General features: G+C 66.5%; 53 protein-coding genes (2 of these 53 running past the window's edge). 19 read left to right on the plus strand and 34 right to left on the minus strand.

Features of this window, described 5'->3' with window-relative positions:
• From AB0L82_RS26255 to AB0L82_RS26285, 7 genes are all read right to left on the minus strand, one after another.
• Positions 1-75, minus strand: the start of a protein-coding gene (locus tag AB0L82_RS26255) for an MFS transporter (protein WP_364641592.1). The gene continues 1,563 nt to the left of window position 1, outside the view; the window shows 75 of its 1,638 coding nt (coding positions 1-75); the start codon lies at positions 73-75; its stop codon lies beyond the left edge, outside the window.
• A gap of 398 nt (positions 76-473) precedes the next feature.
• Positions 474-1,250, minus strand: a complete 777-nt coding sequence (pstB, locus tag AB0L82_RS26260; protein WP_067568414.1) for a phosphate ABC transporter ATP-binding protein PstB — start codon at positions 1,248-1,250, stop codon at positions 474-476.
• A gap of 17 nt (positions 1,251-1,267) precedes the next feature.
• Positions 1,268-2,167 (minus strand): phosphate ABC transporter permease PstA, encoded by a 900-nt coding sequence (gene pstA, locus AB0L82_RS26265; RefSeq protein WP_364641596.1) that lies wholly within the window; start codon positions 2,165-2,167, stop codon positions 1,268-1,270.
• Positions 2,164-3,132 carry a phosphate ABC transporter permease subunit PstC gene (pstC, locus tag AB0L82_RS26270; RefSeq protein WP_364641806.1) on the minus strand — a complete coding sequence of 323 codons (969 nt, stop codon included), beginning with the start codon at positions 3,130-3,132 and terminating at the stop codon, positions 2,164-2,166. The genes pstA and pstC overlap by 4 nt, the downstream gene beginning before the upstream one ends.
• 128 nt (positions 3,133-3,260) lie before the next feature.
• On the minus strand, positions 3,261-4,388 hold the full coding sequence (gene pstS, locus AB0L82_RS26275) for a phosphate ABC transporter substrate-binding protein PstS (protein ID WP_364641599.1): 1,128 nt from the start codon (positions 4,386-4,388) through the stop codon (positions 3,261-3,263).
• Between the two features lie 252 nt (positions 4,389-4,640).
• The gene (gene mshD / locus AB0L82_RS26280) at positions 4,641-5,537 is read right to left on the minus strand and encodes a mycothiol synthase (RefSeq protein WP_364641601.1); all 897 of its coding nucleotides are present in this window, start codon (positions 5,535-5,537) and stop codon (positions 4,641-4,643) included.
• A complete protein-coding gene (locus AB0L82_RS26285; protein WP_364641604.1) occupies positions 5,537-6,298 on the minus strand; it encodes a response regulator transcription factor in 762 nt (253 codons plus the stop codon). Before AB0L82_RS26285 ends, mshD begins: the two co-directional genes overlap by 1 nt.
• Positions 6,299-6,559: 261 nt before the next feature.
• Between AB0L82_RS26285 and AB0L82_RS26290 the strand changes: the two genes are divergently transcribed.
• The 6 genes from AB0L82_RS26290 to AB0L82_RS26315 all read left to right on the plus strand — a co-directional run bounded on the left by AB0L82_RS26290 (position 6,560) and on the right by AB0L82_RS26315 (position 10,662).
• Positions 6,560-7,402, plus strand: a complete 843-nt coding sequence (locus tag AB0L82_RS26290) for an LmeA family phospholipid-binding protein (protein ID WP_364641607.1) — start codon at positions 6,560-6,562, stop codon at positions 7,400-7,402.
• The gene (locus tag AB0L82_RS26295; RefSeq protein WP_364641610.1) at positions 7,399-7,845 is read left to right on the plus strand and encodes a thioredoxin family protein; all 447 of its coding nucleotides are present in this window, start codon (positions 7,399-7,401) and stop codon (positions 7,843-7,845) included. Before AB0L82_RS26290 ends, AB0L82_RS26295 begins: the two co-directional genes overlap by 4 nt.
• 258 nt (positions 7,846-8,103) lie before the next feature.
• Positions 8,104-8,589, plus strand: a complete 486-nt coding sequence (locus AB0L82_RS26300) for a DUF4395 domain-containing protein (RefSeq protein ID WP_364641613.1) — start codon at positions 8,104-8,106, stop codon at positions 8,587-8,589.
• Between the two features lie 27 nt (positions 8,590-8,616).
• Positions 8,617-9,450, plus strand: coding sequence for a sulfurtransferase (locus AB0L82_RS26305; RefSeq protein WP_364641616.1), 834 nt, complete (start codon positions 8,617-8,619; stop codon positions 9,448-9,450).
• Between the two features lie 6 nt (positions 9,451-9,456).
• Positions 9,457-9,762, plus strand: a complete 306-nt coding sequence (locus AB0L82_RS26310; RefSeq protein WP_067568422.1) for a DUF1416 domain-containing protein — start codon at positions 9,457-9,459, stop codon at positions 9,760-9,762.
• A 216-nt stretch (positions 9,763-9,978) separates the two neighbouring features.
• On the plus strand, positions 9,979-10,662 hold the full coding sequence (locus AB0L82_RS26315; RefSeq protein WP_364641620.1) for an FABP family protein: 684 nt from the start codon (positions 9,979-9,981) through the stop codon (positions 10,660-10,662).
• A 403-nt stretch (positions 10,663-11,065) separates the two neighbouring features.
• On the opposite strand, the gene AB0L82_RS26320 is transcribed toward AB0L82_RS26315, so the two are convergent.
• The 5 genes from AB0L82_RS26320 to AB0L82_RS26340 form a co-directional block, all read right to left on the minus strand.
• Positions 11,066-12,796, minus strand: coding sequence for an ATP-binding cassette domain-containing protein (locus AB0L82_RS26320; protein WP_364641622.1), 1,731 nt, complete (start codon positions 12,794-12,796; stop codon positions 11,066-11,068).
• The gene (gene cydD, locus AB0L82_RS26325) at positions 12,793-14,670 is read right to left on the minus strand and encodes a thiol reductant ABC exporter subunit CydD (protein WP_364641624.1); all 1,878 of its coding nucleotides are present in this window, start codon (positions 14,668-14,670) and stop codon (positions 12,793-12,795) included. The genes AB0L82_RS26320 and cydD overlap by 4 nt, the downstream gene beginning before the upstream one ends.
• Positions 14,671-14,701: 31 nt before the next feature.
• Positions 14,702-15,754: a cytochrome d ubiquinol oxidase subunit II gene (gene cydB / locus AB0L82_RS26330; RefSeq protein ID WP_364641627.1), complete on the minus strand. Its 1,053-nt coding sequence runs from the start codon at positions 15,752-15,754 to the stop codon at positions 14,702-14,704.
• A 9-nt stretch (positions 15,755-15,763) separates the two neighbouring features.
• Positions 15,764-17,239, minus strand: coding sequence for a cytochrome ubiquinol oxidase subunit I (locus AB0L82_RS26335; RefSeq protein WP_364641630.1), 1,476 nt, complete (start codon positions 17,237-17,239; stop codon positions 15,764-15,766).
• A 188-nt stretch (positions 17,240-17,427) separates the two neighbouring features.
• Positions 17,428-18,357 carry an aminodeoxychorismate lyase gene (locus tag AB0L82_RS26340; protein ID WP_364641633.1) on the minus strand — a complete coding sequence of 310 codons (930 nt, stop codon included), beginning with the start codon at positions 18,355-18,357 and terminating at the stop codon, positions 17,428-17,430.
• A gap of 133 nt (positions 18,358-18,490) precedes the next feature.
• On the opposite strand from AB0L82_RS26340, the gene AB0L82_RS26345 reads away from it, so the two are divergent.
• The 4 genes from AB0L82_RS26345 (at position 18,491) to AB0L82_RS26360 (ending at position 21,770) form a co-directional block, all read left to right on the plus strand.
• Entirely contained in the window at positions 18,491-19,606 is a 1,116-nt protein-coding gene (locus AB0L82_RS26345) for a folate-binding protein (protein WP_364641636.1), read from the plus strand.
• Positions 19,603-20,370 carry an MOSC domain-containing protein gene (locus tag AB0L82_RS26350; protein WP_364641639.1) on the plus strand — a complete coding sequence of 256 codons (768 nt, stop codon included), beginning with the start codon at positions 19,603-19,605 and terminating at the stop codon, positions 20,368-20,370. Before AB0L82_RS26345 ends, AB0L82_RS26350 begins: the two co-directional genes overlap by 4 nt.
• A gap of 20 nt (positions 20,371-20,390) precedes the next feature.
• Positions 20,391-21,353 carry an asparaginase gene (locus AB0L82_RS26355; protein ID WP_364641809.1) on the plus strand — a complete coding sequence of 321 codons (963 nt, stop codon included), beginning with the start codon at positions 20,391-20,393 and terminating at the stop codon, positions 21,351-21,353.
• A 207-nt stretch (positions 21,354-21,560) separates the two neighbouring features.
• Positions 21,561-21,770 (plus strand): DUF3073 domain-containing protein, encoded by a 210-nt coding sequence (locus tag AB0L82_RS26360; RefSeq protein WP_364641642.1) that lies wholly within the window; start codon positions 21,561-21,563, stop codon positions 21,768-21,770.
• A gap of 309 nt (positions 21,771-22,079) precedes the next feature.
• On the opposite strand, the gene purM is transcribed toward AB0L82_RS26360, so the two are convergent.
• The 6 genes from purM to purF all read right to left on the minus strand — a co-directional run bounded on the left by purM (position 22,080) and on the right by purF (position 30,509).
• Complete coding sequence (purM, locus tag AB0L82_RS26365) at positions 22,080-23,159, minus strand: phosphoribosylformylglycinamidine cyclo-ligase (protein ID WP_364641645.1); 1,080 nt, start codon at positions 23,157-23,159, stop codon at positions 22,080-22,082.
• Between the two features lie 126 nt (positions 23,160-23,285).
• Positions 23,286-25,019, minus strand: a complete 1,734-nt coding sequence (locus AB0L82_RS26370; protein ID WP_364641648.1) for an ABC transporter ATP-binding protein — start codon at positions 25,017-25,019, stop codon at positions 23,286-23,288.
• The gene (locus tag AB0L82_RS26375) at positions 25,003-26,010 is read right to left on the minus strand and encodes an ABC transporter permease (protein WP_364641651.1); all 1,008 of its coding nucleotides are present in this window, start codon (positions 26,008-26,010) and stop codon (positions 25,003-25,005) included. Before AB0L82_RS26375 ends, AB0L82_RS26370 begins: the two co-directional genes overlap by 17 nt.
• A complete protein-coding gene (locus AB0L82_RS26380; RefSeq protein ID WP_364641812.1) occupies positions 26,010-27,032 on the minus strand; it encodes an ABC transporter permease in 1,023 nt (340 codons plus the stop codon). The genes AB0L82_RS26375 and AB0L82_RS26380 overlap by 1 nt, the downstream gene beginning before the upstream one ends.
• Positions 27,032-28,573 (minus strand): ABC transporter substrate-binding protein, encoded by a 1,542-nt coding sequence (locus tag AB0L82_RS26385; protein WP_364641815.1) that lies wholly within the window; start codon positions 28,571-28,573, stop codon positions 27,032-27,034. The genes AB0L82_RS26380 and AB0L82_RS26385 overlap by 1 nt, the downstream gene beginning before the upstream one ends.
• A gap of 370 nt (positions 28,574-28,943) precedes the next feature.
• The gene (gene purF / locus AB0L82_RS26390; RefSeq protein ID WP_364641654.1) at positions 28,944-30,509 is read right to left on the minus strand and encodes an amidophosphoribosyltransferase; all 1,566 of its coding nucleotides are present in this window, start codon (positions 30,507-30,509) and stop codon (positions 28,944-28,946) included.
• Positions 30,510-30,696: 187 nt separating this feature from the next.
• On the opposite strand from purF, the gene AB0L82_RS26395 reads away from it, so the two are divergent.
• Positions 30,697-31,953, plus strand: coding sequence for a DUF3533 domain-containing protein (locus AB0L82_RS26395; protein ID WP_364641657.1), 1,257 nt, complete (start codon positions 30,697-30,699; stop codon positions 31,951-31,953).
• A gap of 47 nt (positions 31,954-32,000) precedes the next feature.
• Here the strand turns inward: AB0L82_RS26395 and AB0L82_RS26400 are convergent, their stop codons facing one another.
• The 3 genes from AB0L82_RS26400 to AB0L82_RS26410 are packed head-to-tail and all read right to left on the minus strand — an operon-like array spanning position 32,001 to position 34,918.
• Positions 32,001-32,387: a sterol carrier family protein gene (locus AB0L82_RS26400; protein WP_364641660.1), complete on the minus strand. Its 387-nt coding sequence runs from the start codon at positions 32,385-32,387 to the stop codon at positions 32,001-32,003.
• Positions 32,388-32,429: 42 nt separating this feature from the next.
• Complete coding sequence (locus AB0L82_RS26405) at positions 32,430-33,152, minus strand: CPBP family intramembrane glutamic endopeptidase (RefSeq protein ID WP_364641662.1); 723 nt, start codon at positions 33,150-33,152, stop codon at positions 32,430-32,432.
• Positions 33,149-34,918: an alpha/beta hydrolase gene (locus AB0L82_RS26410; protein WP_364641665.1), complete on the minus strand. Its 1,770-nt coding sequence runs from the start codon at positions 34,916-34,918 to the stop codon at positions 33,149-33,151. The genes AB0L82_RS26405 and AB0L82_RS26410 overlap by 4 nt, the downstream gene beginning before the upstream one ends.
• Positions 34,919-35,062: 144 nt before the next feature.
• On the opposite strand from AB0L82_RS26410, the gene AB0L82_RS26415 reads away from it, so the two are divergent.
• Positions 35,063-35,353 carry a YiaA/YiaB family inner membrane protein gene (locus AB0L82_RS26415; RefSeq protein ID WP_364641668.1) on the plus strand — a complete coding sequence of 97 codons (291 nt, stop codon included), beginning with the start codon at positions 35,063-35,065 and terminating at the stop codon, positions 35,351-35,353.
• Positions 35,354-35,453: 100 nt separating this feature from the next.
• Here AB0L82_RS26415 and purL read toward each other — a convergent pair whose 3' ends face one another.
• Positions 35,454-37,748, minus strand: coding sequence for a phosphoribosylformylglycinamidine synthase subunit PurL (gene purL, locus AB0L82_RS26420; RefSeq protein WP_364641671.1), 2,295 nt, complete (start codon positions 37,746-37,748; stop codon positions 35,454-35,456).
• Between the two features lie 205 nt (positions 37,749-37,953).
• Between purL and AB0L82_RS26425 the strand changes: the two genes are divergently transcribed.
• Positions 37,954-39,213 carry a glycosyltransferase 87 family protein gene (locus AB0L82_RS26425; RefSeq protein WP_364641674.1) on the plus strand — a complete coding sequence of 420 codons (1,260 nt, stop codon included), beginning with the start codon at positions 37,954-37,956 and terminating at the stop codon, positions 39,211-39,213.
• A gap of 9 nt (positions 39,214-39,222) precedes the next feature.
• Here the strand turns inward: AB0L82_RS26425 and AB0L82_RS26430 are convergent, their stop codons facing one another.
• The gene (locus AB0L82_RS26430; RefSeq protein ID WP_364641677.1) at positions 39,223-40,530 is read right to left on the minus strand and encodes a M18 family aminopeptidase; all 1,308 of its coding nucleotides are present in this window, start codon (positions 40,528-40,530) and stop codon (positions 39,223-39,225) included.
• Positions 40,531-40,667: 137 nt separating this feature from the next.
• Positions 40,668-41,252 (minus strand): MarR family transcriptional regulator, encoded by a 585-nt coding sequence (locus tag AB0L82_RS26435; RefSeq protein ID WP_364641680.1) that lies wholly within the window; start codon positions 41,250-41,252, stop codon positions 40,668-40,670.
• Here AB0L82_RS26435 and AB0L82_RS26440 point away from each other — a divergent pair.
• Entirely contained in the window at positions 41,149-42,237 is a 1,089-nt protein-coding gene (locus AB0L82_RS26440; RefSeq protein ID WP_364641683.1) for a substrate-binding domain-containing protein, read from the plus strand. The genes AB0L82_RS26435 and AB0L82_RS26440 overlap by 104 nt on opposite strands.
• Before the next feature lie 87 nt (positions 42,238-42,324).
• Here AB0L82_RS26440 and purQ read toward each other — a convergent pair whose 3' ends face one another.
• Complete coding sequence (purQ, locus tag AB0L82_RS26445) at positions 42,325-43,002, minus strand: phosphoribosylformylglycinamidine synthase subunit PurQ (RefSeq protein WP_364641686.1); 678 nt, start codon at positions 43,000-43,002, stop codon at positions 42,325-42,327.
• Entirely contained in the window at positions 42,999-43,232 is a 234-nt protein-coding gene (gene purS / locus AB0L82_RS26450; protein WP_364641689.1) for a phosphoribosylformylglycinamidine synthase subunit PurS, read from the minus strand. Before purS ends, purQ begins: the two co-directional genes overlap by 4 nt.
• Positions 43,233-43,510: 278 nt before the next feature.
• Between purS and AB0L82_RS26455 the strand changes: the two genes are divergently transcribed.
• Positions 43,511-44,155, plus strand: coding sequence for an MBL fold metallo-hydrolase (locus AB0L82_RS26455; RefSeq protein ID WP_364641692.1), 645 nt, complete (start codon positions 43,511-43,513; stop codon positions 44,153-44,155).
• Positions 44,156-44,207: 52 nt separating this feature from the next.
• On the opposite strand, the gene AB0L82_RS26460 is transcribed toward AB0L82_RS26455, so the two are convergent.
• Positions 44,208-45,563: a dipeptidase gene (locus AB0L82_RS26460; protein ID WP_364641695.1), complete on the minus strand. Its 1,356-nt coding sequence runs from the start codon at positions 45,561-45,563 to the stop codon at positions 44,208-44,210.
• Positions 45,564-45,710: 147 nt separating this feature from the next.
• Entirely contained in the window at positions 45,711-46,622 is a 912-nt protein-coding gene (locus AB0L82_RS26465) for a glutaminase (RefSeq protein ID WP_364641698.1), read from the minus strand.
• 67 nt (positions 46,623-46,689) lie between these two features.
• Between AB0L82_RS26465 and AB0L82_RS26470 the strand changes: the two genes are divergently transcribed.
• Both AB0L82_RS26470 and AB0L82_RS26475 read left to right on the plus strand, forming a co-directional pair.
• Entirely contained in the window at positions 46,690-48,144 is a 1,455-nt protein-coding gene (locus tag AB0L82_RS26470) for a glutamate decarboxylase (RefSeq protein ID WP_364641701.1), read from the plus strand.
• The gene (locus tag AB0L82_RS26475) at positions 48,141-49,664 is read left to right on the plus strand and encodes an amino acid permease (protein WP_364641704.1); all 1,524 of its coding nucleotides are present in this window, start codon (positions 48,141-48,143) and stop codon (positions 49,662-49,664) included. Before AB0L82_RS26470 ends, AB0L82_RS26475 begins: the two co-directional genes overlap by 4 nt.
• A gap of 53 nt (positions 49,665-49,717) precedes the next feature.
• Here AB0L82_RS26475 and AB0L82_RS26480 read toward each other — a convergent pair whose 3' ends face one another.
• Positions 49,718-51,877, minus strand: a complete 2,160-nt coding sequence (locus AB0L82_RS26480) for a S9 family peptidase (RefSeq protein WP_364641706.1) — start codon at positions 51,875-51,877, stop codon at positions 49,718-49,720.
• Positions 51,878-52,022: 145 nt separating this feature from the next.
• Between AB0L82_RS26480 and AB0L82_RS26485 the strand changes: the two genes are divergently transcribed.
• Both AB0L82_RS26485 and AB0L82_RS26490 read left to right on the plus strand, forming a co-directional pair.
• A complete protein-coding gene (locus AB0L82_RS26485; protein ID WP_364641708.1) occupies positions 52,023-53,069 on the plus strand; it encodes a DUF2330 domain-containing protein in 1,047 nt (348 codons plus the stop codon).
• A gap of 277 nt (positions 53,070-53,346) precedes the next feature.
• Positions 53,347-53,649, plus strand: coding sequence for a DUF397 domain-containing protein (locus AB0L82_RS26490; RefSeq protein ID WP_364641711.1), 303 nt, complete (start codon positions 53,347-53,349; stop codon positions 53,647-53,649).
• Position 53,650: 1 nt separating this feature from the next.
• On the opposite strand, the gene AB0L82_RS26495 is transcribed toward AB0L82_RS26490, so the two are convergent.
• From AB0L82_RS26495 to AB0L82_RS26515, 5 genes are all read right to left on the minus strand, one after another.
• Positions 53,651-54,610, minus strand: coding sequence for an alpha/beta hydrolase family protein (locus AB0L82_RS26495; protein WP_364641714.1), 960 nt, complete (start codon positions 54,608-54,610; stop codon positions 53,651-53,653).
• Positions 54,611-54,739: 129 nt separating this feature from the next.
• Positions 54,740-55,177 (minus strand): HIT family protein, encoded by a 438-nt coding sequence (locus tag AB0L82_RS26500; protein ID WP_364641717.1) that lies wholly within the window; start codon positions 55,175-55,177, stop codon positions 54,740-54,742.
• 103 nt (positions 55,178-55,280) lie between these two features.
• Entirely contained in the window at positions 55,281-56,702 is a 1,422-nt protein-coding gene (gene purB / locus AB0L82_RS26505; protein WP_364641720.1) for an adenylosuccinate lyase, read from the minus strand.
• A gap of 160 nt (positions 56,703-56,862) precedes the next feature.
• The gene (locus tag AB0L82_RS26510) at positions 56,863-57,468 is read right to left on the minus strand and encodes a TetR family transcriptional regulator (protein WP_364641723.1); all 606 of its coding nucleotides are present in this window, start codon (positions 57,466-57,468) and stop codon (positions 56,863-56,865) included.
• A gap of 92 nt (positions 57,469-57,560) precedes the next feature.
• A protein-coding gene (locus AB0L82_RS26515; protein ID WP_364641726.1) for a pyridoxal phosphate-dependent aminotransferase crosses the window boundary here: on the minus strand, positions 57,561-57,671 show its 3' portion. Its footprint extends 1,062 nt past the window's final position; 111 of the gene's 1,173 nt are visible here — the last part of the coding sequence; its start codon lies beyond the right edge, outside the window — the gene reads right to left on this strand; the stop codon is at positions 57,561-57,563.

Here is a 57,671-nt window from a genome sequence, read left to right on the forward strand (position 1 = left end):
AACGAGCGCCGCTATGCGCGCCCACCTGCTCAACTCCCCGGCCGCGGTTCCCCGGCTCGCCATTGAAACAGTCACCCCACACCTCCAACTAGACCGATCGGTTTACCACCTCAGACTAGATGTAACTCACAGTTGCACACAATCCTCCACGCCCCATATGACGCAGCCCACAAGCGCGCTACCGCGCGCACAAACAAAAGCCGCCCCCGTTCCTTGCGGAACGGGGGCGGCAACACAAACGATCAACGCGCACAGCAGCCCCAAGACACAACGAAAACCGCCTCGTTCGCGCCTGCGGCCCGGTTCGGATAGGTGCGGGCCCTCGTTCGCGCCTGCGGCCCCCTTCAGATTGGCGCGGGCCCTCATTCGCGCCCGTGGCTCCGTCGAATTGGGGCTGGACCTCCACCCACCCCCATTCATGCCTGTGGCCCCGTTCCGACAGGAACGGGGCCACGAGACCTACAGAGAGGGGTTTAGCCGAAGCGGCCCGAGATGTAGTCCTCGGTGGACTTCTGGGACGGGTTGGAGAAGATCTTCTCCGTCTCGTCGATCTCGATGAGCTTGCCGGGCTTGCCCTGGGCTTCGAGGTTGAAGAAGGCGGTCTGGTCGCTCACGCGGGCGGCCTGCTGCATGTTGTGCGTGACGATGACGATCGTGAACTCCTTCTTCAGCTCGGAGATCAGATCCTCGATCGCGAGCGTGGAGATGGGGTCCAGGGCCGAGCAGGGCTCATCCATGAGCAGCACATCGGGCGAGATGGCGATCGCGCGGGCGATGCACAGCCGCTGCTGCTGACCACCCGAGAGGCCGCCGCCGGGCTTGTCGAGCCGGTCCTTGACCTCGTTCCAGAGGTTGGCGCCGCGCAGTGAGCGCTCGGCCACCTCTTCGAGTTCCTTCTTGCCGCGCACGCCCTGCAGCTTGAGCCCGGCCACCACATTGTCGCGAATGGACATGGTGGGGAACGGATTCGGCCGCTGGAACACCATGCCGATGGTGCGCCGCACACCCACCGGATCGATGGTGGCGCCGTAGATGTCCTCACCGTCGAGCAGCACCGCGCCTTCGACGCGAGCGCTCGGGGTCACCTCGTGCATGCGGTTCAGCGCACGCAGCACGGTGGACTTACCGCAGCCGGACGGGCCGATGAAGGCGGTCACGCTGCGCGGCAGCACGGTCAGCGAAACATCGGAGACCGCATGGAATTTGCCATAGTAGATATTGAGATCTTTGACGTCGATCCGCTTGGCCATCAGTCTTTTCCGTTCCTCTATCGGTTCCGCGTCAGCAGCTTGTTGACCGCCGCAGCGGCGAGGTACAGCAGCGCGATGATCAGGATCAGGGTCAGGGCGGCGCCCCACACCCGTGCGCGTCCGGCGGGTTCCGGGTTGGCCAGCTCCTGGTAGATCATCAGCGGCAGCGAGGCCATATTGCCGTCGAACAGGTTCTGGTTGATCGACTTCGAGTAGCCGACCAGCACCAGCACCGGCGCGGTCTCACCCATGACGCGGGCGATCGAGAGCAGGATGCCGGAGATCATGCCGGGCGCCGCGGTCGGAACCACAATGCGCAGAATGGTTTTCCACTTCGGAATGCCGAGAGCGTATGAGGCTTCCCGCAATTCGTCGGGAACCAGCTTGAGCATCTCCTCGGTACTGCGCACCACCACCGGCAGCATGAGCAGCACCAGGGCCAGCGCGACCGCGAAAGCACTCTGCGGCGCACCGAAAGTGGCGATCCACAGCGCGAAGATGAACAGCGCGGCCACGATCGAGGGCACACCCGCGAGGATGTCGACCATGAAGGTGGTGGTCTTGGCCAGCCAGCCGCGACCGTATTCCACCAGGTAGATGGCGGCCATGATGCCCAGCGGCACAGCGATTATCGCCGCCATCGCCGACTGCACGATGGTGCCGTAGATGGCGTGGTAGACACCGCCCGCGTACTGCTCGGGCAGCACGCCCTTCTGGGACTTGGTCCACCAGTCGATGGAAGCGACCGCGTCCCAGCCTCTTTCGATGACGGTGTACAGCACCCACAGCAGCGGCACCAGCGCGATGGCGAAGCAACCCCAGACGATGCCGGTGGCCAGCCCGTTCTTGATGCGGCGGCCGGTGCTGACATGCCGGAAGGTCGGGGCCTTGATCGGCTTGTCGAGTGTGGTGGTCATCCGTTCACCTTCCCGCCTGCGACGAGCCGAGCGAGCGCGTTGACCACGAAGGTCAGTGCGAACAACACGAAACCGGCGGCGATATAGGCGCCGGTCGGCAGCTTGGAGCTGAATTCCGAAGCGGCGGAAGCGATCTTGGAGGCGAAGGTGTAGCCGCCGTCGAACAGCGACCAGCTGCCCGCCTTGGCCGAGGTGCGCAGCACCACGAGCACGGCGATGGTCTCACCGAGCGCACGGCCCAGGCCGAGCATGGAACCCGCGATCACACCGGAGCGGCCGTACGGCAGCACCGTCATGCGCACGACCTCCCACTTGGTGGCCCCGAGCGCCTGTGCCGCCTCGATGTGCGAGAGCGGCGTCAGGCCGAATACCTCACGACTCACCGAGGTGATGATCGGCAGGATCATCACCGCCAGCACCACACCGGCGGTGAAGATGGTGCCGGCGTAGGTGCTGAGATTCCCGTCCGAGAACAGGAAGAACCAGCCGAGATGTTCGTTCAGGAAGCGCTGGAGCGGCTCGATTTTCGGAGCCAGCACCAGCACGCCCCAGAGACCGAAGACGATCGAAGGCACCGCGGCGAGCAGGTCGACGACCGTGGAGAACGGCCGGGCCAGCGCCTTGGGCGCGTACTGCGTCAGGAACAACGCGATCCCGACGCCGATCGGCACGGCGATCACCAGCGCCATCACCGCGCTCAGCACCGTGACCATGAACAGGTCCTTGATGCCGAAGCGCAGATTGTCCGCGTTCGAGGTGTTGAACTCGGAGCTGGTGAAGAAGTTCGCCTTGTTCGCCAGCACCGAGGGCACCGCGCGAATCAGCAGGAACAGCGCGATCAACGCGATGGCCGCGACGATCACCCCACCGGCGGTGGTGGCCGCCGAACGGAAAATGAACTCCGCCCCGTACTTGCTGGGCGCTTTACGCCCCGCGGCCGGCTTGGTGCTGGGTTCGGTCGGCATGAGCGCAGTATCCCCCGGCAGCTGGGCACGGTCCTCGCGCGGGTCGGTCGTCACCGACAGGCCCGCCGAGGCTGTTTCGTCGTGCACGGTCATGGTGCTTCTTCGATCAGTCGGTGGCGATCAGTCGATCAGGAAATGGCGTTGATCGCGGTGGTCAGCTTGGTCTTGAACGCGTCCGGGATCGGCACGTAACCGGCATCCGCGAGGCCGTTCTGACCGTTGCCGACGGCCGAGGTCAGGAACGCCTTGACAGCCTTGGCGGTGTCGGCGTCGCTGTACTTCGAGCAGACGATCTCGTAGGTGGCCAGCATGATCGGGTACGCACCACCGGTGGTGGGCTTGTAGATCGAGCTGTTGTCCAGCACCAGGTCGTTGCCCTGGCCGGAGATCTTGACGCTGTCGATCGCCTTACCGGCGGTCGCGGAGGTCAGCTCGACCGGCTTCGGGTCGTTCGAGGTGGCGGTGGTCAGGATGCGCGCCACCGACAGGTTCTGCGACTTCGCGAACGCCCACTCGTTGTAGGTGATCGAGAACGGGGTGGACTTGATGGCGGCCGAGGTGCCCTCGTTGCCCTTCGCACCCTCGCCGACGCCGCCGGCGAACGCCTTGCCCGCACCCTTGCCCCAGGCGCCTTCCGACGCGGAGTCCAGGTACTTCTGGAAGTTGTCGGTGGTGCCGGACTCGTCCGAGCGGAACAGGACCGCGATCTTGTCCGAGGTCAGCTTGTCGGCCTTACCGGTGTTGAGCGCCTTGATGTGGGCGTCATCCCAGGTGGTGATCTGGCCGTTGAAGATCTTGGCCAGGGTCGGGGCGTCCAGCACCAGGTCGGTCACGCCGGGCACGTTGTAGGTGACGGCGATGGGACCGAAGACGGTCGGCAGGTTCCAGGCCGGGCTGCCGCAGCGGGCGGCGGCCTTGTCGATCTCGCCCTTCTTGGCATCCAGCGGCGAGTCGGAGCCCGCGAAATCGGTCTGGCCGCCGAGGAATTCGTTCACGCCCGCGCCGGAGCCCGAGGAGGTGTAGTCCAGCTTGGCGCCGGAGCAGTTGCCCTCGTAGGCGGCGACGAAGCGGTCCATCGCGTTCTTCTGAGCGGACGAGCCGCTGGCCTTGAGAGCGGTCTTGCCGCCGCAGGCGACGTCGATCTTGGCGACGTTGCCCGTCTGGGCGGAGTTGTCGTCGCTGCCACAGGCGGTCAGCGTCATGGCGCCGGCCGCTGCCAGCACACCGATCAAGGCGCTGCTGCGCTTGAGATTCACTTGGTTCCTCCGCGAATCACGGTTTGCACGCCCAACCCCTCAACGGTCGGACGGGCACATGTGGCGGCTGTTCGCTGCGAACTAGCGCACCGGGCAGCTGAGTGCTGCCCACAAGCAACGTAAGTGCCATCGGTGGCCAGTTGGACCTGGGTAGGTGAACGCCAGATGAACAACCCGGCGCGATTCCGCTGCACGATATGTGACATTTGCCGCATCGTTGCCCGAGGTCCCGCTCAGCGGGACGAAGTGCGGTCAGGACGCCGTGGTGTAAGCCACATCTATATGCGCGGGCGTGAAACCGAGCTTCGTATAGGTGTTGACCGCGGCGGTGTTGTCGGCCTCGGTGTAGAGCAGCACCGCGCCGAGACCGCGCTCGCGCAGATGACGCAGGCCGGCCAGGGTGAGCAGGCGGCCGAGACCGCGACCCTGCGCTTTCGGATCGACGCCGACGACGTAGACCTCACCGATCGCGGGGGTCTCGTCGAAATGCACCTTGGTCCAATGAAAACCGAGGATGCGATCCGGTTCGGCCGGATCGAAGGCCAGGAACAGCCCCGCGGGATCGAACCAGGACTCGGCGCGGCGAGCGGCGATATCGCGCTCGGTCCAGCCGCCCTGTTCCGGATGCCAGCTGAAGGCGGCATTGTTGACGCGCAGGATCTCCGCATCATCGGAAGGCCCCGCGTAGGTCCGCAATTCCAGACCCTCGGGCACCGTCAGTTCTGGTAGCTCAGAGTTAGCCAAATCACGGCGCATCTGCCAGAGTTCCCGCGCCACAACCAGTCCGAGACGCTGCGCGACGGCCTGCGCGGCGGGCAGATTCCCATGCGCCCAGACCCGCGCGCCGGGCCCGCCGGACTCCAGCGCACCGGCCACCAGACTCGCGCCCAGCCCCTGCCGCCGGAACCGCGGATCGACCGCGACCTCGGCCATGGCGGGGTGTTCACCGTGGGCCGGAACCACATTGGCGTACCCGCCGACCGCGCCGTCCCACTGCTCCACCAGATGCCGCGCCGGGCCATCGGTGCCCAGCGAGAGCACCGCCTGCTCGGACACCGGAGCCACCCCGTCGGCGGCGGTGGCCCGTTCCAGCACTCCTCGCACCTGCTCGGCGGTCTCGAGGGGCAGCCGATCGGTGAAGGAGATCATCAGAAAGTGCCGTTCGCCGAGGTCAATTCGGAATCGTCGGTCCCGTCGGATTCGGGGAAGTTGACCGGGGTCTCTCCCTTGCCGCCGGAGGAACGCGCGGGGCGCACCGCCTTGTAACCGACATTGCGGACCGTGCCGATCAGCGATTCGTACTCGCTGCCCAGCTTGGCGCGCAGGCGTCGCACATGCACGTCCACGGTGCGGGTGCCGCCGAAGAAGTCGTAGCCCCACACCTCCTGCAGCAGCTGCGCGCGGGTGAAGACCCGACCCGCATGCTGCGCGAGGTATTTCAGCAGCTCGAATTCCTTGTAGGTGAGATCGAGCGGGCGGCCGCGCAGACGCGCGGTGTAGGTGCCCTCGTCGATCACCAGCTCGCCCAGGGTGATCTTGCCCGTGTTCTCCGGGCTCGCCACCCCGCCGTTGCGGGCGACCAACAGTCGAAGCCGGGCATCCAGTTCGGCCGGACCGGTGCCGGGCAGCAGGATGTCGTCCAGCCCCCAGTCCGCGTTCACGGCGACCAGCCCGCCCTCGGTGAGCACGGCCACCACCGGCACCGACGAACCGGTGCTGCCCAGCAAACGACACAGACCGCGCGCGGCGGCCAGATCGGTGCGGGCATCGACCAACGCCACATCGGCGGAACCGGCCTCGAGCAGGGACGCCACCTCGGTCGGCGCGGGCCGCACGTGATGCGGCAGCAGCGCCAAGGACGGCAGTACCGCCTCGGGGTTGGGGTCGGAGGTCAGCAGGAGCAGCTCCATGGGGGCCCTCCATCCCATCTGGCATGTGCGTGGCAACCGCTCTGTACGCCACGACCTCATGCTGGTTATCACAGGTAAGTCGGTTGCTACATTAGCGTGTCCGAACCGATAGCCACGCAATCCGGGCAGCGTATCCCGCCTCGGCTATCTCAATCTCACACCCGATCACCTCACAATGTGGGATAAAACGCGGCACTTCGGGGGCACGGGATAGACCGCGCTGGCGCGATCCCGTTCGCCGGACCCTATTAAGGTGCAGCTATGGCTTTTCGTCGGGTGATCATCGGGCTGCTCTGTCTGGCAGGGCTGGCCGTCGTACTCGACTTCGGGGTGGCCGCGTATTCGGAGTACCAGGTGTCGCGCATGCTGCGGGACGGATCGAATCTCGGCGCCGACCCGGAGGTCACCTTCCACGGATTCCCGTTCGTGGCACAGGCATTGAACGACGACTTCAAGAATGTCGACATTCGCGCCCGTGCCATGCGGCCCGATATTCCGGGCGAGATCATGGTCGAGGCCAATCTGCGCGATGTGCACATGTCGCTGCGCGATCTGATCAACGGCAAGGTGCGCTCGGTCCCGGTGGATCAGGCCGAGGCGCGCATGCGCATCGAACCGGTCGAGCTGGGCCGCCTGTTCAAGATTCCGGATCTGCAGGTGTTCGGCCCGCCCGCCGATAAATCCGATGGCACCGGCGGTTCCGGTGGTTCGGGTATGACCACCGCCGGGGCGATCATCCTGACCGGCACGATTCCGCTGCCCGATGCCGACGCTCCCGTCGTGCCGGGCACCCGTACCAGTGGTGAGACCGTGAGCGTGCTCGCGGATCTGCGCCTGGTCGGCGATCAGGTGCGCATTACCGCCACCGATATCTATCGCGGGGTGGGCGCGGCGAATCAGGGCGATGTCGCCTCGTCGCCCGCGCCGGTGACGCCGGAGAGCGATAAGCCCCGGGTGCTGGCCCTGTTCACCCGCACCATAGACACCCGGGATCTGCCGTTCGGCATTCGCCCGACCAAGGTGGAGGCCAGCGGCGGGCAGATCGTGGTCGAGGGTCGCGGCAGGAATATCACCGTCGATCTGGATCGTTTACAACAGCCATGATCGCGCTGGGCATCTTGGCTGTCGTACTGGTAGCCGGCGCGGGCATCGGAATCCTGGTGCGCCGCAACGAGGGCCGGGTGCGGGAGATCGCGCCCGCGCCGAAGTCCGCGCGCGCCGAGCTGCTGACGGCGGCGGGTGTGCTCGACGGCCGTCCCACGGTGCTGCATTTCTCCGCCGATTGGTGTGGGCCGTGTGCGGCGGTGCGCCGGGTGGTGGCGAGTGTGGTCGCGGAGCTGGCGGACACTCCCGCGCCGCCGGTGGATCTGGAGCTCGATATCGACGCGAATCCCGATCTTGCCCGCGAGCTGAACGTGCTCTCGCTCCCGACGACTTTCATCTTGGACGCCACCGGACAGGAAAAATTCCGGATCGCCGGTGTTCCCAAATCTGCGGATTTGCGCAGCTCACTGGGGTCTTTGCCGGTTTCCGGAACATCCGAGTGACCAGCATTACGGACCCGGGGTCCAATTTCCCCCGAAAATTGGGTAAACTCCCTCTCGTGCAATCCAACCGCGAGCTGATGCTCACCCGACGCCGCACGGTAGACCTGTGCCGGCTCGGTGGTTGTTGCTGCCTGTGCCGCTAGCCGGTCGGCCTTTCGTTTCCCTATCCTCGCGCCGACCGGGTGTGTCCCGCCGTATGAGTGATCTCCGATCCTCCGGCGAAATGACCAATAGACCTCATCGCGCAGGAGTACGCACATGTCGAACCCCAATCCCACCAGCCCGCCCGCCGGGCAGGTAGATGTTCGCGGCCCGCGTTTCGCCGCCTGGATCACCACCGCCGTGCTGGCGCTCGTGCTGATCGTCTCGGCGATCTTGGTGCCCGCCGCCGCGGTGCTGCTGGCGGTGCAGGCCGTGGTCTTCGCGCTCGGCGCGGCCAACGGCCCGCGGCGCAGCCCGTACGGTCTGATCTACGGCAAGGTCGTCGCACCCCGCGTCGGCCCGCCCGCCGAGCTGGAACCCGTTGCGCCGCTTCGGTTCGCGCAACTCGTCGGCCTGATCTTCGCGGTGCTCGGCGTGCTCGGTTTCGTGCTCGGCGCCACCGTGGCGGGCACCATCTTCACCGGTTTCGCGCTGTTCGCGGCCTTCCTGAACGCGGCCTTCGGAATCTGCCTGGGCTGCAAGATCTATCCCCTCGTCTCGCGGTTCAAGACCGCGCCGACCACCCCTACTCCCACCGCCTGACCCGGCACCACCCCCGAAAGGAACAACATGGCTCGCTCCGATGTCCTGGTCTCCGCAGACTGGGTCGAAGAGAACCTGAACACCCCCGGAGTCGTCCTCGTAGAGGTCGACGAGGACACCTCGGCGTACGACCTGGGGCATATCGAGGGCGCTGTCCGTCTCGACTGGAAGAAGGACCTGCAGGATCAGGTCCGTCGCGATTTCGTGAACCGCGAGCAGTTCTCGGATCTGCTCTCGGCGCGCGGCATCGGCAACGATGACACGGTGGTGCTGTACGGCGGCAACAACAACTGGTTCGCGGCGTACGCGTACTGGTACTTCAAGCTCTACGGCCACCAGGACGTGAAGCTGCTCGACGGTGGCCGCAAGAAGTGGGAGCTCGACGGCCGCCCGCTGGTCAAGGATGTCAAGGTGCGCCCGGCGACCGCCTACAAGGCGTCCGAGCAGGATCTGACCATCCGCGCCTTCCGTGACGAGGCCATCCAGGCCATCGGCACCAAGAACCTGGTCGACGTGCGCTCGCCCGACGAGTTCTCCGGCAAGATCCTGGCCCCGGCCCACCTGCCGCAGGAGCAGTCGCAGCGTCCCGGCCACATCCCCGGCGCCATCAACGTGCCGTGGTCCAAGGCCGCGAACGAGGACGGCACCTTCAAGTCCGATGACGAGCTCGCCTCCATCTACAAGGAGGCCGGTCTGGACGGCGAGAAGGAGACCATCGCCTACTGCCGCATCGGCGAGCGTTCCTCGCACACCTGGTTCGTGCTGCAGGAGCTGCTGGGCCACAAGAACGTCAAGAACTACGACGGGAGCTGGACCGAGTACGGCTCCCTCGTCGGTGCACCGATCGAGTTGGGAGCGTAAAGAAATATGTGTGCAGCACCTACCCAGGGACAGGCCATTCCGGCCGGCGTCGACGTCGAGAAGGAGACGGTCATCACCGGCCGCGTCCTGACCGCTGACGGCCAGACCGTCGGTGGCGCGTTCGTGCGCCTGCTGGACGGCAACGGCGATTTCACCGCCGAGGTCGTGGCGTCGGGCACCGGCGATTTCCGCTTCTTCGCCGCGCCGGGCTCGTGGACCATCCGCGCGCTGTCGGCGTCCGGCAACGGCACCACCGAGATCGCGCCCGAGGGCAACGGCATCCACAATGTGGACGTGACCGTCGCGAAGTAACGCGCCTCGAAAAACCTGAAACGGCCCCGGGATTCGGTTCCCGGGGCCGTTTTTCGTCTGCGCGTCCGCGTTTCGGCGAGGGCCGTTTTCGCGTCGCCGATCCGGTGCTATTAGACTCCGGAGCGTGGTGCTTACCTTCGAGATTCTGCTGGTTCTCGTCTCCGTGCTGATCGCCTGGTTCGGTCTGTACGTCCTCTACCGGCTGTTCACCGAGTCGTGACCGATTCGGCGAGCGAGAACGTCGAAAACGGAACAGCCGAAACACCCTCCGATGCGGTACGCCGCAGCGGCGATCAGGCTGTGGCCGAGGCCGCCGAGCGCGCCAAGGTGACCGGTGTGACGAACATCCCGTCGCTGGACGGCCTGCCGCTCCCGATCGACACCGCCAATCTGCGCCTGGGTCCCGACCTGAGTTCCTCCATGCTCGCGCTGCTGCCCCTGGTGGGCGTGTGGCGCGGTGAGGGCGAGGGCAATGATCCCGAGACCGGCGATTACCGCTTCGGTCAGCAGATCATCGTCTCGCATGACGGCGGCGACTACCTCACCTGGGAAGCGCGTTCCTGGGTCATCGATACCGAGGGCGAATACGCCGGGCCGGATCTGCGCGAGAGCGGTTTCTGGCGCGTCGGCATCGACGGTGACGACGAGGTGCTGGAACTGCTGCTGACGCATTCCACCGGCATCGTCGAACTGTTCTACGGCCAGGCGCTGACCCAGTCGTCCTGGGAGCTCGCCACCGATGTGGTGATCCGCAGCCAGTCCGGTGTCGTGGTGGGCGGGGCCAAGCGGCTCTACGGCATTGTCGAGGGCGGCGATCTGGGCTACGTCGAGGAGCGCATCGCTCCGGATGGGGCACTGGAGCCGCGGCTGTCCGCGCGTTTACAGCGCTACGTGGGTTGATTCCCAACGTAATTGGTGATCTCGCGAGGCGAGGGTAACTCCTGGGGTACCCCCGGAACGAGATGGAGACCCAACCGCCGGTCCGGGAGCTGAGTTACTCCGCACCCTGTGACCGGCAAAAGTCGCGGAGAGGCGGACGAGAACGACCCCTGAGTCGTATCGCGGATGCAACTCACGCGATCCAGATCGGACAAGATCTGGGACTCAGGGGCCGGGTGACTGCCTGGGATTCGCTCAGCGCTCGCGCTACGAGAATCCGTTGCAGCGGAGGCGCCTAGCTGGCAGCCACCTCACGCGTCCTCGAATTACTCATTATTCGAACCACCTCCTTCCTGTGTACAGACGAAAGTAGTCGGCCGAACTGGAAGCGGCAACGTATTTTCTCTGACTGCGAAATCGCAGGTCAGTGCTGGTTTGCCGGAATAGAACGGCGGATCGATACGGTTGCGTTCGCACCGACTTCCACGATCGTGTCGGCGCGCTGGTCCGCCGGAAGCTGATGTGTGACAACCACTACCGTGCGATCCGGGTCCACCAGGCCGCTGTCCCGGTCGAGCAGGCGGCGCAGCAGCTCCGCGCCCGGCTCGGCCTCCAGGTGTTCGGTCGGCTCATCGAGCAGCAGTACCCGGGCCGGGGAGAGCAGCGCGCGAGCCAGCAGGATGCGGCGGCGCTGACCACCCGATACGGCGGCCGCCCCGCCGACGAGGTCGGTGTCCACACCATCCGGCAGCGAGTCCAGCCACTCCCCCGCGCCGACCGCCCGCAGGGCCTGCTCGGCTTCGGCGGCGGTGATATCGCCGCGCGCGACCCGCAGGTTCTCCAGCACGGTCGTCCCGAAGATGTGCGCGTCCTCGGCGAAGAAGGTCACCCCGGCGCGCGGGGTGTCGAACAGTCCGGCCCACGACATGAGCAGCGTGGTCTTACCCGCCCCGCTCGGCCCGACGACGGCGATCCTGCGCCCCTCCGGCAGCGGCGGCAAATCCATTGCCGCGGGCGCGGATTCGGCCCGCTCCAGGCGAGCCAGCCGATGCAGCGCGGCCCGGCCATTGGTCAGCGCCTGCGCCGCCCCGGGCAGCACCGAGACCGCCTCGAACGCCGACAGCGGTACCAGCACCAGTACCGCGAACGCCATGGGCGTGATCCCGCCCCCGGGAATGGCTTGAAAACCCTTGGTGGCCACCGCCGGTCCGGTCCCGTACAGCGCGATCCCGATCAGCAGGGCGCCGAGCACGCTGGTACCGATCGACAGCGGCAGCACCGCCGCCGACCACGCACTGCGCGCCGCGGCCCGATCCTCGGCGGCAACCGCCCGCTGTCCGGCCCGCGCGGCACTCTCGACGGCCCCGGAAAGCCTTCCCGCGACCCGCAATTCGGGTGCGTGATCCAGCACGGTGAGCGCCTCGGCCGTGAACTCGGTCCGATCCGCCCGCACCGCCACCTCGGCCTCCCGGGCGGCCCGCGCCGACATCCACAGCGCGACAACCCCGGAAATCCCCAGCGCCACAGCCAGAATCACCGCCGCCGGAATCGAAACGAACCCGATCAGCACCACCGCGAGCGCGGACAGAATCACCGCGACCGCGATCGGCACGAACGCCCGCACCACCACCGCCCCGAGATCATCGATATCGCTCCCCACCCGCCCCAGCAGCTCTCCCCGCCGCAACTGCGTCGGATCATCCAGGCGCACATCCACTTCGGCTGACCGGCCGACAGCACTCGACCTCGCCCGCACGGCGGGATCGACCACCGCACTGTCCCGTGCGGTGTCGAACTCGCCCGCAGTCGCTCCCGTGCGACGTGGCCGCCAGATATCCGCGGCGGCGAGTGTCCGATAGGTGGTGGTGCGCGCGAGACTCATGGACCGCAGCGCCACATCATGCGTGGCCAGCCGCTCCAGATACCGTGCGACCCCACGCGAAATCCCGAGCGCCCGAACGGTCACCACCGCGATACTCAGGTCGAGCACCGGTGGCATCTGCCAAGCACGGGCAATCAACCAAGCGGCCAGCGCGGCGAGCCCCAGCCCGCTCCCCAGTGCGGCCACGCCCCAGGCGATGGACAGTGCCAGCCGCCCTTTGGACAGCTCCAGCAATCCCCGTATCCGCCGAAAGTCGGCAAACGCGTCCCTCATCGCACACCCACTTCCGAATCGGCGAGATCCGCGTCCACGACCAACGCCGCCTCCGACGGGAAGACGAAGCTCGGAGCTCTAGCCGCCGAATCCACCACGGATGCTTCCGAATCCGCCGGAACAGTGGCGTGGACGGGGACCACGTGGTCGGCGAGGGCGACGATGGCGGGGCGGTGGCCGACGATCACCACGGTGGCTCCGGCCTCGGCGCGGGCCGTCAGGGCGGCGAGTACGCGCTCTTCGGCTTCCGGGTCGAGGTGGGCGGTGGGTTCGTCGAGGAGTAGGACCTGGCGGTCGGCGGCGAGGGTGCGGGTCAGGGCGAGGCGTTGGCGCTGGCCGAGGGACAGGCCGGTGCCGCCGGTGCCGACCAGGGTGTTCCAGCCGTCGGGGAGGTCGGCGAGGACCGTATCGAATCCGGTTGCCCGGCAGGCGGCTTCGAGGCGGGCCGAGTCGGCGGGCGGGCCGAGGAGTTCGAGGTTGGCGCGCAGGGTGCCGGGGACCAGGACGGGGCGCTGGGGCAGCCAGGCCAGGTGGGACCACCAGTGGTCGAGGTCCATGGCTGCGATGGGGGTGCCGTCTATGAGTACATCACCGGTGTCGGGCGCGATGAGACCCAGAATCGCTTGCAGGGCTGTCGATTTGCCACTGCCGTTCGGCCCGGTGAGTACCGTCACCTCGCCGGGAAGCAGGATCGCGGACAGCGCGTCCGGGGCCGAGCCCTGCCGGGCGGCAATGGAGACCTCTCGAATCTCGATGCGGCCGTGCAACTCTCGCGGAGTCACGGTGCCGGCGGCCGGGCTCGCGTCCCCGCTTCCCGGCACGGGGGCGGGGCTCGCCTCGCGGTCATCGGGTTCGAGGATGGCGAAAGCCTTTTCGGCGGCCGCCATTCCGTCCTGGGCGGCGTGGAAGCGTTCACCCACCGCACGGATGGGGAGATAGACCTCGGGGGCCAGGATCAGGGCGAGGAGTCCGGCGTAGAGGCCCATATCGCCGAAGACCAGGCGCAGGCCGATGGAAACGGCCACCAGCGCCACGCACAGGGTGGCGAGGGACTCCAGCACCATGGACGACAGGAAGGCCATGCGCAGGGCGGACATGGTGCGCTTGTGCAGGGCATCGCCGAGTTCGCGAACCCGGTGCTGCATGGTGGTGCGATCAGGTTGCGCGGCAATGGCGTCCGGCGCTGCGGCCGCGTCGGAAGTGGTCGCGGTACGGCCGGTTTCGCGGCCCAGGGCGCGCAGGGTGGGCATGCCCGCGAAGAGGTCGAGGAGTTGATCCGACAGGCGGGTGGTGGCGACCAGGGTGTCCCGGGCGCGGCCCTGGGTGAGCAGGCCGATCAGGATCATGAAGATCGGGATAAGCGGCAGGGTGACCAGGATGATCGCGCCGGAGATCCAGTCGTGCAGGACGATGACGGTCAGCACGATCGGCGGGACGAGCAGTGAAAGCAGCAGTGCGGGCAGGTATCCCGCGAGGTAGGCGCGCAGGCCGCTCAGCCCGTTGCCGATCACGACCGCCAATTCGGTTCGGCGGCGCTCCAATTCGCGGGGCGGCAGGTGCGCCCCGGCGGTGAGGACCGCCGTTTCGAGTTCGGCGACGACCTGCGCCCCGGCGCGGTGTGCGAGCCGGGACTGCCACCAGGTGGCGATGACCCGGCACAGCACGGCGGCGGCGAAGATCACCAGTTCCGCTGTCCAGGAACCGATATCGCGCCGTCCCGGATCGGTGATGACTCCGGCGAGGACCCGCGCCAGGGCGAGTGCCGCGATCACGATGCAGATCGTGGTCGTCAGCGAGAGCCCGACGCTCAGCGTGAGATATGTGCGTGCCGAGCGGGCGTATCGCCACAGGCGCGGGTCTACCGGTCGTGCCATCGGTTCATTCCGTCTTTCGAGAGCGGTTCGGCTAGACCTTCGGCGCGGATTCCAGGGGCAGGCCGATGGGGGCCGGAATCTGTTCCACGGTGAGCCGCTGGCGGAACACCCAGTAGGTCCAGCCCTGGTAGATCAGCACCACCGGCACCATGGCGACCGCGACCCAGCTCATCACCACGAGCGTGTAGTGCGTGGAGGAGGCCGAGACGGTCCCGTCGCGCCCGTCCACGGTGAGGCTGAACGCGGCATCGATGGTGGAGGGCAGCACATTCGGGAACAGCGATCCGAACAGCAGTGCGGTGGCTCCCACGATGGTCAGGGCGGTGCCGGTGAAGGCCCACCCGTCCCGGCCCTGGGTGGCGGCGAAGCCCGCGATCAGCAGTCCGATCACGGCCAGCACCAAGGGAATCCAGGTCCACCCCTTGCCGTAGGCGAGCTGGGTCCAGATGCCGAAGGCGGCGACCACGACCGCGGTGGGCACGAACAGCTTCCGGATCAGTGCCTGGGCGTCGTCGCGTACCTCATTGCCGGTCTTGAGCGCGATGAACAGCGCACCGTGCAGCATGAACAGCAGCAGGGTGGTGAGCCCGCCGAGCAGCGCGTACGGATTCAGCAGGTCGAGCAGGTTTCCGCCGATATGCCGGTGCTCGTTCAGTTTCACGCCGCGCACGATATTGGCGAATGCCAATCCCCAGGCGAGGGCGGGAATCCAGGAGCCCAGTCCGATGCCGATATCGCACCAGACCCGCCATTTGTCGTCATTGATCTTGCTGCGCCATTCGATGGCGCAGGCCCGCGCGATCAGTCCGACCAGGATGAGCAGCAGCGCCAGGTAGAACCCGGAGAACAGGCTGGCGTACCACTCCGGGAAGGCCGCGAACATGGCGCCGCCGGCGGTGAGCAGCCACACCTCGTTGCCGTCCCATACGGGTCCGATGGTGTTGAGCACCACGCGCTTTCGCACTTCGGAGCCCTTGCCGAGGATCGGCATGAGCATGCCGACCCCGTAGTCGAAGCCCTCCAGCACGAAGTAGCCGGTGAAGAGCACCGCGATCAGTAGAAACCAGAATTCAGGGAGACTCATCCTCGGCTCCTAGTAGGCGAAGGAAAGCTTGTCGACGGTGTCCCCGGTCATGCGCGGCCCGGTGTCCGTGGGGGCCGGTTCCTCCGGTCCCGCGACCACGTAGCGGCGCATGAGGTAGAACCAGGCGACCGCGAGCAGACCGTAGAGCAGGGTGAAGACGACGAGCGAGGTGACGATGGTGCCCGCGGTGACGCCGGAGACGCCCTGCTGCACCGTCATTCGAATGTGTTGATCGCCGGTCGGATTGGGTGCGACCACCCAGGGCTGGCGGCCCATCTCGGTGAAGATCCAGCCGGAGATATTGCCGAGGAACGGGGTGGTGATTGCGATCAGCGACAGCCAGGAGAACCACTTCTGATCCGGCACCCGGCCGCGCCTGGTGACCCAGAATCCGGCCAGCGCCAGCAGCAGTGAGCCCGCGAGGAAGCCGATCATGGCGCGGAAGGTCCAGTAGGTGACGAACAGGTTGGGCCGGTAGTCGCCGATCCCGTACTTCTCGTTGTACGAGACCTGGAGATCCTTGACGCCTTCCAGGGTGACGCCGCTGAACTTGCCCTCGGCCAGATACGGCAGCACGCCCGGGACTTCGATGAGGTGGTCCACGCTGTCGCAGTTGTTGTGCGTGCCGACCGTCAGGACGGAGAAGTCCGGATCGGTTTCGGTGTGGCACAACGATTCCGCGGAGGCCATCTTCATGGGCTGCTGTTTGAACATGAGCTTGCCCTGGATGTCACCGGTGAACACGAGCGCGACCGCGGCGACCAGCACCACGTACAGCCCCATGCGCGCGGCGGGCCGCCACATGGTGCGGGCCTCCTCGACAGGTGCTGTGTCGCTTGCGATCTGGCCCTGCCGCACGCGCCTGACCATCCACCAGCCCGCGATGCCGGCGACGAAGGTGCCGGAGGTGAGGAACGCGCCCGCCACCACGTGCGGGAATGCGGCAAGGGTGGTGTTGTTGCTGATGAGCGCCCAAATGCTGGTCAGCTCAGCGCGTTTGGTCTCCGGGTTGTATTCCGCGCCGACCGGATGCTGCATGAACGAGTTGGCGGCGACGATGAAGTACGCCGAGGCGTTCACGCCGATGGCGACCAGCCAGATGGTGGCCAGGTGCACTTTCTTCGGCAGCCGGGTCCAGCCGAAGATCCACAGTCCGAGGAAGGTGGATTCCAGGAAGAAGGCGACCAGCGCCTCCATGGCCAGGGGTGCGCCGAAGACGTCGCCGACGAAGCGGGAGTATTCGCTCCAGGCCATGCCGAATTGGAATTCCTGCACGATGCCGGTGGCGACGCCGAGGGCGAAGTTGATCAGGAAGAGCTTCCCGAAGAATTTGGTGAGGCGGTACCAGTGCTCTTTGCCCGTAATCACCCATGCGGTCTGCATGCCCGCCACCAGCGGCGCGAGTCCGATGGTCAGGGGCACGAAGATGAAGTGATAGACGGTGGTGATTCCGAACTGCCAGCGCGCTAAATCAACGACGCTCATCCGACCTCCAGCCGATCTACGACATGACGTAGTATTGGACACTACGCCTCTCGCCATTCAGATCAACATGTGACGCGCCACAGCGTGCTACGAATTTGCCGACTTGTGACGAATCAACGGCCAAAGCCCCCGCGGACGAGGACCTTGGTCGACTGAGCCCCCGGAAAAAGGGCCCTGGAGCCCGCGGCTCACCAGTCGGCGATACTGCCCGGCAGGGCAATGCCCCGATCCACCAGCGCCGCGATCTCACCGGCATTGTCCGGGGCCGACATGCGCAGACCGTCCAGGGATTTCACCCGTGCGGCCAGGGTCACGCTGGACAGCATCCACACGCTGTCGGCGGTGATCAGATCCGCGGTGAACAGCGGTTCGTAGCGGCAGTCCCAGCCCGCCTTCTCCGCCTGGGCGAACAGCGCACGCTGCGTCGTGCCGGGCAGCACACCATTGCGCGCGGGCGGCGTGATCAGCTGATTCTCGCGCGCCACAACCACTGTCGAGCGCGGCCCCTCCAGCACCCGATGCTCGGTACTGGTGAAGATCACGTCATCGGCGTCCATCCGCCGGGCGAAGCGCAACGCGGCCATATTCGTTGCGTAGGAGAGGGTTTTGGCCCCCAGCAGTTGCCAGGGCGCGGCCTGAGCGAGGTCGATCGAAATTCCCCGGGACAGTGTTATGACCGAAACACCTTCGGCGCGAGCGGTTTTCACGCGCTCATGCACCGGAACCACCAAAACGTAACCGGTGGTTGCCGGTTCGGCCGCGGACAGTCCCGCCGGTGCGTTTGCTGAAGATTTGCCAGAAGAACTTCCGTGATCGCTGTCACGCCCCCGGGTGAGCACCATGCGGAGCATCCCCTCGTGCTCCTTCCCCCACTCCTCGGCCGCCAGCTCCACCGCGAAGCGCCACGCGTCCAGATCCGGGACGGGCAATTCGAGGGCCTCGGCCGAACGCCGCAGTCGCGCCAGATGCAGTTCCAGGGCACAGGCGACACCACCCCGCACCAGCACCGTCTCGAATATCCCGTCACCGCGCAGCGCGCCGATATCGTCCGCATACAGAAGCGGCGCGTCCGGATCCCGGATCGCGCCGTCAAGAGTCACCAGAACCCGTTCCACCATGCGCCCGAGCCTAGGGCAGCGGCCCCCGTCACGGAGTGATAACGACGCCGCAGAACTCGCCAACCCGGCAATACAGATCACAGTCCCGTAAGCGCGAGCGACGCCGAAAATTCGACACCGCTAGTGTGGGGGTGTGTCCTTCGAGGTAGCACCCAGTCCGATTCTTCAGGTTCCAGGGGCTGTCGCGGGGCCGCCCGAATCACCGGATGCGGCGGTCGCGTGGCATTACGGGGATCCACTGGGCGAGCAACGCGCCGCCGTGCAGCGCGCCGCGATAGTGGATAGATCGCATCGGTTCGTGCTGAGTATCACCGGTAAAGAGCGGTTGAGCTGGCTGAACACCATCTCCAGCCAGGCGGTGGCGGATCTGCGCGACGGCCAGTCCGCCGAGGATCTGGATCTGGATCTGAACGGTCGCGTCCTGCACCACTTCGTGCTCACCGAACTCGATGGCACGGTGTGGATCGACACCGAAGCCGCGCGCGGCCCCGACCTGCTGGCGTTCCTGCAGAAGATGGTCTTCTGGGCGGATGCCAAGCCCGAGGCCGCCCCCGAGCACGCGGTGCTGAGCCTGCTCGGCCCGCGGGTGGCGGACCTCACCGAAACCCTCGGCATCGCAAGCCTTCCCGAGATCTATCAGGCCGTGGCCCTGCCCGGCGGTGGTTTCCTGCGCCGGATGCCCTGGCCCACCGATGACTCGTTCGATCTGATCGTCCCCCGCGCCGACCTCGTCTCCTGGTGGACGCGGCTGCGCGCGGCGGGCGCGGAAGCCGCCGGTTCCTGGACCTTCGAGGCCCTGCGCGTCGCGGCCCTGCGCCCGCGCATCGGCATCGACACCGATGACCGCACCATCCCGCACGAGGCGAATTGGGTCGGCGGTATCGCCGAGCACGGCGCGGTGCACCTGAACAAGGGCTGCTATCGCGGCCAGGAGACCGTGGCCCGCGTCCACAACCTCGGCAAGCCGCCGCGCAATCTGCTGCTGCTGCACCTGGACGGCTCCGCCGACGACCGCCCCGTCCCCGGTGACGCGGTGACCGCTGCCGGTCGCGCGGTGGGCGTGCTGGGCACCGTGGTCGACCACTACGAACTCGGCCCGATCGCGCTGGCGCTGGTGAAACGCAATGTCCCCGCGGACACCCCGCTCGCGGCGGGCCCGACCGCCGCCGCCATCGACCCGGATTCCGTTCCGGCCCATGACGAACCGCAGGCCGGTCGCCTCGCCGTCGAAAAGCTCCGCGGCCGATGAGCGTCGATTCGCACGCCGTGGTGGACACCGCCGCGGCCGGGCGTGTGCTCGCGGTCTGCGTACTGCACGAGGAGCACGAGGTGCCGGGCCGGGTCGGGCGCACGGCCATCGACAAACGTCCGGTGCCGCACCGGGTTCCGGTGCGCACCCTGGGCTTGGACGGCGACCATGTCTGCGATGTCGACCATCACGGCGGCGTGCACCAGGCCGTGTACGCCTATGCCGAGGAGGACGCGCGGGGCTGGTCCACCGAACTGGAACGCGACCTCGCGGCGGGCTGGTTCGGCGAGAACCTGCGCATTTCCGGTCTGCCGGTGAGCGATGCGGTGATCGGCGCGCGCTGGGCGATCGGCGACACCGTGCTGGAGGTGTCCGCGCCGCGTGTGCCGTGTGCCACCTTCCAGCACTGGTCCGGTGAGCAGCAGTGGGTGAAAAGGTTCACCGCGCAATCGAATACGGGCGCGTACTTCCGCGTCCTGACCGAGGGCGCGATCGGTGCGGGCGATGAGGTGCGGGTGCTGCACACCCCCGCGCACGGCGTCACCGTCCGCGATCTGTTCACCGGCGCGGATATGACCCGCCTGGAGTTGCTGCTGGAATCCGAGCCGACCATCTCCGACGATGTGCGCATGCAGATCGAACGGCATCGCCGCCGCCACGAGAACGCCGAGCGCGCCGCACAATTGCGCGCGGAGCGGGAGAGTGCCGCGGCCGAATCGGCGCGGCGGGAATCGGCTTTCGCGGAGAAGAGGTCTGGGGAATGAGCGCACCAGGGGTGCCGGGCGTGAACGCGGATCTGGTCGAGGTGGTGCGCTCCGGATTCCGCGAGTGCGTGCATCGCGGTTCCGCCGTGGTGCTGCGCCCCGATGGTGAGCCGCTGGTGCAGGTGGGCGCGGTGCACGGCCCGATCTTCCCGCGGTCGACCAATAAGCCGATGCAGGCACTCACCTTGCTGCGCAATGGTTTCGAGCCGGCCGACACCGCCGAGCTGGCCATCTCGACGGCCTCGCATTTCGGTGAGCCCGATCATGTGGAGCTGGTGCGGCGGCTGCTGGATCGTTTCGGTTTCACCGAGGACGATCTGGAGTGCCCGCCCGATCTGCCCTTCGAGGAGCAGGCTCGCGCACAAGCCCTGGCCGGGAGCGAGCGCGGCAAAGCGGCCCGCCGAATCTTCATGAACTGCTCCGGCAAGCATGCCGCCATGCTCGCGACCTGCCGCATCAATGACTGGCCGACCACCGGTTATCTCGATATCGCGCATCCGCTGCAGCAGGCGGTGCTGGCCACGATCATCGATGTCACCGGTGAGCCGGAGACGGATCTGGGCATCGACGGTTGCGGCCTGCCGATCGTGCCGGTATCGCTGGTGAATCTGGCCCGCGCCTACGCGAAACTGGCGACCGCGCCGGAAGATAGCCCGGAGCGCCGGGTGGCGGATGCGATCCGTTCGCATCCGCGAGTGATTTCCGGCACGGACGGACCAGATTTTCGCGTCATGACCGCGACCCCCGGACTGGTCTGCAAGATCGGCGCGGACGGTGTGCACGCGGGCGCGCTGCCGGACGGTTCGGCCTTCGCGTACAAGATCGATGACGGCGCGGATCGGGCCAGATTGCCGCTCACGCTCGCGCTGTTGCAGCGTATGGGTATCGAATGGACCGACGAGCATTCGGAATTGGCGGCCCCGGCGGTGTTCGGCGGCGGTGCCCGGGTGGGTGTCATCCGAGCTGTTCCGGGGGTGCTCTAACCCCCGCGGCCGCTCGCGCGCGCTCGATTCCGACGGTCCCCGACGACCTGCCGCGGTGGTCCCCGGGGGCACTTCGACGGTTTCTCACCCACTCCTGGAAGCGAGACCGCCGGACACACGCTAAAGTGTCTGTCAGGAAGATTATTAATTCGAACGGGGCCGCCAAACCACCCCAGGCCGCCCCGCAGTGACGCGAGGGGGTCAGCCATGGGCCGTGGCCGGGCTAAGGCAAAGCAGACCAAGGTGGCGCGCGAGCTCAAGTACAGCTCGACGCCGACCGACTTCCAGAGCCTGCAAAGGGAACTGGGAGGGAGTCCCTCCGACTTGCCGCGGAGTGGTGTGCTTTCCGACGAGCACGACGCGAAGGATTCGCAGTCGAGCTGGGACGAAGACGACTACGACGACTGGCGCCGCTGACTCGGATTGTCGACGCAGCCAAGGGGAGTCCGTGAGGGCTCCCCATTGACTCGTTGATATGCACCGAGGCACCGACGACATTGAATATGTGATGACACGGCAGCGTCCCGTCCGTTCGGGCGGGACGCCGATGTGTGTTCTGTACCAGCACACCGGATTTCGAGTGTGCGGTATTCCGGGCTACTCGGTGCTCCGAAGGTGGCGGGCCGCAACGATATCCGGCTTCTCAGACATACTGCACGACATTCCAGACATACAGCACGGCCCCGGTTACTCCTGCGAGTAACCGGGGCCGTGTGTCGTTGGCGGCTAGAAGCGCGGGTGGTCGCCCAGCAGCACCGCGCGCGGGGCGTCGGCGTCCTTGGCCTTCTTGACCGTGCCGAGGGTCCAGCAGTCGATGTGGCGGGCGGTGAGCACCGCGAGGGCGCGGTCGGCGTCCTCGGGGGCCACGACGGCGACCATGCCGACGCCCATATTGAAGGTCTTCTCCATCTCGGCGCGCTCGACGCGGCCGCGCTGCGCGATCAGCTTGAAGACCGGCGCCGGACTCCAGGTGCCGCGGTCCAGTTCGGCGACCAGACCGGCCGGGAGTACGCGAGCCAGGTTGTTGGCCAGGCCGCCGCCGGTGACGTGCGAGAAGGTGCGCACATCGGTTTCGGCGATCAGGGCCAGGCAGTCCTTGGCGTAGATGCGGGTGGGCTCGAGCAGTTCCTCGCCGAGGGTGCGGCCGAATTCCTCGACGTGCCCGGACAGCTGCATGCGGTCGATGTCCAGCAGCACCTTGCGGGCCAGCGAGTAGCCGTTGGAGTGCAGGCCGGAAGCGCCCATGCCGATGATGACGTCGCCGGGGCGGACGCGGTCGGGGCCGAGCACGGCGTCGGCCTCGACGACACCGACGCCGGTGCCGGAGATGTCGTAATCGTCCGCGCCCATCAGGCCCGGGTGTTCGGCGGTCTCGCCACCGAGCAGGGCGCAGCCCGCCAGGATGCAGCCCTCGGCGATGCCGCCGACGATCTGGGCGACGCGCTCGGGCACGACCTTGCCGACGGCGATGTAGTCCTGCAGGAACAGCGGTTCGGCACCGCAGACGACCAGATCGTCGACGACCATGGCGACCAGGTCGAGGCCGACGGTGTCGTGCTTGTCCATGGCCTGTGCGATGGCGATCTTGGTACCGACGCCGTCGGTGGAGGAAGCCAGCAGCGGCTCCTTGTACCCGGACTTGAGTGCGAACAGACCAGCGAATCCGCCGATTCCACCCTGTACCTCGGGCCGGGAAGCCTTCTTGGCCAGCGGAGCGAAGAGTTCTACCGCGCGGTCGCCGGCTTCGATATCCACTCCGGCTGCCGCGTAGGAAGCACCGGCGCCACTGGGTGTCTGTTCAGTCATTGTCGGGGAAAGCTCCAAGCCGAATCGGACGGATAGATGCCTGCTCACGGTACCGGAGTCGATCGCAGGACGTCCGACCTCCCCTCATAGCAGACAATCCGCCGAGCTTCCAGACTTAACCGCACCTCACGAAATCAGTCGCTGTCTTTCGGCTCTGCGACGGCGCTGCTCTTCGGGATCGGGGACGGGCACCGCCGCTACCAGGCGGCGGGTGTAGTCCTGAGCCGGATTGCGCAGGATGTCGTCGCGCGGACCCTGTTCGACCACTTCGCCGTTGCAGAGCACCGCGACATTGTCGGCGAGCTGGTCGACAACGGCGAGGTCGTGGCTGATGAACAGGCAGGCCCAGCCGCATTCGCGTTGCAGGTCGGCGAAGAGTTCGAGGACCTTGGCCTGGACGGAAACGTCCAGGGCACTTGTCGGTTCGTCCGCGATGAGGAGATCCGGATTGAGGACGAGGGCGCGGGCCAGGCTCACGCGCTGGCGCTGGCCACCGGAAAGTTCGTGCGGATAGCGCTTTTCGGTGCCCTCGGGGAGTTGGACGTCATCGAGCAGTTGGCGGACCCGGTCGCGCATGGCCGCACCCTTGGCGGTGCGGTGCACGACCAATGGTTCGGCCACGCAGTCGCCGACGGTCAGCCGCGGATTGAGCGAAGTGGCCGGATCCTGGAAAACGAAGCCGAGGCGGCGGCGCATGGGTCGCAGCCGCCGTTCGGAGAGTCCGGTCAGTTCGGAGCCGAGCACGCGCACGGATCCGGCTGTGGCGCGCTGCAATCCGGCGGCGCAGCGGCCGATGGTCGATTTGCCGGATCCGGATTCGCCCACCAGGCCGAGGGTTTCGCCGCGCGCGATGCTGAAGCTCACGCCCTGCACGGCTTTGAACGTGGCCCGGCGCAGACCGCTGGAGAACTCGACGGTCAGGTCGGCGACCTCGAGCACCGGCACGGTGGCGGATGCGCCACTCGTCGATGCCCCGGTGTCCGAATCGCTTTCGTTCACCTCCGGCACGACCGGAGCCACCCGCGTGGACGCCCCCAGGTGTGGCACCGCCGCCAGCAGCGCGCGGGTGTACTCCTGGGTGGGGTTGGCGAAAAGGTCGTCGACGGAAGCCTGTTCGACGACTCGCCCGGCGCGCATGACGACTACGCGGTCCGCCATATCGGCGACGACGCCCATATTGTGCGTGATCAATACGATGGCGCTGCCGATGCGATCGCGGAGATCGCGCAGCAGTTCCAGGATTTCGGCCTGCACCGTCACGTCGAGGGCGGTGGTGGGTTCGTCGGCGATGATCACCTTGGGTTCGCAGGCGATGGCGATGGCGATCATGACGCGTTGTTTCTGCCCGCCGGAGAGCTGGTGCGGGTAGTAGTTGACGCGACGTTCCGGTTCGGGCAGCCCGACCAGTCGCAGCAGATCGACGGCCCGGGTGCGCGCGGCCACGCGGCTCATTTCGCTGTGTGCGCGCAGCGCTTCCATGATCTGGTACCCGGCGGTGAACAGCGGATCCAGCGCGGAGCCGGGTTCCTGGAACACCATGGCGATATCGCCGCCGCGCACCGCGGTGAGCTGTCGTTCGCTCATCTTGGTGATCTCGGCGGTGCCGAGGGTGACGGTGCCGCTCACCCGCGCGGTGGACGGCAGCAGCCCGATGGCGGTCCGCGAGCTGACCGATTTACCGGAGCCGGATTCGCCGACGACTGCCAGGACTTCGCCCGGATACACCTGGTAGGAGACATTGGAGACCGCGCGCACGGCCCCGGCGTCGGTGGCGAAGGTGACCGACAGTCCGTCGACGGACAGTGCGGGACTGCGCTTTTCGGTGTCGGCGGCTGCGCCGAGGTCAGGTTGATCGGGCATCGTCGACCTCCGGTTCCGGTGCGGCGGCGTCCACGCCGCGGCGGGTGCGCAGCAGTGGGTTCAGGACTTCATTGAGGCTCTCGCCGACCAACGTCATCCCCAGCACCACGAGAACGATTGCGGCGCCGGGGAATACGCCGGTCCACCAGATGCCGTTGGGCACGTCCTGCAGCGCCTTGTTGAGGTCGAAACCCCATTCGGCGGCCTGGGTGGGTTCGATGCCGAAGCCGAGGAAGCCGAGTCCGGCCAGGGTGAGAATGGCTTCCGCGCCGTTGAGCGTGATGATCACCGGCAGCGACTGGGTGACGTTGGCGAAGATGTGCCGGTAGAGAATGCGCCCGGTGGAGGCCCCGCTCACCCGCGCGGCGTCCACGTACGGTTCGGTCTTCACCGCGACGGTGGCATTGCGCACCACTCGAAAGTATTGCGGCACAAAGATAACGGTGATGGCGATGGCGGCGGACAGGACACCGCCGAGTTTGCTGGAGTTGCCGCCCGCCACCATGATCGAGACCACGATGGCGAGCAGCAGGGTGGGGAACGCGTACATGGCGTCCATGAACAGCACCAGCACGCGGTCCACCCAGCGGCCGATATAGCCGGAGATCAAACCCAGTGGGACGCCGACGAACAGCGACAGCACCAGCGATACGCCGATGACGTACAGCGCGGTGCGCGCCCCGTAGAGCACCCGGGAGAACACGTCCTCACCGCGTATCGAGGTGCCGAGCCAATGGTCGGCGGACGGCGCCTGCTGGCGCACGAAATCGATGCCGTCCGAGGCGTTCTGGGCCAATCCGTAGGGTGCGATGAGCGGTGCGAACACCGCCGCGAACAGGAATACCGCGATCAGCGCGATACCCAATATCAGTGTGGCGCGCTGGAATCCGTGCGTCAGGCTGAACAGGCGCAGTCCCGGCAGACCGCGCCTGCTCCCCCTCACAGTGAGCGGGGCGACGGCCGGGTCGGTCACCACTTCCGGAGCGGTCATCAGAACCTCACTCTCGGGTCGATCAGCGCGACGATCACATCGACCAGGAAGCTCATGATCGCCACCACCAGTGCCAGGAATGTCACGATCCCCTGCACCGCGACGAAATCGCGCTGGGTCAGGTACTCGGTGAGTTGATAGCCGAGCCCCTTCCAGTCGAAGGTGCGCTCGGTGAGTACCGCGCCGCCGAGCATGGACGCGATGTACATGCCCATCACCGTCACGACGGGGATGAGCGCATTGCGGAAGGCATGCCGTCGCGTGACCACCCGTGACGAAAGTCCGCGTGCCCGAGCGGCATCCACGTAATCGCTGCGCAGGGTCTGGATCAGGTTGATCCGCACCAGGCGCAGGAATACGCCCGCGGTGAGCAGGCCGAGCGCGATCGCGGGCAGCACGGTGTGTTTGAGCACATCGAGCAGATACCCGGTGTCGCCGTACAGGATCGCGTCGATGAACAGGATGTTCGTCTTCGGCGACACATGCTGCAGTGCCAGTTCCACATTGGTGCTGGCGCGCCCGGAGGCGGGCAGCCAGCCCAGTTTCACCGAGAAGATCAGTTTCAGCAGCAGGCCGACGAAGAACACCGGGGCCGCGTAGGCCAGGATCGCGAACAGTCGCAATCCGGCGTCGGCGGCCGTGTCACGGCGGGTGGCGGCGAAGCGGCCCAGGGGGACGCCGACCGCGAATGCCACCAGCAGCGACCAGAAGACGAGTTCGAGGGTGGCCGCACCGTAGTGGGTGACGATCTCGGTGATGGCCCGATTGTCCTGGGAGCGGCCGAAATCCCCGTGCAGGAGTCTGCTGATGTACTCCCAGTACTGGGTGAGGATGGGCCGGTCCAGTCCGGCGGCGTGTTTGCGCGCCGCCAGTTGATCGGCGGGCAGGCGCCCACCGAGCGCCGCCGTGATCGGATCGCCCACCACCCGCATCAGGAAGAATACGACTGTCACCAGGATCCAGGTGGTGGGGATGATCAGCAGCAGCCGTACCCCGAGGTACCGCAGCAGTTGACCGGAGATCACTTGCTGAGCACTCCGAACCGGAACTTGAACGACGGGTCGAGGGTGTTCTCCACGCCCGAGACGTTCTTGCCCGAGACGGCGATCTGCTTACCGGACAGCAGCGGCAGGATCGGAATGAAATCCGCTGCCAGGGAACGCTGTACGGTGGCCAGCGCCGCCATGCGCTTGGCATTGTCGGGTTCGGTCACCTCGGCCAGCAGTTCGGCGTTGATGCGCGGATCCTCGAAATGCGATTGCAGGAAGTTATTGGTGCCGAAGAACGGGGTCAGGTAGTCGTCGGCGTCCGGGTAGTCCGGGAACCAGCCGAATTGGAAGATCGCGTAGGTGTCCTTGACGCGTTCCTTCTGATACGAAACCCATTCGGTGGATTGCAGATTCACCTTGAACAGCCCGGTGGCCTCGAGCTGGCTCTTGAGCGCGGCGTACTCCTCGGAGGAGGTGCTGCCGTAGTGGTCGGTGTTGTACTGGATGTTCAAGTCGACCGGGGTCGGCAGGCCCGCGTCGGCGAGGAATTTGGCCGCGGCGGTCTTATTCGGCTTCTCGCCGTAGATTTCCTTGAACGGTTCGGTCGCGCCCGGAACGCCCTGCGGTACAGAGGAATACGCCGGAGCGTAGGTGCCCTTGTAGACGCCGGTGGAGAGCGCCTCACGGTCGATGGAGGAGGCGAGTGCCTTGCGCACCGCGAGTTTCGCCGCGGGGGTCGCGCCCGGCATGGTGTTCATATTGAAGATGATGTAGCGAAGTTCGCCGCCGGGACCCTCCTTCACGGTCACCTTGTCGTTCTTGCGCAGTGATTCGATATCGGTGGGCGCGAGCGAGCGCCAGGCCACGTCGATATCACCGTTCTGCACGTCCAGGCGCATGTTCTCCGAACCGGCGAAGTACTTGGTGGAGACGCGGTCGGTCTTCGGCTTGCCCAGCACGCCGTTGTAATCCGGATTCGCCTGGTAGGAAACGAGTTTGTTCTTGTCGTAGCTGCTGATGGTGTACGGGCCGGAGAACGGCTTGGCCTTCCACACCGCGTCGTCGTCGAGGAGTTTGTCCGCGGGGAACACCTTCTCGTCGACGATGGGTCCGGCCTGGGTCGGCAGGATGGCGGCGAAGGTCTGATCGTTGGCGACCTTGAGGGTGAAGTTCACCGTGCTCGCGTCGACGACATCGGTGTGGTCCAGATTACCGAGCAGCGAGGCCGGGCCGTTGGGGTCGTTGATCTTGAGCATGCGGTCGAAGGAGAACTTCACGCTGTTCGCCGTGAGCGGGTTGCCGTTGGCGAACTTCAGATCCTTCTTCAGCGTGCAGGTGAAGACCGTGGGCGTGCTGAATCCGCACTTCTCCGCGGCGTCCGGTTTCGGAACCGCCTCGCCCGGTGGGGTATTCAGCAGGAACTGGTAGACCTGGGTCTCCACCAGCAGTGATCCGTTGTCGTAGGCCGCGGCCGGGTCCAGCGCGAAGATCTTGTCGGTGGTGCCCACCACCAGTCCCGCATCCCCGCTGTCCCCTCCGGTTCGCCCGGATCCGCATCCCGCTGCCGCAAGCATGGTGAGGCCCGCCAGCCCCACCGCCGCAATATTTTTCGCGCGCATACCGCCCTGCTTTCTCACGCGGCGCGTGGGCCGGGTCGCGACCCCGCCGCGCCGCGGTGGACTTCGTTTGGCTGCGGACAGTATCGACCGGTTATAACCGGAATGTTGCGAATACGAACAAATTAATCACTTTTGCCTCATATGCCCGACCAGGCCGATGTCTCAACTGAGACAGAGCAATTCGCGAGCAATGTCCGCCGGGGGCACGAGACAGCTCGGGTTCCCGGGCCGATGATCACCGCGTGGCAGCGGCACTACGGGCGCGAAAAACACCCGTGCCCGCCCGCGAACATCGCGGACGGGCACGGGTTTTCGGAGATGTCGACTACGGACGGCTGAGCGCGCTCGCATTCGCGTTGTCGGCCAGCAACTCCGCCTCGGAGGCACCGGTGAGCACACTCTCCAACAGGTTCTTGCCGATGGCCGCCTCGGTGGGCAGTGCGATCGGGTAGTCGCCGTCGAAGCAGGCGCAACACAGGCGCGAACGCGGCTGTTCGGTGGCGGCGACCATGGCGTCGAGCGAGATGTACCCGAGGCTGTCCGCGCCGATGGAGCGGCGCACACCCTCCACCATGTCATCCATGCTGGTGCCCTCGATGCCGTCGGGCCCGGCTCCATTGGCGATCAGCTCCGCGCGCGAGGCGAAGTCGATGCCGTAGAAGCACGGCCACTTGACCGGCGGCGAGGCGATCCGCACGTGGATCTCCAAAGCGCCTGCCTCGCGCAGCATTCGAATCAGGGCGCGCTGGGTGTTGCCGCGCACGATGGAATCGTCCACCACGATCAGTCGCTTACCGCGAATGACCTCGCGCAGCGGATTCAGCTTGAGCCGGATGCCGAGCTGGCGGATGGTCTGGCTGGGCTGGATGAAGGTGCGGCCCACATAGGCGTTCTTCATCAGGCCCTGCCCGTACGGCACGCCCGAACCCTGCGCGTAGCCGACGGCGGCCGGGGTGCCGGACTCCGGCACCGGGATCACCAGATCGGCTTCGACGGGATGTTCCAGTGCCAGGCGGCGGCCGATCTCCACGCGGGTGGCGTGCACCGAACGACCGGAGATGGTGCTGTCCGGGCGGGCCAGGTACACCATTTCGAAGACGCAACCCTTGGGGGTCGGGTTGGCGAAACGCAGTGAGCGGACACCGTCGGCGTCGATCGCCAGCAGTTCGCCCGGCTCGATCTCACGCACGAAGGAGGCGCCGACGATATCGAGGGCGGCGGTTTCGCTGGCGACCACCCAGCCACGCTCGAGGCGGCCCAGGCAGAGCGGGCGCACCCCGTGCGGATCGCGCGCGGCGTACAGCGTGTGCTCATCCATGAAGGTGAGGCAGAAAGCCCCGCGCAGGGTCGGCAGCAGCTCCAGCGCGGCCTGCTCGATGCTCTTGTCGGCGGCGGCGTGCGCGAGCAGCGCGGTCATCACATCCGAATCGGAGGTGGCGGCCATATTACCCGCGACCCGGCCATTGATCAGGCCCAGTTCCCGTGCGCGAGAACTCAATTCGGCGGTATTGACCAGATTTCCATTGTGGCCCAGCGCGATTCCGGAACCCACCGCGGTGGTGCGGAAGATCGGCTGTGCGTTCTCCCAGGTCGTGGACCCGGTGGTGGAGTAGCGGCAGTGGCCGACGGCGACGTGGCCGGGCATGGCGGCGAGCGTCTGCTCATCGAAAACCTGGCTCACCAAGCCCAGATCCTTGAAGACCAGCACCTGCGAACCGTCGGAGACGGCGATGCCGGCTGCCTCCTGCCCGCGATGCTGCAGCGCGTAAAGTCCGTAGTACGTGAGCTTGGCCACATCCTCGCCAGGGGCCCAGACACCGAACACACCGCACTCTTCGCGGGGTTCGTTTTCGGGCTCATCGAGGGTGGTGTCGGCGGGGGGCAGGGTCACCGTGTTTGCTCCCTGTTCGGCGGGCGGGGGGCAGGACCCATAGTACTGGTAACCACCGCGCAACCCACCGCTGGGATAACACGCATCGCGGCGGCTTTGCTGTTAGCGTTCGGGCGTGGCGAGCACCGAAGTTTCGGAGTCGAGTCCTACCCGTCGTTTGAGCCCTCTCAGGTGGGCGTTTCCGATCGTGGTGGTCACACTGCTGGCCTCACTGCTGGGCGTGATGTACCTGGACTACATCGTCGATCCCGAGAAGAACCTGCACGATTTCCCGATCGCACTGGTGAATCAGGATGTCGGCGACGATCTGAACACCGGCGGCGCGACCAAACATGTGAACTTCGGCGATCAGGTCGCGGCGGGGCTCCAGCAGGCGGTGCCCGGGGACAAGATCGATCTGCGCGTGCTCGGCATCAACGAGGCGCAGCTGCAGATGCAGTCGGCGAAGGTGTACGGCACCATCGTCATTCCGAGCGACTTCTCCAAGCGGCTCGGCATTCTCGGCGTCGGCAGCGTGGTGCCCGGGGATATCACCCGGCCGACGATCACCTTGCAGACCAACCCGCGCACCGGGGCGTTCACCACTGCCATCGTGCAGAAGTTCGGCGCGGAGGCGCTCACCCAGGTGAACGCGCAGGTCGGTAAGCAGTTGACCGAGCAGGTCAAGACAACCTTGGCACCCGCGCCCGGCGGTCCGCCCGCACCGGAATTGTCCGCGGCCACCCTGGTCGCGCTGACCACTCCGCTGGACATCGTGGTGCAGCAATTCCATCCGCTGCCCGGCGGCTCGGGTGAGGGTTTGACCGCGTTCTTCTACAGCCTGCTGCTCCTGCTGGTCGGCATGGTCGGGGCGATGATCATCCACCAGCTGCTGGACTCGGCACTCGGATTCCTGCCCACCGAATGGGGTCCGTGGTACGTGCACTATCCGCGCACACCGATCTCCCGGGTGCGCACGCTGCTGCTGAAATGGTCTGCGGTGGTGGTCATGTCGATGACGGTCTCGGCCGCGCTGCTCGGCATCGGCGAAGCGCTGGGCATGCCGATCGACCGCCCGTTCCTGCTGTTCCTCTATGGCGCGTTCGTCATCACCGCGGTCGGCGTCACCTGCACCTCGGTGCTCGCGGCGGTGGGCACCGCGGGTCTGATCGTCAACCTGATCGTCTTCATCATCCTGGGCCTGCCCTCCTCCGGCGGCACGGTGCCGATCGAGGCCACCCCCAAATACTTCGGCTGGCTGTCGAGTTTCGAGCCCATGCACCAGGTCTTCCTGGGCACCCGCTCCATCCTCTATTTCGACGGCAGCGCCGAAGCGGGCCTGTCCCGAGGCTGCTGGATGGCCGCGCTGGGTCTGCTCATCGGCCTGGTCTTCGGCCTCGTCATCACCCGCTTCTACGACCGCAAGGGCCTGGAACGCAAACCCGCCGCCACGGCCGCCGCGTAATCCGCGGCGGCACAGCGCATCCGGTCAACGGCACGGGACGGCTGGACTCAGAGCGGTACGACGGGTAGCCAGCGCGCCACTTCGGCGGCGCGCGACCCCGAAGCCGTGAGCACTCCCGACTCCACCGCCTCCTCGAACCCCAACAGTCCGGTAGCCAGCAATAGCCAAGTGCGCGCATCGGTTTCGACCACATTCGGCGGCGTCCCCCGGGTATGCCGCAACCCCTCGATGCACTGCACCGCCACGAACGGCGGCACCCGCACCTCCACCGCGCCCCCGGGTGCGTCCGCCGCCAGGGACCGCGCCGTCCCCCTAACGGCGGCCGCCAGCTCGGTCCGCGACGGAGCCGCGGCCGATTCATCGCGCAACCACTCCCCCACGGCGGTCACCGCCGCCCTGACCTCCCCCGGATTCACCGCTCCACGTCCAGCCACGCGAAAAAGGCTACCGCCGACCGCCGACACGAATCGCCGCCGTCATCCCGGCGGAGTGGTTGCCGCTCCGGAATCCAGCGCCGCGATGACTCGGCGGGCCGCGAACGGTGCGAGCGCACCGCCGCCGTTGATGGCCAGGTGCAACAGCGCCGGGGCCGTGGCGCTGCCGGTGCGACGGTGGAGGAGATCGAACAGCGCACCGGCCAGCCCGGTGGCGGCCACCGTGCCGAGGATCGGATCGTCGGCGGAGCGTGCCGCGCGAATGTGCGACAGCCCGAAAGTCAGTGCGCCCAGCCATGTTCCGGCCGCACCGAGGCTCCGCTCCAATAGCGGGGTCAGGGTGGCCCGATACACCAGTTCCTCGGCGAATACGGTGCCGCCGGGGATGTGCAGCCCCGCCCATTCGGCGGTGGATACGGCGGGCCCGCGATGGGCGGCCCCGGCCAGTTCCCGGCGAATGCGCGGAATCGCCAGTCCCACACCGTAACCGGCGAGCACCACCCCGCCCGCGGCCGCACCGGCGCGTAATCCGCTCGCCGATATCCAACCCGGCCTGCCCCGGAACGCGAACGCATAGGCCAGCGCGAACCCGGTATTGGCGGCGGTACGGCCGCGCACATCCAGCTCCAGCGCGGGCAGCACCCGATTACTCCACAGCACCGGAAGAGCGACTGCTGCAGCGGTTTTCGCTGCGACGCGCACTCGCGAGCGGACCGCCGCCGCGGGAGCCGCCATGCGGTTGGGGGTCGCCGAGGGTGCGGTCACTTCACCGCTCGCTCGTAATCCTCGGCGAGTTCTATTTGGGTGCGGATCTTTTCGGAGAGTTCGGGGGTCCAGCCGGGTGGGGCGGCGATGGCGGCCCAGCCGTCCAGGACGAGGGAGCCGTAGCGGTGCCCGTGGCCGTCGCTGACGCCCTGGGCGTTGGTGAGGTCGGCCGCCACCTGCCAGAAGGTGACGAACGGCCACCAGCGCATCTGCGAGGACACGTCCGCGCCTCGGGGTTCGGAGAGCCAATCCGGTTGGGAGAAGATGAGATCCGAGGACCACCAGACGATGGGGTCCGAGGGGTGCATGAGATAGGCGATACGGGGATGCCGCCAGTCCGGGGAGGGCTTCTCCAGATCGGCCGCGGTGGCGGCGAATCGGACGGTGAGCCCGTCGGCGTAGATGGGGTCGACTTCCCGCGTTCCCGGATCGCGGCGCGAATTGAACTGCTCCCACAGCCGATTCGAGTTGGGCGGCCCGACCCAGAGCGCGCCGTCGACCTTGGAGCGCAGATCGGCCAAGCCGTCGAAGGCCGATTCGGAGCCCTGCGACCCCAGGCTCTCGCCGTACACGAGGAGTTTGGGTCGCGCCTCCGGCGGCCGCGCGGACCACGCCGCGTACACGGCGTCGAACATCTTGCGCCCCGCCACCGCCACCTTCTCGCGGTCCGCGAGAAAGGACAGCACGCTGGGCAGATACGAGTACTGCGATGCCAGAATCGCGGTGTCACCGCCGTACATGTATTCGATCGCGGCCGCGCTCATCGAGTTCACCCACCCGGTGCCGGTGGTGGTGACGATGACCAGCACCTTGCGGTCGAAGGCCCCGGTGCGCTGCAATTCCGCGACCGCGAGATCCTCCTCGGTGGTGTCCGAACTCGCGGACTGCAATCCCACGTACGCCCGAATCGGCTGGCGCGCGGGCTTTCCGGTGACGGCGCTGATCAGCATGGGATCGGGTCCGTGTGAGACGAACCACCGCCCCTCCGATCCGAGCGTCTCCCATTTCGCCAATGACTGTGGGCTGCCGGACCGTTCGGGCCGGGTCGGCTGCAGGGCATACGGCGTCATCTTGTCGTTGCGCACGCTGAACGCCGAGTTGGCGACCGCGAAGAACGCCCGCGTGGCGACACCGTTGAACAGCGTGATGATCAGCACGAACAGCAGCAGCGCCCCGGTGGCGGGCGCGAGCCTGGGCGGAATCCGCACCCACCGGCTCAATTGCCGTCCGATGAACCGCACGGCTTCCCGCAGTGTCCGGAACACCGCGACCACCAGTGCGCCGACCGCGACGCTCAATCCGCCGGTGCGCAGATAGGCGGCACGCGTGGTGCCCTCCATATTCATCAGCCCGGTGATCTCCCGCTGCCAGTCCGCGGACATGACCAGCATGTACGCGGCGACCAGCACGCAGGTGAGCACCACGGCCACCTTCACCACATACCGCACCCACGCGGGCGGCGTCTCGACCTTGATTCGCGGCCGAATCCACTTGCGGAACAACCACTGCAGCACACATCCGAGCCCGTATCCGGCGGCCGCGTTGAGCCCGGAGATCAACCCCTGGAACAGCCAATCGCGCGGTACCAGCGACGGCGTCAGCGACCACGCGAAGAACAGCGTCGCCACCACCAGCCCGGTGTGATTCAGATCGACGACATCCTCGCCCCGCTTGGCCACCCGCGCGACCCGCCGCCCCCAGCCGCGCCGAGTCAGCACGGCGGCGCGCAGGCGCAGCCGCCTGAGCGTCTCGGCGGGGTCGAACACCCGTCAATTATGGACGGCGCGGTACGGAATCCGTGGATTCACCGCTGTGAGAGCCACCATTCCGGCGGCGTGTTGCTACTACGCACGCCACTCGAGTAGTTGTACGCGTGGCGCGGAAGGGCCGCCTCGACAGACTCGACGACTATGAGCAACCCCAGCGCACAGACCAAGAGCACCATGGCTTTTCTGGCTCAGGCCGTCATCGCCTTCGGAATCAGCTTCACCGCAATGGGTATCGGCATCGCCAATCTTCCCCTGGACTTCTGGCAGCGCGGTTTTCTGCTGATGTCCATGCTGTTCCTGGTGAGCAGCAGTTTCACGCTCGCGAAAGTGGTTCGCGATCAGCATGAGTCGTCGAAGGTGCATCAGCGCATCGATGAGGCTCGGATGGAAAAGCTGATGGCCGAACATGATCCGTTCAAGGTCGTGTCGTGAGTCGCGACCCGGGCGAATACGAAAGCACCCCGCCCGACCCGGTTGTTCGAGGGGTCCGGGTCCGGCGGGGTGCTTCGGTGTTCGCGTTACGCGCGCTGGGTCAGTGTTCGAAGTGGCCGAACAGTGCGGGCAGCGTGCCCTCGAAGGCGGTGCGCAGTTCGGCCAGGGTGATGGTGAACTGGCCCTGCACCTCGACCGCGTCCGAACCCTGATCGACGACGCCGATGCGGGTCCACGGCAGTTCGCGCGCGGTGCACATCTTGGTGAAGCGGGTCTCCTCCGAGCGCGGGACGGCGACCAGCACGCGCCCGGCGGATTCGGAGAACAGCTGCACGAACGGGTCGGTGCCCTCGGGAAGCAGGATGCGGCAACCGGTTTCACCGGCCAGCGCGGCCTCGATGACGGTCTGCGCCAGGCCGCCCTCGGACAGGTCGTGCGCGGCGCTGATCATGCCGTCGCGCGAACCCGCGGTGAGGATTTCGGCGAGCAGCTGCTCACGGGCGAAATCGACCTTGGGCGGAACGCCGCCGAGGTGATCGTGCTCGACCTGCGACCAGATGGAACCGTCCAGCTCGTCACGGGTTTCGCCGAGCAGGATGAGCGTCTCGCCGGGCTCCAGGCCCAGGCCGGTCGGGATGCGGCGGTGCACATCGTCGATGACGCCGAGCACACCGACCACCGGGGTGGGCAGGATGGCGGTCTGGCCGGTCTGGTTGTAGAACGAGACGTTACCGCCGGTGACCGGAATGCCAAGGGCCACACAGCCGTCCGCGAGACCGCGCACGGCCTGCTGGAACTGCCACATGACACCCGGATCCTCGGGGGAACCGAAGTTCAGGCAGTTGGTGACGGCCTTGGGGGTCGCGCCGGTGGTCGCCACATTGCGGAACGCCTCGGCGAGCGCGAGCTGCGCGCCGGTGTACGGGTCCAGCTTGGTGTAGCGGCCCGAGGCGTCGGTGGCCAGCGCGATACCGCGGCCGGACTCCTCGTCGATGCGAATGACACCGGCGTCGGCGTGCTCGGCGAGCACGGTATTGCCGCGCACGTAGCGGTCGTACTGTTCGGTGATCCACTTGCGCGAGCACAGCTGCGGGCTGGCGATCATCTTCAGCAGGGTGGCACGCAGTTCGTCACCGGTCTGCGGGCGGTTCAGCGCCTTGGTGGAATCGGCGATGAGCGCGTCCTGATCGGCGGGGCGCTGCACGGGGCGCTCGTACACCGGTCCGTGGTGGGCGACGGTGCGCGGCGGCACGTCCACGACAACCTCGCCGTGCCAGGTGATCTCGAGGCGCTCACCAGCGGTGACCTCACCGATGACGGTGGCGGTGGTGTCCCATTTCTTGCAGATCGCCATGAAGCGATCCACATTCTCGGGCGCGACCACGGCGCACATGCGCTCCTGCGATTCGCTCGAAAGGATCTCGGCGGGAGACATATTCGCCGCGCGCAGCGGGACCTGATCGAGTTCGATGTGCATACCGCCGGAACCGGCCGCGGCCAGTTCGGAGGTGGCGCAGGACAGGCCCGCGCCGCCCAGGTCCTGAATGCCGACGACGACACCGGAGTGGTAGAGCTCGAGACAGCACTCGATGAGCACCTTCTCGGTGAACGGGTCGCCGACCTGCACGCTCGGGAGTTTCTTACGGCCGGAACCGGATTCGTCACCGGAGAAGGTGTCCGAGGCCAGCACGGACACGCCGCCGATACCGTCGAGGCCGGTGCGCGCGCCGAACAGAATGATCTTGTTGCCCTCACCGGAGGCGAAGGCCAGCTTCAGGTCCTCGACCCGCATGACGCCCGCGCACAGCGCGTTGACGAGCGGATTGCCCTGGTAGGAGGCATCGAACACGGTCTCGCCGCCGACATTCGGCAGGCCGAGCGAATTGCCGTAACCGCCGACGCCGCGCACCACACCGTCGACCACGCGCCGGGTGTCCGGGTGATCGGCCGCACCGAAGCGCAGCTGATCCATCACCGCGATCGGGCGCGCGCCCATGGCCATGATGTCGCGGACGATGCCGCCGACGCCGGTGGCCGCACCCTGATAGGGCTCCACATACGAGGGGTGGTTATGCGATTCCACCTTGAAGGTGACCGCCCAGCCGTCACCGATATCCACCACACCGGCGTTCTCGCCGATGCCCGCGAGCATGCTGGAACGCATCTCCTCGGTGGTGGTCTCGCCGAAGTAGCGCAGGTGCACCTTGGAGGACTTGTACGAGCAGTGCTCGGACCACATCACCGAGTACATGGCGAGCTCGGCATCCGTCGGCCGCCGGCCGAGAATCTCCTTGATACGCGCGTACTCGTCATCCTTGAGGCCGAGTTCCTTATAGGGCTGCGCAGTATCCGGGCTGGCCGCGGCGGCGCTGACGGTATCGACGTGGCTGGTCACGGGGAAACCAGAGTCCTTTCGGCCGGGCATGTCAGAACTGAGAACCGGCATGGCTGGATTTCGGCGAGATACTGGTCAGAGTCTAGTTGCCCGGTTATCAGCCCCTTCGACCACCTGGAGTTGTGCTCGGCAGCACATTTTCCACAAGGCTCGCGCCTTCGGGTGGCGAGGCGGTCAAAGCGAACCTCCCAGCTAGTCTGTCCCGGTGAACGAACGATCCGGGCTTGCGGATCCCGCGGAGAAGCCTGTGCCCTCGAACAAGGACTCGGCATTGACGCAGCAGCAGGTTCGACTGCTGGCCATCGCGGTCGCTTTGTTCGCGGTGTCCGCCATTGTCAGCCTGCTCGCGCACTTCTGGCATGGGTACATCGATTTGCAGGTGTATCGGAACGGTGCGCGGGCGTGGTTGGACGACAAGGATTTGTACGGACCCATGCCGCCCGTCTATGGGCTGGGGTTGCCGTTCACCTATCCGCCGTTGGCCGCGTTGTTCTTCGCGCCGCTGGCGCTCATGCCGCTGCTGCTGTCCGAGTGGGCGGTGCTGATCGTCTCGATTCTTTCCCTGGGCATCACGTTGTGGGTGGTGCTGGATCGGCTGCGCCCGAATCTGGCATGGGTGACGCGGCTGACCATCGTGATCGGCGCGGTGTCCATATTGCAGCTGTCCGAGCCGATTCGGCAGACCTACGGGTTCGGGCAGATCAATCTGGTGCTGATGGCCGCGATCACGCTGGATTGCCTGGCGCGCAAACCGTTCTGGCCGCGCGGCATGCTGATCGGCATCGCGGTCTCGGTGAAGCTGACGCCCGGCGGATATCTGCTGTACTTCCTGCTGCGCAAGGATTGGAAGGGCGCGGCCACGCTGGTGCTGTCCACCATCGGCGCGGTGGCGGTGGGTTTCGCGCTGTTCCCGAGCGATTCGGTGGAGTACTGGTTCCATACGCTCGCCGATACCGGGCGGATCGGACCGCCCTGGTACGCGGGCAATCAGTCGTTGAAGGGCTTCGCCTACCGATTGGGCGTATCGAGTTCGGCGGCAACGCTGATCTGGATCGTGCTCTCGGTGCTGGCCATCGCGCTGGCGGCGATCTGGATGAAGCGGCTCATCTCGGTGGGTGCGAACGCCGCCGCGCTGATGGTGAACGCCGGTGCGGTGCTGCTGGTTTCGCCGGTGTCCTGGTCGCATCACTGGGTGTGGATCGCACCGGTGCTGCTGGTGGTGGCCGATGCGATCGCGAGTGGTCAGCGCAATAAATGGTTCCTGGGCGCGACCGGATTCGCCGTGATCCTGTTCGCGATCGGCCCGCAGTGGCTGCTGCCGCACGATCATGACCGCGAACTCAACTGGGCGTGGTGGCAGCAGATCATCGGCAGCAGCTACGTGCTGTTCACCCTGGCGCTGTTCATCGTCGCCGCGCTGATGTACCACCCGGAGCCGCGCACCCGGAAGGTCGACGCCGCATAGGCCCCGCGCCTAGGGAGTGAGGAACGCCGCCAGCGCCGCCGCGTAGGCGGAAACGTCTGCCGCGCCCATCATTTCGCGCGCCGAGTGCATGGCGAGCTGGGGTGCGCCCACGTCGACGGTGGGCATACCGGTGCGGGCCGCAGTCATCGGGCCGATGGTGGAGCCGCAGGGCAGATCGGCGCGGTGGACATAGCGTTGCAGCGGCACCTCGGCCTGCGCGCAGGCCAGCGCGAACGCGCCCGCACCCGCCGCGTCGGTGGCGTAGCGCAGGTTCTGGTTGACCTTGAGTACCGGTCCGCCGTTCACCTCGATGCGGTGCATGGGTTCGTGCCGGTCCGGATAGTTCGGATGCGTGGCATGCGCCATATCGCCACTGGCGCAGACCGATCCGGCGATGGCGGCCAGATATTCGGCGCGCCCGCCGCCGCGGGTGAGCACGATGCGCTCCAAAACCGTGGGCAGCAGCCCGGATTGGGCCCCGCGATCGGATTGGCTGCCTACCTCTTCGTGATCGAACATGGCCAGCACCGGCACCGCCGCACCGGGTTCGGCGACGGCGGCCAGGAAGGCCCGCAGTCCGGAATAGCAGGTGCCCTGGTTGTCCAGTCGCGGCGCGCTGACCAGATCCAGATCCCGCCCGATGAGCTTGGACGGCACCAGATCATGGGTCATGAGTTCCCAGCCGAGCACCGCACCGGGTTCGATGCCGGAGCGTTCGGCGATGAACGCCATGAACGAGCGCGGTTCCCCGCCGATCCCCCACACCGCGTTCACATGCCGCTGCGGATCCAGCGTCACCCCGCGCCGGTCCTCGGACAGGTGGATGGCCAGCTGCGGCACTCGCAGGATCGGTTCGTCGATGCGAATCAGCCGCTCCCGCACCACATTTCCGTCGCGCACCGAGAGCCGCCCGGAAATGCCGAGGTCGCGGTCCAGCCAGGAGTTGAGCAGCGCCCCGCCGTACGGTTCCAGTCCGACCATCTGCCAGCCCGCGACCGCGGTGTCGGGATGCTGTTTCACCCGCAGGTTCGGGCTGTCGGTATGCGCGCCGACGACCCGGAACGGGGTGGCCTGCCCGGTGCGGAAGCCGCTGGGCGCACCCGGTCCGCCATCGGACCAGGCGACCAGCGAGCCGCCGCGCACCACGTAGTAGCGCCCCGCGCTACTGGAGGGCCAGGGCGCGGATTCCGATAACCGGGTGAAGCCGTGATCGTCGAGTTCGGCGGCGACGGTGCGGCAGACATGGAACGGCGACGGGGAGGCATCGATGAATTCGCACAGTCCGGCGGCGGTCGCGGTGGTCTCGGCAACGGGCATGCCTGCGATCCTAAGCATTGATTATTCAGTTTCCGCCGACGGCCGCCCTATCCGCACGCCCACTCGGTGTGGCGGGCGCGCCGGTGCCACCCGGTCTCCGGATTGGGCTGGGAAATAGCGGATTTCGAGGATGGGCGCTACTGCGGGTACGGCACGTCCGAGACGCGTTCCAGCAGGCGCAGCAGTTCGAGGTAGTCGCCGCCGCCGAGGCGGTTGCGTAGCTCGGATTCGGCGCGCATCTCCTCGGCGCGCACCTCGTCGACCAGTTCGGCGCCGCGGCGGCTGAGTCCGATGAGGATGCGGCGGCGGTCATCGGCGGCGGCGACGCGGAAGATGAGTCCGCGTTCGGCCAGATGGTCGGCGTGCCGGGTGGCGGAGGAGGGCGGGAGTTGCGCGCGGGTGGCCAGTTCGCTCATGGTGATGCCCGTGTCGGACGAGAGATTGGTCAGCATGCACCATTGGTCGGCGGTCAACCGTCTGGCGCACAGTGCGGCGTCGAGGTGACGAAGCCAACTGCGTTCCGCGGCCCGCAGTGCCCCATGCAGAGTGGAAATTCCACCTAGAATTGTCGCCATATTCCCGCCCGTCAAATTCACTTGAACGAGGAGAGGGTATCCGATGACCTCGTTCCGCGGGAGTCCAGAGAACACTATCGAGATCCTGAACATAGTGCCGCAGCAGGGTCCGGCCGGTATCTTCGCGCCCTCCTGCGAGGCGGCCATTTCATTGGCCGTGGAAGAAATCAACAGCGGGACAGGAATTCTCGGGCGGGAATTGCGGGCGACGCACATTGACGGCGGGCGGGAACCGGGGGATGTGGCGCGTGAGGTTTCCGCGCTGCTGGCGACCGGGATGGTGCACGCCATCACCGGCTGGCATACCTCGGCGGTGCGCGGGGCGGTGGCGCGGGTGAGCGCGGGGCGGGTGCCGTATCTGTTCGCCACCGATCACGAGGGCGTGACGGAGTCCCCGGAGGGATTGTTCCTGGTGGGGTCGGATCCGGGCCGGCAGTTGCTGCCCGCGCTGCGCTGGTTGCGGCGTGAGTTCGGGGCGCGGCGCTGGGCGATCATCGGCAATGACTACGTGTGGCCGCGGCGTACGGCCGAGCGGGTGCGGACGGAGTTGGCCGAGCGCGGGACGCTCTCGCTCGAGGAGTTCGTGCCGTTGGAGAAATTCGTCCCGTTCGGCGCGGATTTCGGGGAGTTTCTGACCGATCCGCGACTGGATCGGGCGGACGGGGTGATCGTCCTACTGGTGGGCGCGGATGTGGCGCGCTTTAACCGACAATTCGCCCGAATCGGGCGCGATGAACGGCAATTACGGGTCAGTCCCGCGGTCGATGACAATGTGCTGCTCGCGGGCGGCACGAGCGCCAACCGGAATCTGTATGTGCCGTCGAGCTTCTTCGTGAACGGTCCCGCGAACCGTGAACGCGCCGAACGCTATCGGCGGTTGCACGGTAAGTTCGCGCCGGAGCTCACCAATTTCAGCAATACCGAGTACGAGGCGATTCGCACGCTCTACGCCATGGTCAAGGCCGCCGGATCATTGGATGTGCGACGGCTGCACGAAACGGTGGCGGCGCTGGGAGTACTCGAAACACCCACCGGGACAATAGGTTTCGACGGGAATCAGGTGCTGTTCCCGAGCTACATCGCCCGCGCCGAGGGCGTGCGCTTCCAAGTGCTCGACCGCATCTGCGCCTGACCTGCCCGGGAGCGGGCACGCCCCGGCTCCCGAAACGTCAACGCCCGCACCGTCATCGACGGTACGGGCGTTGTACGGCTATGCGGCCTAGGCCGAGACCAGCGCGTCCAGCACGGACAGGAACATGCCCAGCCCGTCATCGCTCGGACCGGTCAGCGCCTCGGTGGCGTGCTCGGGATGCGGCATCAGGCCGACCACGCGGCCGTTGGCGGAGCTGATGCCCGCGATACCGCGCTGCGAACCGTTCGGATTGTCGCCGGAGTAGCGGAAGACCACGCGGCCCTCACCCTCCAGCTCGTCCAGCACCTGCGCGGCGGCCTGATAGCGGCCCTCACCGGACTTGAGCGGCACCAGGATCTGCGCACCGGGCTCGTACCGGGAGGTCCACGCGGTATTCGCGGCCTCGACGGTCAGCCACTGATCGCGGCAGATAAAGTGCAGGCCCTCATTGCGGGTGAGCACACCCGGCAGCAGTCCGGCCTCGCACAGGATCTGGAAGCCATTGCAGATGCCGAGCGTGGGCAGGCCCTGCCCGGCGGCCTCGATGACCTTCTCCATCACCGGCGCGAACCGGGCGATGGCGCCGGTGCGCAGGTAGTCGCCGTAGGAGAAGCCGCCGGGCACGATGACCGCGTCGACGCCCTTCAGATCGGCGTCGCCGTGCCACAGGCTCACGGCCTCGGCGCCGGCGAGCTTCACCGCGCGCGCGGCATCGACATCGTCGAGGGTGCCCGGGAAGGTGATGACACCGATGCGCGCGGTCACAGCCGCACGACCTTCCAGTCCTCGATGACCGTGTTGGCCAGCAGCGATTCGGCGATCTGCTCGAGCTCGGCCTCGCTCACGTCATCGGCGACCTCGAGCTCGAATCGCTTGCCCTGCCGCACCTCCGAGATGCCCGGGTGGCCCAGGCGGCCCAGCGCCCCGACAATGGCCTGACCCTGCGGATCCAGGATTTCGGCCTTCGGCATCACCTCGACCACGACACGTGCCACGCGTTGCTCCTCAGCTGGTGGGGCGGGCCCGGACGACCGTGTTCCACACAGTGCGGCCGAGCGGGGGTTTCGCAGATCAGACTAGTTGGCGCGCCCATGACGCCCGCCGCCGGGTAGAACCTCCGTGGCCCACGCCACAACAGCCCCCCTCGCAAACCCCCACCACCATCTCGGCGTGAACCCCCACCTGTCATCCCGGCACGCTTTTGGCCGGGATCCACGCCGACAGCACCGCGGGCGCGTGGTGCATGCCCGTGCGCGGGACTACCGTGGCCCTCATGCGCATTGCCCATTTCGGTCATTCCTGCATCCTGGTCGAACTGAACGGCGCGAAGATCCTGTTCGATCCCGGCACCTTCTCGCACGGGTTCGAGGGGATCACCGGGCTGGACGCCATCGCCGTCACACATCAGCATCCCGATCACATCTGCCCGAATCGCATCGAGGCCCTCATCGACGCCAATCCGCAGGCGCGATTGCTGAGCGATCCGCAGACCGCACAGCAGCGCGGCGAGCCGTGGGAAGCGGTGCACGCCGGAAATGTGCTGAAGGTCAAGGACGTCCAGGTCACCGGTGGCGGCGGCAGGCATGCGGTGATCCACCCCGAGATCCCGGTCATCGACAACACCGTCTTCCAACTGGGCACCCCGGACGACCCCGCCCAGCTGGTGCATCCGGGTGATTCGCTGTGGGTGCCACCGACCCCGGTCGGCGTGCTCGCTCTTCCGGCGGTGGCCCCGTGGATGCGGATCAGCGAGGCGGTGGATTACCTGCGCGCGGTAAATCCCCTGACCGCCTTCCCCATTCACTTCGGCATCATCGAACCCGCCGCCCAGGGCATCTATTTCGGCCGCCTCGCCGAAATGGGCCCCGCCAATACCGAATTCAAAGTAATTCAGGCCGAGGACCACGCCGAGTTCTAGTACGCCCGCCCCGATTTTCCGGGGCTTGCGGTTCGATGGTCCCGTATTCGGACTACTTCGCGTAGGACGCCAGGAACAGCGCCTCGGCCAGGGCCATATGTTCGATTTCGGTGGGGTCGACGCTTTCGTTCGGGGCGTGGATCAGGCATTTGGGTTCTTCCACGCCCATGAGCATGATTTCCGCGTCCGGGTAGGTGTCGGCGAAGACATTGCAGAGTGGGATGGAGCCGCCCTGACCGGATGTGGTGGCGGGGCGGCCGTAGGAGGCGGTGAAGGCCGCTTCCATGGCGGTGCGGGCCGGGCCGTGGGTGCTGCCGACGAACGGGGAACCGATGGCCTCGGTCTCGACGGTGACCTTCGCATGCCAGGGGATATTCGATTCCAGGTGCGCGGTAAGGGCTTTGAGCGCCTGCTGGGGATCGGTGCCGGGCGGGATGCGCAGGTTCAGGCGGGCGCGGACCTTGGCCTGGATGGCCGCCGCGGAACCGACCACGGGCGGGACGTCCATGCCCAGCACGGTGAGAGCCGGTCGGGCCCAGAGCATATCGGAGACGGTGCCGTCGCCGAGCAGGTCGACGCCGTCCAGCACGCCCGCGTCGGCGCGGAACGCCTCATCCGAATAGGTTGCGCCATCCCACTTCTGGTCATTGGTGAGCCCGGCGACGGTGGTGTTGCCCTTCGCATCGCGCAGTGTGGACAGCAGGTGGATGAGCGCGCCGAGCGCATCGGGCGCGGCCCCGCCGAACATGCCCGAATGCATTGAGCTGGCCAGTGTTTCGACGGTGACGACCACATTCACATTGCCGCGCAGGGTCTGGGTGAAGGTGGGCACCCCGACCGCGAAATTGCCGCAGTCGCAGATGAGCAGGGTATCCGCGCGCAGCAGGTCGGCGTTCTGCGGCACGAAGGCTTCCAGCCCGCCGGTGCCCTGCTCCTCCGAACCCTCGGCGATCAGGGTCAGGCCGACGGGGAACTCGTCCCCCACCACTTTGCGCAGTGCGCGCAGCGCGGTGAGATGCATGACGATATTGCCCTTGCAATCGGCGCTGCCGCGCCCGTACCAGCGGCCGTTCTTCTCGGTGAGTTCCCAGACCGGGGTCTCCCAGGCGTCATCGCCGAGCGGCGGCTGCACGTCGTAGTGGCAGTACAGCAGGATGGTCGGCGCACCGGCGGGGGCGGGATAGCGTGCGATGACCGCCCTGCTGCCGTCCGGCGTCTCGTGCAGTCCGATATCGGTGAGCCCCTCGGCGGCGAAGGCGTCCGCCACCCACTGCGCCGCCTTATGGCATTCCTCGATCGGGAACTGCCGCTCGTCGTACACGGACCGGTACGAAACGAGTTCGGTGAGATCGGTTTTGGCGCGCGGCATCAAATCCTTGACGGCGGCCCGCAGGGCGTCTTCGGTCATGGCCTCTCCTGTCATCAGTTCCCGGGATCCGGATGTACCGTCTCACCCTTCCAGCCCGAGGCCGGCTCGGCCGCCCCGACCGCGGTCGGCAGCAGGAACAGGGTTATCCACGATATGTATTCGGCGACAGCGGTTTCGTCTATGCCATCAGAACACCGAGAATCCGGTCGCCTGGGCGAAGGCGTTCAATGCGATGCGCCCGGTGACCGAGTTGCCCTTGGAGTCCAGGCCCGGCCCCCAGGCCGCGACCGCGCAGGTGCCGGGCACCACCGCGAGCAGTCCGCCGCCGACGCCGCTCTTGACCGGCAAACCCACCTCATAGGCGAATTCGCCTGCGGCGTCATAGGTTCCGCAGGTTGTCATGAGCGCGGTGATATGCCGGGCGTCCTCGCGGGCGAGCAGCCGGGTGCCGTCGGCGCGCAGTCCGTGCCGGGCGATGAGCAGTCCGGCTTTGGCCAGTTCGGCGCAGGTGATGCTGAACGAGCACTGCCGGAAATAGTGATCGAGGGCGAGTTCGACCGGATTGCGCATATTGCCGAAACTCGCCATCAGATAGGCCATGGCCCGATTGCGCTCCCCGCTGCGCAATTCGGATTCGGCGATGACGCTGTCCACCGACAGCACCGGATTCCCGGTTTCGGCGCGCAGCAGGCTGCGCATGGCCTCGACGGCATCGCCGGTATCTTGCAGCAACTGATCAGCTACCACGATTGCGCCGGGGTTGATATAGGGATTGCGCGGAATCCCCATCTCCACCTCGAGTTCGATGAGGTCATTGAACGGGGTGCCGGACGGTTCCCGCCGTACCCGCCGCCACAGCGCGGTGTCCTTGCGCGCCAGCACCAGCGCGAGCGCGAAAACCTTCGAAATACTCTCGATGGCAAAGGGAACATCGACGTCACCGGCGGTGAACACCGCACCGTGCGTGGTGGCGATGGCAAAGCCGAACTGTTTGGGATCGACATTCGCAAGACCCGGAATGTAGTCGGCGACCGCGCCTTCTCCCACGTGTGGCGCTGTGGTGGACATCACCTGCTCTATGACATTCTGATAGTCCATGCTGCCGAATAGTAACCGCTCAGCTATCTCTCATTGATTACGAAACGGCACCTACCGTGGAGGCGAAATGACCGGAGATCCGGCGTCCGAGGACCTGTTCGCCATGCCAGGCCTGCATCGCGGCGCACCCAAGGCCGGATTCCCGGCGCGCGGGATGTTCCCCCAGGTGGCCTACGAACTCGTCCACGACGAACTCATGCTCGATGGCGTTTCCCGCATGAACCTGGCCACCTTCTGCACCACCTGGGTCGATGACCAGGCGCGGCGGCTGATGAACGAATCCCTCGACAAGAACATCGTCGACAAGGACGAATACCCGCAGACCGCCGAACTCGAACAGCGCTGCGTGCGCATGGTCGCCGACCTCTGGCACTCCCCCGAGGCCATGACCACCCTCGGCACCTCCACCACCGGTTCCAGCGAGGCCGCCATGCTCGGCGGGCTGGCCGCGAAATTCCGCTGGCGCAAGCGCGGTGGCACCGGCATCCCCAACTTCGTCTGCGGTCCGGTGCAGGTGTGCTGGGAGAAATTCGCCCGCTACTTCGACGTGGAGATCCGGCAGATTCCGCTGCGCGGCGACCGGCTCACCATGCATCCGGACGATATCGCCGCCTACTGCGATGCGAACACCATCATGGTGGTGCCCACCTTCGGGCAGACCTTCACCGGCCTGTTCGAGGATGTCGCGGGGATCAGCAGAGCCCTGGACGATCTGGAGGAGAAGACCGGACTCGATATCCCGATTCACGTGGACGCCGCCAGCGGCGGTTTCCTGGCCCCGTTCTGCGCGCCGGAAGTGGTGTGGGACTTCCGGTTACCGCGCGTGAAGTCCATCAACGCCTCGGGCCACAAGACCGGGCTGGCCCCGCTGGGCGCGGGCTGGGCCATCTGGCGCACGCCATCGGATCTGCCCAAAGAACTCATCTTCAATGTCGATTACCTCGGCGGCAGCATGGCCACCTTCAATCTCAACTTCTCCCGGCCGGGCGGCCAGATCATCACCCAGTACTACGAGTTCATTCGTCTGGGCCACACCGGATATGCCAAGGTGCAGTCCGAGATCTACCGTGCCGCACAGCATCTCGCGGCCGGACTGGTCGACACCGGGCTGTTCGAGATGATCCACGATGGCGATCCGCAACGCGGAATCACCGCCGTGTCATGGAAATTGACGGGTGAGCGCAATTTCAACCTCTACGATCTGTCCGATCGGCTGCGCAGTCGCGGCTGGCTGATCGCCGCCTATCCGCTGCCCGCCAATCGCGATGACGAGACCATCATGCGCGCGGTGCTGCGGCACGGTTTCACCCTCGATATGGGTGATCTGCTCATCGCCGATCTGAAGCGCTGCCTCAAGCAGTTGAACGCGCACCCGCTGACCACCTCGCTGACCCGCGAGGAAGCGGGCGGATTCACCCATAACGCCACCGCCGCGGTGTCCTCCAAGGATGCCGCGACGCATCCCACCGAGTCCACATCCACCGCGGCCAAGTCCGCCGGTAAGGGCAAGGGCAAGAAGTGAGCGGCGGCGCGCATCGGGCGAACCCGGTCAAATACCTGACCGTCTCCGCACTCGGATTCACCACCGCCGCATCGATTGTCACCAGTCTGCGCGGGCTTCCCATGATGGCCAAGGAAGAGATGACGATGTTCTTCTACATCGGCTTCTCCACCGTGCTGTTCCTGATTCCGGCCGGACTCGTCGCCGCCGAACTCGGCAGCATGTACGCCGATAAGGCGGGCGGGCTCTACGCCTGGATCAGCGGGGCATTCGGCAAGAAGGTCGGCTTCTGGATCATCTTCCTGTCCTGGATTCAGGTGATCGTGTTCTATCCGACCGGTATGAGCTTCGCCGCCGCCGGTGTCGCCTTCGCCTTCGATCGGCCGGACATCGCCCAAAACCATATCTACGTGGGCATTTTCGCGATCTGCGCCTTCTGGCTGTGCACCGCGGTCGCATTCGTCAGTAATCAGTTCGCACTGAAAGTGACCCGCGCCGGATTCCTGGCGGGCACCGCGCTGCCGGGCATCATCCTGGTCGCGATATTCATCTGGTGGATCGCCACCGGGCACGATATCGGCTGGCAGCACACCACCAATGACGCGGTGACCGTGGCGCACGACGGGCACGACTCGCCCCGGTTCTTCCCGTATATCGCTGGGCTGTCCGGTCTTTCGTTCCTGGCGGGCATTCTGCTGAACTTCGCCGGGGTGGAATCGCAGGGCGTGCACTCCACCGAATTGAAGAATCCGTCCAAGGGGTATCCGGCGGCCATCATGATCGCGGCGGCCGTCGCCTTCGGCATCTTCACCCTGGGCGCGCTCGCGGTGGCGGGCATCGTCGCCTACGACAGGATCGACCTGAATACCGGTGTGTTCGACGCGTTCTCGATCGCGTTCACCGAGATGATCCATTCCACCTGGCCGGTGCGCATTCTGGCCGCGCTGATCGCCTACGGCGCGCTCGCGGGCGTGCTCGCCTGGATCATGGGACCGAGTCGCGGTGTGCTCGCCACCGCACACGACGGCATGCTGCCGCCGGTGCTGCAGAAGGTGAACAACCGTGGCGTACAGGTCAATATCCTGATCATCCAGGGCGTCATCGTGACCGCGCTGTCCTCGATCTACCTGTTCATGGACGATGTCAGCTCGGCGTTCTTCCTGATCTCGGCCATGGCGGTGAGCCTGTACCTGATCATCTACATGGTCATGTACGCCGCCGCCATCCGGCTGCGCTACACCCGGCCGGATCTCCCGCGCGCCTTCAAGATTCCCGGCGGCACCCTCGGCATGTGGATCTTCGCCGGAATCGGTTTCCTGGCGGTGGCTTTCGCGTTCGTGCTGGCGTTCGTACCGCCGTCACAGCTGCCCATCGGCAACAAGGCCAGCTACATCGGATTGGTCGCGGCGGGCGCGGTGATCTTCAGCGCCATCCCGCTGATTATCGAACGCATGAAGAAGCCCTCCTGGGTGCCCTCGGACGCGGTGAAAGCGAAAGCACTGGGCCCCAGCGCCGATCGCTCCCACCTCACCAACGCGTAGCCCTGGAAAGACCGAGGGGGTTCGGGGACCTGGTCCCCGAACCCCCTTGTCGATCAGGCGTCGGCCAGGCCGACAGTATCGAGCAGCCAGGCGTATTCGAAGGCGACTTCCTTCCACTTCTCATAGCGCCCGCTGACACCGCCGTGGCCCGAGGTCATATCGGTCTTGAGCAGCAGCTGCGAATGCCCGGTCTTGACCGCGCGCAGCTTGGCGACCCATTTGGCCGGTTCCACATAGAACACCCGGGTGTCATTGAGACCGGTGGTGGCCAGGATCGCCGGGTAATCCTTGGCCTCGATGTTCTCGTACGGCGCGTAGGTCTTCATGTAGTCGTAGACCTGCTTGTCCGCCAAGGGATTACCCCACTCGTCCCATTCGGTGACGGTCAGCGGCAGCGACGGATCCAGCACCGTGGTGAGCGGATCCACGAACGGCACATTGGTCAGGATGCCGGTGAACAGCTCCGGCGCCATATTCGCCACCGCGCCCATGAGCAGGCCGCCCGCACTGCCGCCGTCGGCCGCCAGCCGATCCGGCGCGGTCACCCCGGTATCCACCAAATGCTGTGCGACGGAGATGAAATCGGTGAAGGTGTTCTTCTTGGTGAGCGTCTTGCCCTCTTCGTACCAGAGCCGTCCCAGCTCACCGCCGCCGCGCACATGCGCCACCGCGAACACCATGCCGCGATCGAGCAGCGACAGCCGCGCCACCGAGAAACCCGGATCGATGGCGGCCTCGTAGGAGCCATATCCGTAGAGCAGCAACGGCTTCGGGCCCGCGGGCGCGTCCTTGCGCTGCACCAGTGAGATCGGCACCCGGGTGCCGTCCGCGGCGACCGCCCAATCCCGCTGCTGCACATAGTCATCGGCGGTGTAGTCGCCGAGCACCACCTGCTCCTTGCGCAGGATCATCTCGCCGGTCTCATGCGTGTAGTCGAACACCTGCACCGGGGTGATGAAGGAGCTGACCCCGATACGCAGCATGGGCTGCTCCCATTCGGGATTGCCGCCCAGTCCGGCGGAGAACAGCGCCAGCTCGAAATCGATATCCTTCAGCTCGCCGAATCCGTCGGAAGTCAACGGCCACACCGCGATTCGCGGCAACGCCTCGCGCCGGTAACTCAGCACCAGCTTGTCGGAGAAGGCATCGATGCCCTCCAGCCGCACATCATCGCGATGCGGGATGAGCAGCGTCATATCGGCGGGATCGTCCAGCGGGGCGACCGCGAGCACGAAGTTCACCGCCTTCACCCCGTCCACCACATCGTTGTGCAGGATGAGCAGCTTGTCCTGCCCGCCGATGACGGCGTGCTCGGTGCCGTATTCGATGCCCTCGCGGCGCGGCAGCACCACCCGGAATTCGCCTTCCGGATTGTCCGACTCCAGGATCCACTCCTCGCTGGTGATCTTGGAGCCGGAACCGATGACCAGATACCGCTTGGAATGACTCGCGCCGACGCCGACCGAGAACGCCTCATCGGGCTCATGGAACACCCGCACGTCGGCCGAGCGGTCGGTGCCGAGCCGATGCCGCCACACGCTGTCGGCGCGCCAGGCGTCGTCGACGGTCTGATAGAAGATGTGCGTGCCGTCCAGCGACCAGGTCGCCCCGGCCGCGATGCCCTCGATCCGCTCGGGCAGCAGCTCCCCGGTGCGCAGATTCTTGATGCGCAGCTCATAGCGCTCATCACCCTCGGTATCGACCGAATAGGCGAGCAGATCACCGGCATCGCTCAGCGAGGACGCCCCGAGCGAGAAGAATTCGTGCCCCTGCGCCAGCTCATTGACATCGAGCAGCACCTCCTCGCCCGGAATCTCGACCCCGGCCGCGAGCTTGGGCGGATTCCAATCGTCCTTGTCCAGGATCGGGCAGCGGCAGGACACCCCGTACTGCTTGCCCTCGAAGGTGCGCGAGTAATACCAGTACCCGCCCATGCGGGTGGGCAGCGACAGATCCGTCTCCTGCGTGCGCGCCTTGATCTCGTCGAAGAGCTTCTCCCGCAGCGGCCGCAACTTCTCGGTCTGTGCGTCGGTGTAGGCGTTCTCCGCCTCCAGGTACGCGATGACCTCGGGATCCTTCTTGTCCCGCAGCCACTCGTACTCGTCGACGAAGACATCGCCGTGGTGCACGCGCTCGGTCGGCACCCGCTTGGCGATCGGCGCCGTCACCGGGCCGGAATTCGTAATCGCGCTACCACTGCTGTCCAGAGCCATGGGCACAACGTTAGTGGTGCGCACCCGGACCGGACCGCCGACCGGTGGCTAATCGTGCTCGCGCCGCGCCCGCGCGCGCATCGAGCGGGATCGGCGAGGCGAAAAGTCCGAGGCGGGAACTCCCGCGCGTGCGTACGCTGCCCCCATGCTGTTGCGTTATGCGGCGCGACTGCTCGCGGTGGTCGCCACCGTGGCGGGTGCCGGGGGAATGGGTTTGGCCGCACCGGCTTCCGCGTGCGCGTGCGGCGGCATCGCGACACCGGGCGGGGTCACCGCCCGGGTGAACGAGGAGACCGCATTGCTCGGCTGGGACGGGCAGCGCGAGACGATCGTCATGCGCCTCGGTCTGCAGAGCGGCGGGGACAAGGCCGCGCTCATCGTCCCGACTCCCGCACCGGCGACCGTGACCGCGGGCGATGCCGGAACCTTCAGCGAACTGGCCCAGCTGACCGCACCGGAGTACGTCACCGACCGGGACTGGTTCAAGGCCGACAGCGGCCGGGATGGCGCGGCCATGGCCTCCGCGCCCACCGGCGGCGCACCCACGGTGCTGGATCGGGTGCAGCTCGGCCCGATCGAGGCGACCACGCTCACCGGCGGTGATATCGCCGGTATTCAACAGTGGCTGGGCGACAACGGGTATGAGATGAAACCCGAGGTGATCGCCACCGTGCGACCGTATCTGGACGAGCACTGGTCATTCGTGGCCATGCGGCTCACCAGTTCGGTTCCACTCGCGGGCAATCTCGATCCGGTGCGATTGAACTTCGCGGCCACGCATCCGGTGTACCCGATGCGGATGTCGAGCGCGGCCACCGCACATCAACTTGTGCACCTGTACGTGCTCGGCCCGCATCGGGTGCGGCGCAATGACTCCGATGCCGACTCCCAGGCGGTCGCCGTGGACTTCGCGGGCCGGATCCGCAATCCACAGGACGCGGACCTACGGCAATTGAGCGCGAACGGACACGACTACCTGACCGAACTATCCGTGAATATCACCGATCCCGCGCGGATCGCCCACGATTTCAGCTTCGCGGACGCCCCCGAGGACAAGGATTACCGGCAGGTCATCCATCGCTCCGAAGCGATCGAATTCCTCGGCGTACCTGCCGGTTTCGCCCTTGTCGCGGCCGCCGCGACCGCGTTCGTACTGTTCGCTCTCCTGCTCCGGCGCGTACCGCGCCGCTGAGCTACCGCCGGCGCGTGCGCGCCGAGACCACATGGCGGGTGTGGTCGTACAGATAGAAGACAGCCGCCTTGCGCCTGGCGCACTGATCGGTGGGGCAGCTTCTATGCACACTCAGGATGCTCTGGGCCAGTTCGGTATTGAATCTCTCCGGCACCACATCACAGCTGTCGGAGAGAGGAGCTGCTCGCTGTTGTGACCATGGCGTGCGCACCACATACCTCCTTCTGCAGACACAGAATGGAATATCCGATCCGACCGCTCCGCAAACACTGGCATTATGAGTGCGATCTACATCACCGACCAGTACTCGCAACGTCACCGCATCCGGGAGTCCGAAGTGGAAGCCGAGTCCATCGCATCGCCCGACACGTCCAAGAACCGTGAGATCGAGCCCGACGCGGTGTGGCGGCGCGGCGACGACAGCACCGACGGCGTCGAAATAGCGTTCCTGGCCAGCGGAAACATCGGCCTGCGGGATTCCCGCAATCCGGACGGACCGGTGCTGATCTTCACCCCCGGCGAATGGCGCGCCTTCGTCGCCGGGGCCAAGGACGGCGAATTCAACCGTCCCGGAAAGTAACTCAGGCGCCGATCGCCGGGCCGATGGTGGGCCACGACTCGTGCAGGGTGTCCTGCCAATACGACCACGAGTGCGTGCCCACCGGGCTGTAATCCACCCGCGCCGGGATATTCATATCCTTCAGATGCGCCGCGAACGAGTTCACACAGGCATTGACCCCGAGCTCGATCGGCCCGCCGAAGAAGATGTTCTCCGGCAGCTGCGGTTTGATCTCCAGCTCATGCGGGCCGGGCAGCCCGGTGCCGGTAGACAGGTAGATGGTCTTACCGCGCAACCGCTCGGTCAGCAGCGCCGGATTGTGCGCCGCCCACGCGCCGTCGCCCGGACCGCCCCACATATTGAACGGATTGCCGCCGCGATTCGCGATGGAGAACAGGATCGCACCCTGCGCGATGGTCAGATCCGGGCAGGCGCTGTACCCGGCCACCGCGCGGTACAGCTCCGGATGCCGCACCGCCAGCACGAAGGCCGCGACGCCGCCCATCGAGAGCCCGCCGATGGCGTTCACCCCGTTACCGGCGAAATAGTCGTCGATGATCGGCGGAAGTTCTTGTGTCAGAAAGGTTTCCCAGCGATACCGGCCGAAACGCGGATCGTCCGCGGCCCAATCGGTGTAGTAGCTGGCCTGCCCGCCCATGGGCAGCACCACATTGACGTTCTTATCGCGGAAGAAGGGTTCGGCGTCGGTGGCATTGGTCCAGGTGCTCTGGGTCGCGCCCGGATCCAGACCGTCCAGCAGGTAATAGCTGGAACGTGCGCCACCACCGGCCGGATGCAGAACCTGCACCTGAATCGTGCGGCCCATGGCGGGCGAATCGATGAATAACGCGGAGCGGGTGGCGTTGAGATCGTCGACGCGGATCACCTGCGCCGCCCGGGCGGTTGCCGGTGGTGCGAGCACCGGACTGAGCAAACTCGCGGCAAATGCGAAAACCGCTGCGGCAATGACACTTCTACGCATGGCCCCACCTCCATCAGCCCACCACAATCGCGTTCCAACGTAACTCGAGTGCCGGTGGGCGCGAGGAATATTCGGCCCATGGCGTGTCCTTGGCAAACCATTCGGTTCGCATATGCTAATGCGCTCAGGCTATGAAACACCAGGGTTTCGCTGCAATGCGCCCCGAATCGATCCCGCCAGGTAATCCAGGTCCGCCCGCTGCGGAGAAGTCGCTCGCGCGCGCAGGCCGAAACCATCGCCCGGTGTCCGCGGAATCACATGCAGGTGCACATGGAAAACCTCCTGCCCCGCCGTCACCCCGTCCGCGAGGAAGAAGTTCACGCCGTCACAGTTCACCTCGGACTCGCGCAGCGCGGCAGCCAGCCGCTGCCCGACCTGAAAGAGCTTGCCGCCCAGCTCCGGATCCAACTCCGCCAGACTGCGCGCCGGAACCCGCGGAATCACCAGCAGATGACCGGGCGTCACGGGCCGAATATCCATGAAGGCAACAACATCCGCGTCCTCGTACACCATGCTCGAAGGCGCGGTGCCGGCGATGATTTCGGAGAAGATCGTGTACGGATTCATGCCCGGCAGCCTGCCACGCGACTACCTGACGCAGGAGGGGCCGCCCGAGAAAACACTTCGGCCCCGGTGCGCGGTGCACACCGGGGCCGAAAAACCCGCGCTGCTACAGAATCGGGGCCGGGGTGTAGCGCGCCGCCTCCGGATTGGCCGACACCAGCTTCTGCACCTGCGCGATAACCTCCGCGGTCTGCGCCTCCGCCGCGCCGATGAAGGCCGAACGATCCGCCAGCGCGGCATCCAGGGCCGCGCGATCCAGCGGCATCCGGTCATCGGCGGCCAGGCGGTCCAGCAGATCCGGCTCCTGGCCCTGCTCCCGCATCGCCAGGGCCACGGCCACGGCGTGCTCCTTGATGACCTCGTGCGCGGTCTCCCGGCCCACACCGGCCCGCACGGCGGCGATCAGCAGGCGGGTGGTGGCCAGGAACGGCAGATAGCGGTTCAGCTCGCGATCGATGACCGCCGGGTACGCGCCGAATTCGGCCAGGATGGTCAGGAAGGTCTCCATCATGCCGTCGACGGCGAAGAACGCGTCCGGCAGCGCGACGCGGCGCACCACCGAGCAGAACACATCGCCCTCGTTCCACTGCGCGCCCGCCAGCTCGGCGGCCATGGAACCGTAACCGCGCAGGATCACCTGCAGGCCGTTCACCCGCTCCGCGGAGCGGGTGTTCATCTTGTGCGGCATGGCCGACGAGCCGACCTGGCCCTTCTGGAAGCCCTCGGTCACCAGTTCGTGCCCGGCCATCAGGCGGATGGTGTGCGCGAAAGACGAAGGGCCCGCACCGATCTGGACCAGGGTGGAGAGCACATCGTGATCCAGCGAGCGCGGATACACCTGGCCGACGCTGGTGAAGACGTTCTTGAAACCGAGGTGATGCGCCACCTTCTGCTCCAGCTGCGCGAGCTTGCCCGCATCGCCGTCGAGCAGATCCAGCATGTCCTGGGCGGTGCCCATCGGGCCCTTGATACCGCGCAGCGGGTAGCGGTCGATCAGCTCGCGCAGGCGGGTCAGCGCGATCAGCAGCTCATCGGCCGCGGAGGCGAACCGCTTGCCGAGGGTGGTGGCCTGCGCGGCGACATTGTGCGAACGACCGGCCATGACCAGCGACTGGTATTCGGCGGCCCGCTCGGCCAACCGGGCGGCGATGGCGACGCCGTGCGCGTACACGTGCTCGAGCGAGAGCCGGATCTGCAGCTGCTCGACGTTCTCGGTGAGATCGCGCGAGGTCATGCCCTTGTGCACGTGCTCATGCCCGGCGAGCGCGTTGAACTCCTCGATGCGGGCCTTCACATCGTGCCGGGTGACCCGCTCGCGCTCGGCGATCGAGGCCAGATCGACCTGATCGACCACGCGCTCGTAATCCTCGACCACCCCGGCGGGCACATCGATGCCCAGCTCGGTCTGCGCCCGCAGCACCTCCAGCCACAGCCGCCGCTCCAGCACGATCTTGTTCTCCGGCGACCACAGCCGCACGAGATCGGGACTGGCATAGCGGGTGGCGAGGACGTTCGGCACAAAGGTCACTGTGCCTATTTTGCCCTCCGCTTCGCTCCGGGCGGTTCGCGGCCCCTGAAGTCTCGGTTCTTCCCTCCCTCCGCTCCCCCGCTTCGCTCCTCCGCTCCGCTCAGTCCAGAACCGAGACGGGCCGCGAACTTGGGGTGCATGTCTGCCAGGGCCGGGGCAATCAGGTTGGGGGAGCGACGATATCGATCACTTCGAGTAGTGCGGCGCGGGCCATGCGGCGGGGTTGCGGGTCGGCTTCGCCGAGGGCGGTCACCACCGCGCCGTCGACTACCGCGACGAGTCGACGGGCCTGCTCGGGCCGGACTATGCGGTCGGAGCGGCGTAGGACGTCGGCGAGCAGGTCATCGAGCTGGGCGCGTAGTCGGAGTTGGACCTCGCGTAGCTCAGGATGGCGGGCCGAGGCCACCGAACGCTCGTAGCGGGCGATGAGCTGGCCGCGGGCATCGGCGTCGGCGTGCTCGGAGCCGATGAGCAGATCCAGCACCAGATCCACGGTCGCGTCCGCGCCGCGGCGGCGATGGGTCACCTCGCCGACCCGGCGGCGCATGGCATCCAATTCGGCATTGCCGGAGAATTCGACCGCGCGCGCGATCAGATCCTCCAGGGATTCGAAGTAGTACGTGGTGGACGCGAGCGGCAGTTCCGCGCGCGTGGCCACCGAGCGATGCCGAACCGCCTCGAAGCCGCCTTCGAGCAGTAGCTCGGCGGCGGCGCAAACCAGCGCTTGGCGACGCCTTTCGCCTTTCGGAGTCGTCGCAGTGGTCACGGATGCAATCGTGCCAGTCCTCATAGGTTCATCTGTGCCGAATCTGTGCGATCTGTGGTGATTCCCTAGGAACGGCGCTCCCGAAGGTCCGTTCAGGCCAGATAGCGTCCCAACCGGTCGAGTGCTTCTTCGATATCGGCGCCCGCGCCCGCGAATGAGAACCGCACGGTATGAACACCGTTCACGGTGTCGAAGTCGATGCC

This window comes from Nocardia sp. NPDC052001 (genome assembly GCF_040680615.1).
Lineage (GTDB): Bacteria > Actinomycetota > Actinomycetes > Mycobacteriales > Mycobacteriaceae > Nocardia.

Excerpts from the sequence above, each read along its gene's own strand:
- AB0L82_RS26415 (WP_364641668.1), top strand. The coding sequence starts at position 35,063 with ATGAGCAACCCCAGCGCACAGACCAAGAGCACCATGGCTTTTCTGGCT.
- AB0L82_RS26350 (WP_364641639.1), top strand. The coding sequence starts at position 19,603 with ATGAGCGTCGATTCGCACGCCGTGGTGGACACCGCCGCGGCCGGGCGT.
- pstC (WP_364641806.1), bottom strand. The coding sequence starts at position 3,132 with ATGCCGACCGAACCCAGCACCAAGCCGGCCGCGGGGCGTAAAGCGCCC.
- purM (WP_364641645.1), bottom strand. The coding sequence starts at position 23,159 with ATGACTGAACAGACACCCAGTGGCGCCGGTGCTTCCTACGCGGCAGCC.
- AB0L82_RS26290 (WP_364641607.1), top strand. The coding sequence starts at position 6,560 with ATGGCTTTTCGTCGGGTGATCATCGGGCTGCTCTGTCTGGCAGGGCTG.
- AB0L82_RS26440 (WP_364641683.1), top strand. The coding sequence starts at position 41,149 with ATGACCTCGTTCCGCGGGAGTCCAGAGAACACTATCGAGATCCTGAAC.
- pstB (WP_067568414.1), bottom strand. The coding sequence starts at position 1,250 with ATGGCCAAGCGGATCGACGTCAAAGATCTCAATATCTACTATGGCAAA.
- AB0L82_RS26305 (WP_364641616.1), top strand. The coding sequence starts at position 8,617 with ATGGCTCGCTCCGATGTCCTGGTCTCCGCAGACTGGGTCGAAGAGAAC.
- AB0L82_RS26495 (WP_364641714.1), bottom strand. The coding sequence starts at position 54,610 with ATGCGTAGAAGTGTCATTGCCGCAGCGGTTTTCGCATTTGCCGCGAGT.
- AB0L82_RS26485 (WP_364641708.1), top strand. The coding sequence starts at position 52,023 with ATGCTGTTGCGTTATGCGGCGCGACTGCTCGCGGTGGTCGCCACCGTG.
- AB0L82_RS26285 (WP_364641604.1), bottom strand. The coding sequence starts at position 6,298 with ATGGAGCTGCTCCTGCTGACCTCCGACCCCAACCCCGAGGCGGTACTG.
- AB0L82_RS26385 (WP_364641815.1), bottom strand. The coding sequence starts at position 28,573 with ATGCTTGCGGCAGCGGGATGCGGATCCGGGCGAACCGGAGGGGACAGC.
- AB0L82_RS26470 (WP_364641701.1), top strand. The coding sequence starts at position 46,690 with ATGACCGGAGATCCGGCGTCCGAGGACCTGTTCGCCATGCCAGGCCTG.
- AB0L82_RS26480 (WP_364641706.1), bottom strand. The coding sequence starts at position 51,877 with ATGGCTCTGGACAGCAGTGGTAGCGCGATTACGAATTCCGGCCCGGTG.
- AB0L82_RS26320 (WP_364641622.1), bottom strand. The coding sequence starts at position 12,796 with ATGAGGGACGCGTTTGCCGACTTTCGGCGGATACGGGGATTGCTGGAG.
- AB0L82_RS26340 (WP_364641633.1), bottom strand. The coding sequence starts at position 18,357 with ATGGTGGAACGGGTTCTGGTGACTCTTGACGGCGCGATCCGGGATCCG.
- AB0L82_RS26295 (WP_364641610.1), top strand. The coding sequence starts at position 7,399 with ATGATCGCGCTGGGCATCTTGGCTGTCGTACTGGTAGCCGGCGCGGGC.
- AB0L82_RS26465 (WP_364641698.1), bottom strand. The coding sequence starts at position 46,622 with ATGGACTATCAGAATGTCATAGAGCAGGTGATGTCCACCACAGCGCCA.
- AB0L82_RS26430 (WP_364641677.1), bottom strand. The coding sequence starts at position 40,530 with ATGCCCGTTGCCGAGACCACCGCGACCGCCGCCGGACTGTGCGAATTC.
- pstA (WP_364641596.1), bottom strand. The coding sequence starts at position 2,167 with ATGACCACCACACTCGACAAGCCGATCAAGGCCCCGACCTTCCGGCAT.
- AB0L82_RS26360 (WP_364641642.1), top strand. The coding sequence starts at position 21,561 with ATGGGCCGTGGCCGGGCTAAGGCAAAGCAGACCAAGGTGGCGCGCGAG.
- cydD (WP_364641624.1), bottom strand. The coding sequence starts at position 14,670 with ATGGCACGACCGGTAGACCCGCGCCTGTGGCGATACGCCCGCTCGGCA.
- AB0L82_RS26375 (WP_364641651.1), bottom strand. The coding sequence starts at position 26,010 with ATGACCGCTCCGGAAGTGGTGACCGACCCGGCCGTCGCCCCGCTCACT.
- AB0L82_RS26460 (WP_364641695.1), bottom strand. The coding sequence starts at position 45,563 with ATGACCGAAGACGCCCTGCGGGCCGCCGTCAAGGATTTGATGCCGCGC.
- AB0L82_RS26335 (WP_364641630.1), bottom strand. The coding sequence starts at position 17,239 with ATGAGCGTCGTTGATTTAGCGCGCTGGCAGTTCGGAATCACCACCGTC.
- AB0L82_RS26300 (WP_364641613.1), top strand. The coding sequence starts at position 8,104 with ATGTCGAACCCCAATCCCACCAGCCCGCCCGCCGGGCAGGTAGATGTT.
- AB0L82_RS26490 (WP_364641711.1), top strand. The coding sequence starts at position 53,347 with ATGAGTGCGATCTACATCACCGACCAGTACTCGCAACGTCACCGCATC.
- AB0L82_RS26435 (WP_364641680.1), bottom strand. The coding sequence starts at position 41,252 with ATGGCCGCCTCGCAGGAGGGCGCGAAGATACCGGCCGGACCCTGCTGC.
- mshD (WP_364641601.1), bottom strand. The coding sequence starts at position 5,537 with ATGATCTCCTTCACCGATCGGCTGCCCCTCGAGACCGCCGAGCAGGTG.
- AB0L82_RS26455 (WP_364641692.1), top strand. The coding sequence starts at position 43,511 with ATGCGCATTGCCCATTTCGGTCATTCCTGCATCCTGGTCGAACTGAAC.
- AB0L82_RS26500 (WP_364641717.1), bottom strand. The coding sequence starts at position 55,177 with ATGAATCCGTACACGATCTTCTCCGAAATCATCGCCGGCACCGCGCCT.
- AB0L82_RS26310 (WP_067568422.1), top strand. The coding sequence starts at position 9,457 with ATGTGTGCAGCACCTACCCAGGGACAGGCCATTCCGGCCGGCGTCGAC.
- AB0L82_RS26370 (WP_364641648.1), bottom strand. The coding sequence starts at position 25,019 with ATGCCCGATCAACCTGACCTCGGCGCAGCCGCCGACACCGAAAAGCGC.
- cydB (WP_364641627.1), bottom strand. The coding sequence starts at position 15,754 with ATGAGTCTCCCTGAATTCTGGTTTCTACTGATCGCGGTGCTCTTCACC.